This is a genomic window from Blastococcus colisei, assembly GCF_006717095.1.
GTDB classification, from domain to species: Bacteria; Actinomycetota; Actinomycetes; order Mycobacteriales; family Geodermatophilaceae; genus Blastococcus_B; species Blastococcus_B colisei.
Genome location: NZ_VFQE01000002.1, coordinates 567,281 through 624,436, shown reverse-complemented (window position 1 = coordinate 624,436; position 57,156 = coordinate 567,281). Strand labels below are relative to the sequence as shown.

Genomic DNA, 57,156 nt, shown 5'->3' with positions numbered 1-57,156 from the left:
TGGCCGAGCAGGAGGTGAGGAAGGCCGAGTGGCAGCGCCGCAAGGACGCCGGCACCCGCCGCGGCGCCCAACCGGGCGAGCATCCACCGGGCCGCAATCCGGACAAGGACAAGCCGCCGCGGGCCAACGCCACCGATCCGGACTCGCGGACGATGCGGGGCGGGCGGGGGCTGGTGCAGGGCTACAACGCCCAGGCCGCGGTCACCGAAGACCAGCTCATCGTCGGCCAGACGCTGACCCAGGCGGCCACCGACGCCCATCAGCTGTTTCCCGTCCTCGATGACGCCGCCGAGCAGCTGAACCAGGCCGGCATCGAGGAGACGCCCGACACCTGGGTCGCCGACGCCGGCTACGCCAACGAGGAGACCTTCACCGAGGCCGAGACCCGCGGCCTGCGCCTGCTGGCCCCGATGATCAGCGACGAACGCCGCGCCGCCGGCGAGGACCCCGCCGGGGACAAACCGCTGACCTCCCGCCCGGCCACCGCCCGCGCCCAGGACAGGCTGCGCACCCCCGAAGGCACGGAGAAATACGCCCTCCGAGGACGCACGGTCGAACCGGTCTTCGGCCAGATCAAAGACCGGCAGGGACTACGCCAGCTCCTCCGCCGCGGCCTGCAGAACGCCAAGACCGAGTGGTCGCTGGCCTGCACCGTGCACAACCTGCGCAAGATCCACGCCCACCGGCTGGCCACCGCCTGATCCGGGGGCGGCCGGCACCGCCGACAGCGCTGACCGGGCCACTATCCCCGCTCCCGACCACCATCAACCGGCGCCCGCCCCCCGACTCACAGCGCAACATCACCCAGCGATGCACCGCGGCGGCTCATCCGCCACCGTTCGCGCGACAGGCTCGATCGTTTGTGGTCCTCCCTCACCACCGGTGATCCTGCTGGCCAATTCGTCAGGCGGCCAGGGCGAGGTCGAGGCGGGTCAGGTGGCTGGTGCGGGTTCGGTCCAGAGGGTGTCCGTTCCAGTAGGCGCTCAGGCGGATCAGATTGAGCGCGACGGCGGAGAACACGTGTTGCAGCCTGGTTTTGGGCAGGCCGCGGTAGCGGGCGTAGCGCAGGTTGGTGACCGCCAGGCCTTGACCGATGGTGCCCTCGATGCCGGCTCGGGCGGCGTAGCGGGTTCGCCAGTCGAAGGTGCTCTGTTCGGCTCGGGCGGCCTGCTGGGCCTGGTAGACCTCGCGGGGTGGCACGGCGAGCTGGCGGCCGATCCCGTGGGACAGCGTCGAACGGGTGCACTGCTGTCGGACCGGGCAGGGGCGGCAGGTGTCGGCGGTGAATCCAATCTTGATCTTTTCGGTGCCGCGCTGGGCGCGGGTCGGGGTCCACCAGGTGCTGGTCTGACCCTGGGGGCAGCGGGCCTGCCGGGCGTCGAAGTCGAGGGTGAACGCGGTTCGGTCGTAGCCGGTCCCGTCGCGGGCCTGCCGGGACTGGTCGGCGCGCAGCGGACTGACCAGCGTGACGTCCCACCGGCGGGCGGTCTGGAGCACTGCTGCGACCGAGGGATAACCGGAATCGAGCAGATGCTCGCCGGGCAGCAGAGTCCGCTGCGCGAGCGTGGCATGGATCGGCTCGACCATCGCCGAGTCCGGCACCGACGCGTCGGTGGTGGTCACCGAGACGATGAGGTTCGGCCGCTGCCCGACCGTCTCCTCGGGCGGGTGCTGGGCCGGGTGCTGGGCTGGCGGGTCGCAGGTCTCGGTCAGGTGCACCTTGTAGCCGTTCCAGATCAGGTCTGCGCCCTTGGCCGCCCATCGGGCGTCAGGGTCATACGGCGAGCTGATCCGCACTCTGCCCGGCGGGAGACCGTCGGCCGCCTCCCGCATCCTGATCACCTCCCGCCCGCTGGTGTCGGTGCCGAGCACATAGTTCTGCACCAGCACCCGGCGCAGCACATCCACGGCGGGCAGCTCGCGCAGCCAGCCCGGTGCCTGCTCGGCGTACACCGCGCGCAGCAGCCTCAGCGCATCCCGGCCGAAGTCGCCGGCCAGGTCGGCCCGCTTGGCCTTGGAGGCCGGCAGCCGCCAGCTGTCGACCCGGGCGCCGTAGCGGTGCGCCCAGTCGGCGACGTCCACGACGCCGGCCAACCAGCCCGGTGCCGCCGCCGCCAGCGCCTCGACGGCCGCGCGCACGCTCTCCCCGGCCAGCTCCAGCCGGTTGAGGTCGCGCACCGCCGAGATCACGTGCGTGGAGTCGGTGCGCTGACGCCCGCGGGGGGTCACCAGCCCCTCGGCCTTCAACACCTCCAGCAGCAACTCCAACACGCGCTGCTCCAGGTTGTGCGCGAGCACCCGGGCTCGGAACTCCGCCAGCACCGAGGCGTCGAACCCCTCCTCATCCAGCCCCAGCCCCAACGCGTACTTCCACGAGATCTTGTCCCGCACCGCCTCGGCGGCCTGCCGATCGGTCAGGTTCTCAGCCATCTGCAACACCGTGATCAGCGCCAGCCGACCCGGTGACCACCCCGGCCGGCCGCGCACGCCGAACGCCTCGGTGAACTCTCGGTCCGGGAACAACTCACCGAGCCGATCCCGAATCGTCACCGGCAACGGCGACTCCCGCCGCCGATAGGCCGCTCGCACCGCGGCGGCCACCTCCGGTGCCGGCTCCGGCCATGACTGCGGCTGCACACACATCAGCACCACCCCACGGCCGGGAGAACGGGGGAAGACCGGCCGCCGGACCATCAAACCCCGGCCACCTGGCAACACAACACGCCAACCAAGATCACTAGGCCGCGCTGAATTGGCCAGCAGGATCACCGGTCGTGAGGGAGGACCCCTGTCGATCAGGAGACCTGATCAACATGGGGCGCGGGTCAGGACTTCTGGCGGGCGCGGTAGGCGGCGACGGTCGAGCGGCTCGCGCACGTGTTGGAGCAGTAGCGGCGGCTGGCGTTGCGCGAGGTGTCGACGTAGACGTCGTCGCAGTTCTCAGCCGAGCAGACCCCGAGCCGCTGCCAGCCGTGCTGGGCCACGACCTGCGCCAGCCCCATCGCGACGGTCGTCGTCAGCTGCTCGAGCACCGGGGCGTCGGGCCGCGCGTAGTGCAGGTGCAGCTCGCCGTCGTGGTCGGTGGCGTAGGGGCGCGGCCGGACCAGCGCCAGCAGTTCGTTGAGCCGGGTGAGGACGTCGTCCTGCGTCTGCGCCAGCGCGACGGCGCGCACCAGGTCCGCGGTCGCCCCGGCCTTGTGCGTCTCGCCGGGGGAGAGCTCGAGCGGTGTTCCCGGCGTGAACCACTCGTCGTGGGAGCCCAGGAAGGCGCGCGCCCACTCCGGATCGGTGCGGTCGGTGTTGGCCAGTTCGATGGCCAGCTCGACGGCGGTCGACCCGTAGGTGTCGTAATCCATGTGACTCCCTACCGATGGGTGATAGCCTCCGGACTGCGTAGGTGGTCAACTGTCTTTGACCGCCTACAGATTCCCTTCCCTGCAGTCCGAAACGAGTTCGACGTGCGTGCCTACCTGTCCGTGTGGCGGTTTCCCTCCGCCCCGGTCCTCCTCCTCGCCGGCTTCACCGGACGCCTGCCGTCCGCCATGGTGCCGCTCGCGCTCCTGCTGATGGTGCAACAGCAGACCGGTTCCTACGCGGTCGCCGGGCTTGCCGCAGCCACATTGGGGATCGCGTCGGCGGTCATGGCCCCGGTTCTCGGCCGGCTGGCCGACCGCAGGGGACCCCGCCCCATCCTCTTCGCCCAGGCCGGCGCCTACCCGCTGCTGCTGGGGTTGCTCGTCGCCGTCGTCCTGGGAGGCGCGTCGGACGCCGTCGTGATCGCCGCCTCCGGGCTGGCCGGGATGACGACGCCGCTGGTGTCCGGCACCGTCCGTGCGCTGTGGTCGCGGGTCGACGTCCGCATCCGCTCCACGGCCTACGCCCTGGATGCGACCGCCACCGAGCTGGTATTCGTCGTCGGGCCGTCGCTGGTGGCCGGGCTCGCGGTGTTCGTGTCGCCGGCCGCCGCCGTGGCCCTGGCCGGCGTTCTCGGCGTCGCCGGCGCCCTCGGCATTGCGACGTCGGCGGCGACCCGCGCCTACGTTCCGGTCGTCGGGGCCCGTGCGGGCGTGTTCTCCACGGTGCTCACCCCGGGGATGCCGCGCCTGCTGCTCAGCGGGGCCGCGCTGATGCTGGGCTTCGGTGCGCTCGAGGTCGCCATCCCGGCGTTCGCCGATTCCACCGGCTCGCCGGGGTTCTCCGGCCTGCTGCTGGCGCTGTGGGCGCTGGGCTCGGTGATCGGCGGGCTCTGGTTCGGCGCCCGCGTGCTCAGCACGTCGCTGCCGCGGCAGTACCGCCTGCTGCTGCTCGGCGTGACGATCGGGCTCGCGCCGCTGGCCTGGATCTCCAGCCCCTGGGCCCTCGGCGTGCTGCTGTTCCTGGGCGGGACGGCGATCGCGCCGACGCTCACCGTGCAGAACACGCTGGTCGGCTCGATGGCTCCGGTGCACGCCACCACGGAGGCCTTCACCTGGCTGTCGACGATCACCGTCGGCGCCTCGGCCATCGGCGCCGCCCTGGGCGGTGCACTCATCGAGAGCGCGGCCGGGGTGCCCGGCAGCCTGGTGCTCGCCACCCTCGGCGCGGCGCTCGCCGTCGTCGTCACGCTGGTGCCCGGCCGCCGCCCGTCACTGGATGTCGGCGTCGGCCGGGAATCCGTCCCCGCCTGACCGCACACCCGCGCCCAGGCATAGGAACCTTTACCTACGTTCTGACGCGCCAGACATAGGTAAAGGTTCCTATGCCTGGGCGAGCGGGGCGGCGAGGGACGGCGGGGGACGGCGCAGGTGGGCGACGACGGTGCACCCGGGCTCGGAGGGGGCTCCGGGGCGCTGGTAGTCTCTCTCCTCGGTGGTTACGAGGGAACTCGGACCCTGGGAGGCTTCGCCTAGTCCGGTCTATGGCGCCGCACTGCTAATGCGGTTTGGGTTAATCCCCATCCCGGGTTCAAATCCCGGAGCCTCCGCGCACGACAACTGAACACCGGCACCCGTAGCTCAACGGATAGAGCATCTGACTACGGATCAGAAGGTTAGGGGTTCGAATCCCTTCGGGTGCACGTCTGGTTGAGACACCGAGCGGCCCCGCACTTCGACGGAAGTGCGGGGCCGCTTCGTCATCCGGCCCCGCTCACCGCAGAGGGCGAGGGTCGTCACCCGCCCGGGGCGGAACTTTGCGACGGCATGACGGCTCAAGCGGGGACGGCGTCCCGGACTTTGCCGTTCCATGACGGCCCGCTGGATCGTGCACGAGCCGGCCGTTCCAGGGGCAGGGGAGGGGAGCCCGGCCGACCGGTGTGCGGGCATCGTCGCGTCGTCGAAGGAGTCGTGTGCCGCCCCGTCCCCCCGCTGATGGCCTGCCTCTGCCCGGGGTCGAGAGCGGCGCGGCGCCGACCCGCCGCCGCCCGGGCGCTGTGGTCCGGCTCGGGCTGGCCGTGCTGGCGGCGGGTGCGCTGGTCGCGGGCCTCGCGATGCCCGTGCTGGGCGGCGTCGCCACGGCGACCGACTACGTGGACGACCTGCTCAGCCCGGTCGAGGCCGAGCTCATCTTCCGCACCCCGCCCGGCAACACCCGCATCCTCGCCGCCGACGGCTCGCTGATCACCGAGCTGTACCGGCGCAACCGGACGGTCGTACCCAGCGAGGCCATCGCCCCGGTGGTGAAGGACGCGATCGTCGCCATCGAGGACGCACGCTTCTTCGACCACGAGGGGGTCGACGGCAAGGGCCTCGGGCGCGCCCTCGTGCGCAACGTGGTCGCGGGCGAGGTCGTCGAGGGCGGGTCGACGCTCACCCAGCAGCTGGTCAAGCAGATCCGGCTGCAGACGGCGCAGGGGACCGACGAGCGGGAGGCGGCGATCGAGCAGACGCTGGGCCGCAAGCTGCGCGAGGCGCAGATCGCGCTCGGCCTGGAGCAGAACTACACCAAGGACGAGATCCTCACCCGCTACCTCAACCGCGTGTACTTCGGTGCCGGCGCCTACGGCGTCCACGCCGCGGCCGAGACGTACTTCGACGTGACGCCGGACGCGCTCACCCTCGCCCAGGCCGCCACGCTCGCCGGGCTGGTGCAGAGCCCGACGCGCTACGACCCCTTCGTCGCCCTCGACCGGGCGACCGAGCGCCGTGACGTCGTCCTGGGCCGGATGCTGGAGCTCGGCATGATCGACCGGGCTGCCGCCGACGAGGCCCGGCGCGCGCCGGTGGTGCTGACGCCGGGGCAGGGGCCGCCGCGGGGCTGCGCCGAGGCCCTCATCGGGTCGTTCTTCTGCGACTACGTGCTCAGCCACCTGACCGGCACCCTCGGGCTGACCACGGGGCAGCTCGAGGGTGCCGGCCTGACCATCGAGACGACCCTCGCTCCCGCGATGCAGCAGGCCGGAGACGCCGCCGTGCTGGCGACGCTGGCCATGGGGGACCCGCGGGCCGGCATCTACACCGCGATCGAGCCGGGTACCGGCCGGGTGCTGGCGATGTCGGTGAACCGGGTCTACGGGCTCGACGAGACCGACCCCGCGCAGACGACGGTGAACCTCAACCTCGCGGCGGGCCAGGGCGCCGGGTCCGCCTACAAGGTGTTCACCGCCGCTGCGGCGCTGGAGGCGGGGTTCGGGTTGGAGCACCGGATCACCACGTCCGATCCCTACGTCTCCGACGTCTACCGGGACGGCGACGGGTTCTACGACGTCGAGAACGCCGGCCGTTTCCCGCGCAGGCTGGACATGGAGCAGGCGCTCTACATGTCGTCCAACACCTATTTCCTCGCGCTGGAGGACCAGCTCGGCAGCGTCGAGGGGCCGGTCCGCATGGCTCAGCGCCTCGGTCTCACCTCTCTGGACCCGGTGGCCGACCAGATCATCGCGGAGAACCGGGGATCGTTCACCTTCGGCGCCGAGGCCACCAGCCCGCTCGCGCTGGCCAACTCCTACGCGACGCTGGCCGCCAGCGGCACGCACTGCGCGCCGACGCCGGTGTCGCGGATCCTCGACCGGAACGGCCAGCCGCTCGTGGACGAGCACGGCGTGCCGGTGGGCCAGGCCGAGCGGTGCACGCCGGAGGTGGTCGCGCCGGGGATCGCGCACACGCTCAACCAGGCGCTGCGCAAGGACGTGGAGCCGGGCCACCCCGGTCAGACCGGGCGGCGCGCCTACGTCCCGGGTCACCAGATCGCCGGGAAGACGGGGACCACCCAGGACAACTACTCGATCACGTTCGTCGGCTACACCCCGCAGATCGCGGCCAGCGTGATGGTCTACGACCCGGTCGCCAACCGCGACGTGGGTGGCTTCGGCGGCGGAAAGGCCGCCGCCATCTGGCACGACGCGCTGGCGCCCGTGCTGAGCGCCCGCCCGCCCGTGCCCTTCCCACCCGCCGACCCGCAGTACGTCGCCGGTGACCTGCGCACCATCCCGGCCGGCTGCGCCGGCGCGGGCGACGTCCGATGCCTCGGCCTGCTGGCGGCTGCTGGCCTGACCGGCACGGTGGTGCCGGTCGACAGCGGACGCCGCCCGGGGGTCGTCCTGGGTCTCGAGCCAGGAGCGGGGACGCCGATTCGCACCGACACCCCCGTCCGTGTGCTCGTCAGCAACGGGGCGGCGTGGACGCCGCCGCCGCCACCACCGCCACCGCCGCCACCGCCGCCGCCGCCACCGACACCGCCTGCTCCGACGCCTGAGCCTGCGCCGCCGCCGCCGCCGCCGCCGCCTGCTCCGGCGCCCGAGCCTGCGCCGGACCCTGAGCCCGAGCCCGAGCCCGAGCCCGAGCCCGAGCCCGAGCCCGAGCCCGAGCCACAGCGGGAGCGGGAGCCCGAGCCCGAGCCCGAGCCCGAGCCGCAGCGGGAGCCCGAGCCCGAGCCCGAGCCCGAGCCCGAGCCCGAGCCGGAGCCCGAACCGACGCCGGAGCCCGAACCGAGGCCGGAGCCCGAACCGACGCCGGAGCCCGAACCGACGCCGGAGCCCGAACCGACGCCGGAGCCCGAACCGACGCCCGAGCCGGAGCCCGAACCGACGCCGGAGCCCGCGCCCGACTCACCGGAGAGAGTCGGTGACGGAGCCGACGCGGACCGGGGTACCGACCAGCCGGAACCTTCGGCGGATCCGGACGCCACACCGACGTCGTCCGGGGAATCGGCGAGGGACTGAGCGGCGCGGCCCGTGTGCTGCGGACTCCCTCGTCGTAGCTGGAGCCGCTGTTGCCGCGGACCTGCAGCAGGCGTGCAGCCACGTCGGGTATCCGACTCGTCGTCCGTGAGCCGTCGATCGCGGTCTGCACGTCCTCCGCCTCTTGACGCCTGGCTCGGGTGCCAGTAAGCCGCTCCTGCGGCCGCGCCTCGACGAGGGCTCACTCTCCACCGAGGAGGTAGGGATGCCTGCGCGAAACACCGAGCACGGCGATGAGCCGCTCCACTGCCGCCCAGCAGCGGCGGCACCCCGGCCGGGTTCCGGACGGATCGCGCCCGGCCCGCACGGAAAGGCACGCAGATGACCCGCAAGATGGTCGACTGCCGATCGATGCCCAGCGAGATCGGCTGCACCCTCACCATCGCCGGCGAGGAGGAGGAGGTGCTGGACGCCGCCGTCGCCCACGCCGTCGACAAGCACGGCCACGAGAACACTCCGGAGCTGCGCGAGCAGATCCGGTCAGGCCTGGTGGACGCCGAACCCGCGATGGCGTGACGCGAAGCAGCGGCCCCGTCCAGGATGGGCGGGGCCGCGCGGTGCGACGATGTGGGGGCGGGAGACCGGGCCTGACGGTCTGGCCGCGTTGGTCGGTCTATCCAGCAGTGGATAGCCACTCGATTGCCGGCTCTCCCGCCCCGCGACCACTGTGAGCTGCACCACAGTCATCCGTCAAGACCGCCCCGGAGTGTCGGGCCCGGCGTGTCCGTCTGCGGCCGCCCGGGGGTCAGCGTCGCCCGGCGAGGCGGGCCCGCCGGTCGTGCTCAGCGCAGCCGCGAGTGGGTGCGCGCGTACGTCACGTAGACCACGGCGGCGATCGACAGCCAGAGCGCGAACAGGACGAAGGTGATCCCCGAGAGTCCGGAGACCAGGTACAGGCAGAACCCGATCGACAGCACCGGGACGACGGGATAGCCCGGCACCCGGAAACCGCGGGGCAGTTCCGGCGCGATCCGCCGCAGCACCATCACCCCGACCGACACCACGGTGAACGCCACCAGCGTGCCCATGCTGGTCAGGTCGATGAGGAAGTCCAGCGGCACGAAGCCGGCCAACAGCCCGACGAAGCCCGCGACCGCGAGGGTGCCGCGGACCGGCGTCCGGCGGCGGGGGTCGACCCGGCCGAAGAACGACGGGATCATCCCGTCCCGGCTCATCGCGAACAGGATCCGCGTCTGGCCGTACATGACCACCAGCGTCACCGAGAAGATCGAGACGACGGCGCCCGCGGCCAGGACGACGGCCGGCCAGGTGGCGCCGGTGACGGCCTCCAGGATCACGGCGAGCCCGGCCTCCTGGCCTTCGAACTGCCCCGCCGGCTGGGCGCCGACCGCCGACACCGCGACGAGCAGGTAGACGACGGTGACCACGAGCAGGGCGGCGACGATCGCCAGCGGCAGGGTGCGGCGCGGGTCGCGGACCTCCTCGCCCGCGGTCGAGACGGCGTCCAGGCCGATGAACGAGAAGAAGATCGACGACGCCGCGACGCTGACCCCGGCCACGCCCATCGGCGCGAACGGGGCGAAGTTGCCGGCGTCGAACGCGCTGGACGCGACGGCCACGAAGAACAGCAGCACCGCGATCTTGACGACCACCATCGTCACGTTCGCCCGCGCCGACTCCCGCACCCCGCCGACGAGCAGCACCGCGCAGAGGGTGACGAGCACGATCGCCGGCAGGTTGATCACGCCGCCGGCACCGGGCGCGGCCGACAGCGCGTCGGGGAGCCGGACGCCGACCGTGTCGTCGAGCAGCTGGTTGACGTACTCGCTCCACCCCACGCTGACCGCCGAGGCGCTGACGCCGTACTCCAGCACCAGGCACCAGCCCACCCCGTAGGCCACGACCTCGCCGAGGGTCGCGTACGCGTAGGAGTAGGAGGACCCGGCGACCGGGATCGTCGACGCGACCTCGGCGTAGCAGAGCGCCGTCAGCGCCGCGGTCACGGCGGCCAGCACGAACGAGAGGACGACGGCCGGACCCGCCTCGGGGACGGCGGTGCTCAGCACGAAGAAGATGCCGGTGCCGATGGTGGCGCCGATGCCCAGGCTCGCCAGCTGCACCGGGCCCATGCGCCGGGCCAGCCCCCCGCCGTGGGTGGTGTCGTGCCCGGCGTCCTCCACCAGGGCGGCCACCGGCTTCCGGCGGAACAGCTGTGCGGCGGTGCTCGACGCGATCACGCCGCCGCGTTACCCCGCGGGGCGGCGGCTACGTCCGCGGACGCTCGTGCTCTGCTCCACTCTGCAGGCAGCGCTCGACTCCGGCGGGGAGCTGTTCAGCCGACGCGGCGCAGGACGTCGGGGGAGAGCTGGTCGACGGCGGTGTGCCCGGTCAGCCCGAGGGTCAGGTCGAACTCGCCGACGACGTCGGAGATCACCTGCCGCACCCCCTCCTCGCCGGCCAGCGCCAGCCCCCAGGCGAACGGCCGGCCGAGCAGCACCGCCGTCGCCCCGAGGGCCACCGCGGTGAAGACGTCGGCGCCGCTGCGGATCCCGCTGTCCAGCAGCACCGGGGCCCGCCCGGCGACCGCGCCGAGCACCTCGGGCAGCGCGTCCAGCGCGGAGATCGACCGGTCGACCTGCCGGCCCCCGTGGGTGCTGACGACGAGCCCGTCGACCCCCTCGTCGAGCGCGCGGCGGGCGTCGTCGGGGTGCAGCACGCCCTTGAGCAGGATCGGCAGCCGCGTCTTCGACCGCAGCCAGGCGAGGTCGTCCCAGGTGATCGAGGGCCGCGAGTAGATGCCCAGGAACGTCTCGACGGCGGCCCGCGGGAGCGGGGACCTCAGGTTGTCGCGGAAGGAGCCGGGCCATGCCCTCGCCATGCTCACCAGCGCCCGGACCGCTGCCGGGGTCGGCCGGGGCTGGGGCTCCTTGGGGCCGCCTGCGGCGACCTTCTCCTCGACCAGCCGGCGGAACACCGGGTCGGAGGTGTACTGCGCGATGCCCTTGCCCAGCGCGAACGGCAGGTGCCCGAGGTCCAGGTCGCGCGGCCGCCAGCCCAGCATGGTGGTGTCGAGCGTGACGACGACGGCGTCGCAGCCCGCCGCCTCCGCCCGGCCGACCAGGCTCTCGACCAGCTCGTCCGACGTCGACCAGTACAGCTGGAACCAGCGCGGCGCGTCGCCCATGACGGCGGCGCAGTCCTCCATGGAGTAGGACGCCTGGTTGGAGAAGACCATCGGCACACCGGTCGACGCAGCGGCCCGCGCGACGGCGAGATCGGCCTCGTCGTTCACGAGCTCCAGTGCGCCGACCGGCCCGAGCAGCAGCGGTGCGGGGAGCCGCCGTCCGAAGAGCTCGACGGAGGTGTCCCGGCTGCTCACGTCGCGCAGCACCCGGGGCACCACGGCCCACCGGTCGAAGGCCGCCCGGTTGGCCCGCTGGGTGACCTCGTCGCCGGCGCCGCCGGCGACATAGGCGTAGGCCCGGGCGTTCAGCGCCTTCCTCGCCGCCTCCTGCAGCCTGCGGGCCGCGACCGGCACCCGCGGGGAGTGGCCGTACACGCCGGCCCGGTAGACCTCGTTCTGCCGACGACGGCCGGCGCCTGCTCCATCCACGCCGGTCACCGTAGTGACCCGTCTCTCACCGCCCACGACGGACCCGATCCGCAGGAATCTGCGGACACGCCGCACGACACGCGCAACTCACGAGTAACGGGCTGGCAACGAAGCGTCACATCGGTCATCATTCGAGCGAAATCGCACCATGTGATTGCGCCATGCCCGGGGGAGCACGTATCAGCACCACCAAGGAGCCCGTCGCCGGACTGCGCACGACGTCGGCCCACCTTCTTCGCCCGGCCACGTCCGCCGGCCTGCTCACGACCTTCGTGTTCCTCTTCCTGGGTGCCGCGGTGGCCGCCGCCGCACCGGCCGCCGCGATCGACGACCCGACCCGTCCCGACGCGCGGGTGACGCACGGGCCGAGCTGCGAACCCGGGGGGCTGGTGGTCCAGGTCGTCGCCGGGACCGCGCCCTACGCCGTGCGGCTCGCGACCACCCGCACGCCCTCCGGCGAGGACGAGGCGCAGCTGCAGCCCGGGGAGACCGCGATCCTCCGCAGCGGGAACGTCGCCTGGGGCGAGACCATCGACGGCCGCCTCGAGTTCACCGCCGCCGACGGGTCCACGCACGTCGACGAGCTGCAGGAGTACAGCTTCACCCGCCCCACCCAGGAGGACTGCGCCGCCGTCGCCCTGCCGACCACGCCGGAACCGGTGCCGCCGACGAGCACCTCCCCGTCCGCGGCGCCGGCCGCCGCGCCGACCAGCGCGGCAGGAGCCGGGGCGGCGCCGGCGTCCGTCCCGTCGTCCACCGGCCCGGCGCCCAGCACGCCGCTGCGCCCGTCGGGCTCGGTCGCCCCCGTGGCGGACGAGGACCCCGAGCCCCCGACCAGGGTCGGCCCCGGTGAGACGGTGACGCTCGAGGCGGGCGGCTTCCTGCCCGGCGAGCGGGTCACCATCCGCCTGCACGAGCGCGGCGACGTCCTCGGCACCGCGACCGCCGGTCCCGACGGCGCGGTGCAGGCCGAGATCCGCATCCCCGGGAACGCGGCTGCCGGGCGGACGACCGTGGACCTGGTCGGCGTGCGGTCCGCCGCGGTCGCCGACGTCGAGCTGCAGGTCGCCGGTGCCCAGAGCGTGGTGGCCGCCGACGACTGGTCGGATCTCGTCCCGCTGACGGCCGCGGCGGTCGCCCTCGTGGGCAGCGTCTCCGGGTTGCTCTCCGTCGCCGGCGGACGGCGTGCCGCCCAGCGACACGCCGTGTTCAGGAGCGCCTAGGACCGCCGTCGGGGACCATGGGGTCGTGCCCCGCCCGGACGACGCGCTCGCGCACGGCGTCCCCCGGAACGTCGGCGCCGTTCCGGGTGCGTCCCCCCGCCCGGCCGAGACCTGGCTGCGCATCGTCCAGGTGCACGACCGGATCACGCGCCGGGTCGACTCCGCACTGCACCGCCAGCACGGCCTCTCCCTCACCGCCTTCGAGGCGCTGCGCCGCCTGGCCGAGTCATCCGGTGAGCGGGCCAGCATGGGTGAGCTCGCCGAGGCCCTCGGACTGTCCCGCGCCGGGGTCACCAGCACGGTGAACCGGCTGGTCGCCGAAGGACTGGTCCTGCGCGAGCGCGGTGACGGTGACCGGAGGCTGCTGCACGCCCGGCTCACGCCGGCCGGCCGGCAGCGCGTCGCGCAGGCAGCCGGCACGCACGACGACCTCGTCGCGCACCTGCTCGCCATGCTCGGGGACGACGCCCCGGTGGTCACCGATGCGCTGGCCCGGGTGTCGTCGGCGGCCCGCTCCCGTCGCTGACCCGGCGTCGTCCCCGCCCGCTCGCCACGGCCACAGCAGGTCCCCGGAAAGCTTCAAGCCCGTAGTGTTTCTCGCCGAACGTGATCGGGCAGGGGAGTGATCATGCCGCCGGTGCTCCAGCGCAGCAGCGTCGTCGTCCCGACCATCGGGCGGCCGTCGCTCGACGTGCTCCTCGACGCGCTGGCCGCTGCTCCCGGGCCGCGGCCGGCCGAGCTGATCGTGGTCGACGACCGGCCCGCCGGCGAGCCGTTGCGGCCCGAGCGTCCCGGCCTGCCCCCCGTCCGCGTCGTGCGCACCGGCGGTGGCGGTCCCGCGCGCGCCCGCAACCTCGGCTGGCGCACCGCCCGCACCGAGTGGATCGCCTTCCTCGACGACGACGTCGTTCCCGACCCCGACTGGTACCAGCGCCTCGAAGGAGACATAGCGGACCTGTCGCCGGACGTCGCCGGCAGCCAGGGGCGGGTCCGGGTGCCCCTGCCCGAGGACCGCCGCCCCACCGACTGGGAACGCGGCACCGCAGGGCTGGCCACCAGCAGCTGGATCACCGCCGACCTCGCCTACCGCCGCGCGGCCCTGGCCGCCGTGGGCGGCTTCGACGAGCGGTTCCCCCGCGCCTTCCGCGAGGACTCCGACCTGGCGCTGCGGATCATGGACACCGGCGCGCGACTGGTCCGCGGGGAACGCTGGATCACCCACCCCGTGCGGCCGGCCGACCGGTGGGTCAGCGTCCGCGTGCAGGCGGGCAACGCCGACGACGTCCTGATGCGGCGGCTGCACGGGCCGCACTGGCGCGACCGGGCCGACGCCGCGCTCGGCCGCCGTCCGCAGCACACGGCCGTCACCGCCGCCGCCCTGGCCGCCCTCGGGTTCGCCGCCGCGCGCCGGCCGGGCGCCGCGGCACTCGCGGCCGCCGGCTGGCTGGCCGGGACGGCGGAGTTCGCCTGGGCCCGCATCGCGCCCGGCCCGCGCACGAGGGCGGAGGTGGCCACGATGGCCGCCACGAGCGCGCTCATCCCGCCGCTGGCCACCTGGCACTGGCTGAAGGGCGTCGTGCAACACGTGGGGGTCCGCGGCTGGAAGGGCCTCCCCGACCTCGTGCTCGTCGACCGCGACGGCACCCTGGTGCACGACGTCCCGTACAACGGCGACCCCGACCGGGTGCGCCCGGTGGACGGTGCGAAGCAGGCACTGGACCGGCTGCGCGCCCGTGGGGTACGGACAGGTGTGGTGAGCAACCAGTCCGGCGTGGCCCGGGGCCTGATCACCCGCGAGCAGGTCGACGCCTGCATGGACCGGCTCACCGAGCTGCTCGGGCCGTTCGACACGATCGGTGTCTGCCCTCACGGCCCCGACGACGGCTGCGACTGCCGCAAGCCCGCGCCCGGCATGGTCAAGGCCGCCTGCGCCGAGCTCGACGTCGACCCGGCCCGCTGCGTGGTCATCGGTGACATCGGCGCCGACGTCGAGGCCGCGGCCGCCGCCGGAGCGGCCGCGATCATGGTGCCGACACCCGTCACCCGGAACGCCGAGGTCCGGGCCGCGCCCCACGTCGCGGCGACCCTGACCGGCGCGGTGGACGACGTGCTGGAGGGGAGGTGGTGACCCGCACCGTCCTGGTCGCCCGCCTCGACAACGCCGGCGACGTCCTCCTGCAGGGCCCGATGGTGCGCGCGATCGCCGGGGGCTCCGACCGCGTGGTGTTCCTCGCCGGCCCGGTGGGTGCCGACGCCGCCACCCTGCTGCCCGGGGTGGACGACGTCTGGACCTGGCGCTGCCCCTGGATCCTGGGCGACCCGCCCCCGGTCGACGCCGACGACCTCGCCGGCCTGACCGACCGGCTGCGCGCGCTGGCACCGGACGAGGCGGTCGTCTCCACGTCGTTCCACCAGTCCCCCCTGCCGCTGGCCCTGCTCCTGCGCGCCGCCGGGGTGCCACGCATCTCGGCGATCAGCGTCGACTACCCGGGCTCGCTGCTCGACGTCCGCCACCGGGTCGACGACGACCTGCCGGAGCCGGAGCGGGCGCTGTCCCTGGCCCGCGCGGCCGGGTTCGACCTGCCGGAGGGGGACGACGGCCGGTTGGCGGTGCGGCGACCGCTCCCGCCGGCGCAGCACGAGCACCGGGGCCATGATCTGTCGCCCGGGTACATCGTGCTGCACCCAGGGGCCTCCGTGCCGGCGCGGGCCTGGCCGGCCCAGCGCTGCGCGGAGGCGGTCGAGGCACTGACCGCGGCGGGGCACCGGGTGCTGGTGACCGGCGGGCCGGGGGAGAAGTCGCTGACCGCCGCCGTCGCCGGGGCGTCCGGTGTGGACCTCGGCGGCGCCACGACGCTGGCCGGGATGGCCGCCCTCCTCGACGGTGCCGCGGCCGTCGTCGTCGGCAACACCGGGCCCGCGCACCTCGCCGCCGCCGTCGGGACGCCGGTCGTCTCGCTGTTCGCGCCGGTCGTCCCTGCCGTCCGCTGGGCGCCCTACGGCGTGCCCAGCGTGCTGCTCGGCGACCAGTCCGCCCCCTGCCGCGACACCCGGGCCCGCGAGTGCCCCGTGCCCGGCCATCCCTGCCTGACCTCGGTGACGGCGCAGGACGTCGTCGCCGCCGTGGAGAAGCTGGTGACGACGTGAACATCCTGATCTGGCACGTGCACGGCTCGTGGACGACGTCGTTCGTGCAGGGGCGGCACGAGTACCTGCTGCCCGTGACGCCGGGCCGCGACTCCGACGGGCTCGGCCGGGCCCGCACCTGGGACTGGCCCGCGTCGGCCCGTGAGGTGACCCCCGAGCGGCTGCGGGAGGAGCAGGTCGACGTCGTTGTCCTCCAGCGGACGCGGGAGCTCGAGCTCGTGCGGGAGTGGCTGGGCCGTGAGCCCGGGCGCGACCTGCCCGCCGTCTTCCTCGAGCACAACGCGCCGGGTCTGGAGCCCGGCGACGGCCCGGTGCCGCACACCCGGCACCCGCTGGCCGGCCGCGACGACATCCCGATCGCGCACGTCACCCACTTCAACCGGCTGTTCTACGACAACGGCCGCGCCCCGACGACCGTCATCGAGCACGGCATCGTCGACCCGGGGGAGCGCTACACCGGCGAGCTGGCGCGGGCCGCCGTCGTCACCAACGAGCCGGTCCGGCGAGGGCGCACCGTCGGGGCCGACCTGCTGCCCGGCCTGGCACAGGCCGCGCCGGTCGACGTGTTCGGCATGGGGCTGTCCGGCCTGCACGAGACGTTCGGACTGGACCCCGACCGCGTGGCCCTGCACGACGACCCGCCCCAGGCGGCCATGCACGAGGAGCTGGCCCGCCGCCGCGTCTACGTGCACCCGGTGCGCTGGACCTCGCTCGGCCTCTCGCTGCTGGAGGCCATGCACCTCGGGATGCCGGTCGTGGGGCTGGCGACCACGGAGGCCGTGGAGGCGGTTCCGGCCGAGGCCGGGGTGCTGTCCGCCCGGCCGGAGCGGCTGTGGGAGGCCGTGCGGCACTTCCTCGACGACGAGGACGCCGCCCGGCTGGCCGGCAAGGCCGCCCGCGCGGCGGCGCTGGAGCGGTACGGACTGGAGCGGTTCCTGACCGACTGGGATCGCCTGCTGGAAGAGGTGACCCGATGAGGATCGACCTGGTCAGCGAGCACGCCAGCCCACTGGCCGCCATCGGCGGAGTGGACGCCGGCGGGCAGAACGTGCACGTCGCCGCCCTGGCCGCCGGGCTGGCCCAGCGCGGGCACGAGGTCACCGTGCACACCCGCCGGGACGACGCGTCGCTGCCCGAGCGGGTGGGCACCGCGGACGGGTACGACGTCGTCCACGTGACCGCCGGCCCGCCCGAGCCGCTCCCGAAGGACGAGCTGCTGCAGCACATGCCGGCGTTCGCCCGGGTGCTCCGGCACAGCTGGGCGGTGTCGCGGCCCGATGTCGTGCACGCGCACTTCTGGATGAGCGGCCTGGCGTCGGTCGAGGCCTCGGCCAGCCTGCTCTCGCCGGTGCCGGTGCTGCAGACCTTCCACGCGCTCGGCTCCGTCAAGCGCCGCCACCAGGGGGACGCCGACACCTCGCCGGCCGAGCGGATCGACCTCGAGCGGGGGCTGTGCCGCGACGTGAGCCACGTGGTGGCCACCTGCTCCGACGAGGTCTTCGAGCTGCGCCGCCTCGGGCTGCGCAGCGACGGCGTCTCGATCGTGCCCTGCGGTGTGGACACCTCGGTGTTCACGCCCCGGGGACCGGTGGCGCCCCGCGGCGACCGGAAGCGGCTGCTCGTCCTGGGCCGCCTGGTCGAGCGCAAGGGCCAGGACGACGCGGTGCGGGCCCTCCGCGCGGTGCCCGATGCCGAACTGGTCGTCGTCGGCGGGCCGCCGGCCGACGCCGTGGACGCCGACCCGGAGGTGCACCGGCTCCGCTCGATCGCCGAGGCAGACGGCGTCGCCGATCGGCTCGTCTTCGCGGGATCGGTCGCCCGCGACGACGTCCCCGCCTGGGTGCGCTCGGCCGACGTCGTCCTCGCCGTCCCCTGGTACGAGCCGTTCGGCATCACCCCGCTGGAGGCCATGGCCTGCGGCCGCCCGGTCGTGGCCACGGCGGTCGGCGGGCTGCAGGACTCCGTCGCCGACGGCGTCACCGGCGTCCTGGTGCCGCCGCGCGACCCGGCCGCCCTGGGCGAGGCGCTCGCCGCGCTGCTCGCCGACGACGAGCGTCGGGCCGCCTACGGGGCCGCCGGGGTGCGCCGGGCGCGCGACCGCTACCGCTGGAGCCGTGTCGTCGCCGACACCGAGAACGTCTACCGGCAGGTGCTCGCCCGCCGCCGTCCCGTGGAGGTCGCCCGATGAGCGTTCCGCCGCACTCCTTCTTCGAGAACGTGGTGGCGCAGGACCCGGCGCGGGGTGCGCAGCTCGACGTGCCCGCGCCGGACACCTGCACCCACCTCACCGGCGCCGACCACGTGGCCTCGCTGACCGCGGCCCTCGGCTCGCTGAACGCCCAGCTGGACGCCCTCGACCGGTGGGGGCGGCAGCTGGCCGACGTGCTGTGCGGTCCGGGCCGCGGCCGTCTGCTGGCCGCGGGCAACGGGGGCAGCGCCGCGCAGGCGCAGCACCTCACCGCGGAGCTGGTGGGCCGGTACCGCGCCGACCGGCCGCCCTTCTCGGCGATCTGCCTGACCGCCGAGACCTCGTCGTTGACCGCGATCGCCAACGACTACCCGGCCGACGAGCTGTTCGCCCGGCAGGTCGAGGCGCACGGACGGGCCGGGGACGTGCTGATCCTGCTGTCCACGTCGGGTCGCTCGCCCAACGCCGTGGCCGCCGCCCGGCGTGCGCGCGACTGCGGCATCACGGTGCTGGCCCTCACCGGTCCCGCCCCCAATCCGCTGGTGGCCGCCGCCGACGACGCGGTGTGCATCGACTCCCCGTGGACGGCGACCGTGCAGGAGTGCCACCTGGTCGCGCTGCACCTGGTCTGCGCCGCGTTCGACGCCGCCGTGCTCGCGGAGCCCCCGCGGGTACAGACGGCTCCCTCGTTCGGGACCGCGTCGTGACCGCCCGGCCGGATGCGGCGTTTATGGCCATAACTGCCGTTCCCGAGCGGGACCGCCGACCGCTGGTCGTCGTCGGCGACGCGCTGCTCGACGTCGACCTGGTCGGGACGGCGTCCCGGCTGACCCCCGACGCGCCTGTGCCCGTCGTCGAGGACGTCGAGGCGCGGGAGCGCCCCGGCGGTGCCGCGCTGGCCGCGGTCATCGCGGCCGCCGCGACCTCGCGCGAGGTCGTGCTCGTCGCCCCGATCGACACCGACGACGGCGCGGCCCGGCTGCGGGCGCTGCTCGACGGCCGGGTGCGTCTGCTGGCGATCCCCGCGACCGGTGGCACCGCGGTCAAGCAGCGGGTGCGGGTGGGCGACCACTCCGTCGTCCGGCTGGACAGCGGCTCCCCGGTCGCGACGCTCGGTGCGCTGCCCGGCGAGGCGGCCGCCGCCATCCGCGACGCCGCCGCCGTTCTGGTGGCCGACTACGGCCGGGGCACGACGTCCGCGCCCGACGTCCGCGCCGCGCTCGCGGCGGCCCGCGGGCCGGTGGTCTGGGACCCGCATCCGCGCGGGGCCGACCCGGTGCGCAACGCCCGGCTGGTCACGCCCAACGGCGCGGAGGCCGCCCGCGTGGCGGCCGACGTGCCCGCCGACGTGCCCGCCGACGGCCATGCCGCTCAGAAGCAGGGCCTGGCCGCTGTCGGGGCGCGGGCCGAGGTGCTGATCCGGCAGTGGGGCGTGGGCGCGGTCGCGGTGACGCTGGGCGCCCGCGGTGCGCTGCTCTCCTACGGGGAGGGGGCCCCGATGGTGGTGCCGGCCGTCCCGGTGAGCGGGGGAGACCCGTGCGGTGCCGGCGACTCGTTCGCAGCCGCCGCGGCGCTGGCGCTCGCCGACGGCGCGGTGACCGGCGAGGCGGTGGCCGCGGCGGTGGCGGCCGCGTCCGCGTTCGTCGCGGGCGGCGGGGCGGCCGCCTGGGACGTCGATGCCCGGCCGGAGCCGGACGTGGCCGCCGAGACGTCGGTGGACGGTCTGCTGGCGCGGGTGCGGGCGGCCGGCGGGACCGTCGTGGCCACCGGCGGCTGCTTCGACCTGCTGCATCCCGGCCACGTCGCGACACTGCGGGCGGCCCGCGGACTCGGCGACTGCCTGGTCGTCTGCATCAACTCCGACGACTCGGTCCGCCGGCTCAAGGGCCCGTCCCGGCCACTGGTCACCGCGACCGACCGCGCCCGCGTGCTGGAGGCGCTGGAGTTCGTGGACGCCGTCGTGGTGTTCGGCGAGGACACCCCCGCGGAGGTGCTCGACCGGCTGCGGCCCGACGTCTGGGCCAAGGGCGGCGACTACGCCGGCGCCGACCTCCCCGAGGCCGCGGTGCTGCGGGGGTGGGGCGGTCAGGCCGTCGTCCTGCCCTACCTGGACGGGCACTCGACGACGGCCCTGGTCGCCCGCTCCCGAATCTGACGACAGAAATGGCCATAACTGCCCCTCGGGCGGTGGTGCTGCGGCCGCTGGGTCTGGGCGACCTGCTGACCGGCGTCCCGGCGATCCGGGCGATCCGGTCGGCGGTCCCGGACCACCGGCTGGTCCTGGCGACGACGGCCGCGCTGGAGCCCCTCGCCCAGCTGATCGATGTCGTCGACGAGGTGCTGCCCGCCCGCGAGCTGGAACCGCTGGACTGGACCGGTCCGTCACCGGAGCTCGCCGTCGACCTGCACGGCAAGGGCCCCGCCTCCCACGCGATCGTCGCCGAGCTGGAGCCGGCGCGGCTGCTCACCTTCGACAGCCCGGGCTACCCGGGGCCGGCCTGGTACGCCGACGAGCACGAGGTGCACCGCTGGTGCCGGCTGGTCTCCGAGGGGCTGGGGGTCGCCGCCGACCCCGACGCCCTCGACCTCGCCGTCCCGCCGGTGCCGCCGCCCGTCGCGGGGGCCACCGTGGTGCATCCGGGCGCCGCCTACCCGGGACGGCGCTGGCCGCCGGACCGGTTCGCCGCTGTCGCCCGGCACCTGGCCGGCCTCGGGCACGACGTCCGGATCACCGGCGGGCCGACGGAGGTCGAGCTGGCGGCCACGGTCGCCGGGCTGGCCGGGCTGGGGGAGGAGGCGGTGCTGGCCGGCCGGACGTCCTCGCTGGAGCTCGCCGCCGTGGTAGCTGCCGCGCGGGTCGTGGTCTGCGGCGACACCGGCGTCGCCCACCTCGCCACCGCCTACCGCCGCCCGTCGGTGGTGCTGTTCGGGCCGGTGTCGCCGGCGCTGTGGGGTCCGCCGGTCCGGCACGAGAACGACGGGCCGCTGCACGTCGTCCTCTGGCACGGCGACGGTGCCGGCGACCCGTGGGGCACCGAGCTCGACCCGGCGCTGGCGAAGGTGACCGTCGACGAGGTGCTGCGCGCTCTCGACGCCCTGCCGACGAGGTGATCCCCGCGGCCCCGTCCGGAGGCTCGCCCCGAGCGTGCGAGGGGTGAGAGGGACGGGGTCCTTCGTCTAGTCGCGCTGGCGCAGGGCGTCGAAGAGGACCGTCTGCAGGTCGGCCGGGTCGACCGCCGAGTAGGCCGCGCCGGCGGTCGCCTCGGCGATCTGCTCCAGGGCCGCGAGGTCGGCGTCCGGGCCCAGCGCCACACCGATGACCTTGACCGGCCGTTCGGGGTTCGCCTCGGCCGCCAACGTGATGAGCAGGTTGTCCAGGGTGATGCCCGCCTCGTCGTCCTCGTTGGTGCCGTCGGTGAGCACCAGGACGCTGTTGACCGCGGTGGGGTCGTAGTTCTCCCGCGCGACCCGCACCGCGGCCAGAGTGGTGTCGTACAGCCCCGTTCCGCCCGGGGTCAGCCGGCCCGGGATGGTGTCGAGCTGGCTGTCGAGGATCTCCCGCTGCGGCCGGCCCTCGACGTCGGCGTCCAGTTCGCGGGTGGGGACGAGCTCGGTCCAGTCCTGGCCGTTCTCGAGCTGGTAGGCGAACGCCCACAGGCCGATCGCGTAGTCGCCGGGCACCAGGGAGAGCGTCGCCTTGGCGGCGTCGCGGGCCAGGGTGGCGCGGGTGCCGGCGCCGACCGGGGCTTCCATGGACGTCGACACGTCGAAGGCCGCCAGGATGCGGGACGGCGAGGCGAGGCTGGACAGCCGCGCGAGCAGCGCCTGCACGGCGGCCGGGTCCAGCTCGAGCGCCGTGGGGGCCGCCCGCTGGATGCCTGCCTCGTCGGCGTCCACGGGGGCCGAGCCGTCGCGGTCGCGGAAACCCGCGGCGACGGCGGCGGTGCGCGCGGTGTCCGACGTCAGCCGGCGCACGATGGCTTCGACCGCCGTGGCCGCATCCCCGGACGGGGAGCCGACCCGCACGATCGGGTAGTCCAGCGACGGGCTGCCCTCGGCGGGGTAGACGGCGACCAGAGAGGAGTCCTGGGCCTCCTGGTCCGAGGCCTGGTTGGAGATGTAGACCTCCTGCTCGCTCACCGGCACGAGAGGGGCGTCCGCGCCGCCGTCCCGGCCGGCGGCGAGTCCGTCGACGGCCGAGATCGCCGGTCCACGCTGAGCAGCGAGGACGGCCTGGACGACGGCGTTGTCGGCGTCCTCACCAGCACCCAGAGCGCCGCGGACGGCGCCGAGCGCGGCCAGCCCCTCGGCGCTGGTCGCGAGGTCGGGCACCGTCAGGGGCTGCTCGCCGGCGAGGGCCTGCCCCCAGCCCGGTGCCGTGCCGGCCCAGCCCAGCGACTCGACCGCCTCCCGGCTGGTCGCCAGCACCACGGGAGAGGAGGCGAACGAGCCCACGGCCTCCAGGGACGCGTCCCCGGCGCGGGCGACCCACAGCGAGGAGTCGGGCACCCACACGTCGGGCAGGGCCTCGGCGTCCAGGGCGGCCAGGTCGCCGACGGTCTGCAGCGGCTGCTGCGCGGTCACCTCGGCCACCGCGCAGACGCCGCCGTCGAGCTGCACCGGCTGCGCCAGGAGGTCCTGGGCGAGGGGTCCGAGCTCGGGGGCGACCGTGACGGCGACGGTCCGGCGGGTCTCGCAGGCCTCGGAGCCGGTCAGCCCCCAGACCAGCCCACCGGCGACCAGCAGGACGACGACGCCGGCAGCGACGAGGAGGGGGAGGGGCGCCCAGCGGCGTGTTGCAGTGGGATCGGCGTGGCGGCCCATGCTCGCTCTCTGTGGTCGACTCGGGGGGTGTGCGGCTCCCCCGAGTCCGCCACCGACAGCCTAGATGGCCGGGAAGCGAACTCCGTGTGGCCTTTCGCTCACCCGGCGCGCAGAGCAGCGCTGTCGCGCTGTGCCGCGAACCAGTCGACCGTCCGGCGCAGACCCTCGTCAGACGGCACCGCGGGCCGCCAGTCGAGCAGCTGCTCGGCGCGGGTGGTGTCGGGACGGCGGACCTTCGGATCGTCCACCGGCAGATCGATGTAGCTGATCGGGGAGCTCGAGCCGGTCATCTGCACGATCCGCTCGGCCAGCTGCAGCATGGAGAGTTCGTCGGGGTTGCCGATGTTCACCGGCCCGGCGTGGTGGGAGAAGGCCAGCGCGAGGATGCCGCGGACGGTGTCGTCGACGTAGCAGATCGACCGCGTCTGGGAGCCGTCGCCGGCGACGGTCAGTGGCCGTCCGTCCAGCGCCTGCGAGACGAAGGCCGGGATGGCGCGGCCGTCGTCGGCGCGCATCCGCGGTCCGTAGGTGTTGAAGATCCGGACGATGCCGGTGTCGGTGCCCTTCGACGTCCGGTAGGCGGTGGTCATGGCCTCGCTGAACCGTTTGGCCTCGTCGTAGACACCGCGCGGCCCGATCGGGTTGACGTTCCCCCAGTACTCCTCGCGCTGCGGGTGCTCCAGGGGATCGCCGTAGACCTCGGAGGTGGAGGCGAGCACGTAACGGGCGTCCTTCTCGTGGGCCAGCCCGAGGGTGTGCAGGGTGCCGAGGCTGCCGACCTTCAGGGTCTCGATCGGCATCTTCAGGTAGTCGATCGGGCTGGCCGGCGAGGCGAAGTGCAGGACCAGGTCGACCGGGCCGGGGACGTGCACGAAGTCGGTGACGTCGCAGCGGACCAGCCGGAAGCCGGGGTGCTCCATCAGGTGCCGCACGTTCTCCGGCGAGCCGGTGAGGAAGTTGTCCAGGCAGACCACCTCGACACCGCGCTCGAGCAGGTGCTCGCAGAGGTGGGAGCCGAGGAACCCGGCGCCGCCCGTGACGACGGCCCGCCGGATCGTCCGCGCCATCCGCATCTGTCCGGTCGCCTGCGTCATCGTCGCTCCTCATCCGTGCGGCGTTGCCTGGACGCGATCCCGGTACGGGGCACGCGCCGTCGGCCGTCCGAGTTGATCATCGGTCGTGCGGACGGCCCGCGCAGCCCGAGCCCGGGAAAGGCGACGGGCCGCCGGTCTCCCGAAGGAGACCGGCGGCCCGCCGTTGGCCCCGTCCAGAGGCTCACCCTGAGCTTGCGAAGGGTGAGGAGGACGGGGTCCTCTTTCAGTCGACGACCGACTCCTCGTCGGGGATGGCGTTCTCCGGAGGCGTGGCGGCCTCGCCGTCGAACTCCTCGATCGGGGCGTCACCGATGTCGGTCACCCGGACCGGCTGCACCTCCTCGGAGCCATTGCCGACGATGCGCTCGATCGACATTCCGCTGGTCCCCATGTGGCTGTCCTCGGAGTAGCGGAACGGCGCGAACACCGGGCCCTCCCAGTCGGCGCCGGCGGTCTCGATGGCCTCGACCAGGCCGTCGCGGGTCGGGTTCTGGCCCGCGGCCTGCAGGGCCTGAGTCGTCGTGTAGGCCTGGGACATGCCGTAGACGCGGTAGTTGGTGAGCTCACCCTCGCCACCGCACTCGTCCCAGATCCGCTGGAACTCCTGGATCCACGGGTTGTCGGTCATGTCGACCGTCGGCAGGTAGCCGGTGGTCAGCGCACCGTCGAGCAGGCTGGCGTCGCTCACCGCGCCCTGGGAGAAGCGGGCCAGCAGCGAGCCGACCAGGTTCGGGTCAGAACCCACGTTGGAGTAGAACCACTGCTGCGGCTGGTAGCCGAGCTGCAGCGCGGTCAGCTGCGACAGGGCGGTGTAGCTCGGCACGTTGAAGCCGACGACGAAGTCGGCTCCGGCCGCCTGCAGCTCGGAGATCTGCGGGGCGATGTTGGTGTTGCCCGGCACGTACCGCACCGCGGCGACGATCTGGTCGTCGATGTACTGGCGGATGCCGGCCTCGCCGTCCTCGCCGAAGTCGTCGTCCTGGAGGAAGAGACCGACCTTGGCGTCCGGGAACTCCTCGGCGATGTACTCGCCGATGATCTTCCCCTCGCTCATGTAGTCGGTCTGCCAGCCGAAGGTGTACGGGTTGGCCTCCGGGTCCTCGCCCCACAGCAGCGAGCCGGACGCGACGAACAGGTCCGGCACGCCTTCGCTGTTCAGGAAGTCGAGGACGGCGCTGTGGGTGGGCGTGCCGAGGCCGCCCATGATCGCGAAAACCTCGTCCTCGAGCACCAGCTGGTTCACGACCTGGCTGGTCTGGGTGGGGTTGTAGGCGTCGTCGCGGTAGATGAACTCCACCTCGCGGCCGTTGACCCCGCCCGCCTGGTTGAGGCACTCGAAGTAGGCCTCGACGCCGGTCGGGATCTCGCTGTAGCCGGGGGCGGCCACACCGGTCAGCGGGTAGTGGGCGCCGAGCTTGATGGAGTTCTCGGTGATCCCGATGTCGGAGGCCTCGTTCTCGCCCCCGCCACCGCCACCGCCTCCGCCGCCGTCACTGCCGCCGCCGCAGGCGGCAACGGTGGAGGCGACGGTGGCTGTGGCGAGAACAGTCACAAGTCGTCGGGAGGATCTGGACAACAGTTCTCCTCTGGTGCGGCCCGGGCATCGGTGCCCGGGAGTCTGGTTATCGGCAGTGCGCTGAGTGGGGCGGACGGATCGGGACGTCCTCACCTCCCGCTCGAGGCGCGGGCGGCCGCCGCTCGCTGCTTCGCCCGGTAGGTCAGCCAGCGGAGGCGGATGGTGCCGACGAAGCCTGCCGGGGCGAAGATCATCGCCACGATGAGGACGACGCCGTAGACGAAGGGCGCCAGCTGCGCGGCCTCGGTGTTGTTGAGCCCGAAGTCGGTGCCCAGGTTGGTGACGAACGGCGGCAGGAAGACCAGCAGCGCCGACCCGAGCAGCGCCCCCAGCAGGCTGCCGAGACCACCCAGCACGATCGCGGTCAGCAGCGCCAGCGAGAGCACGAGGGTGAATCCGCTGGGTGCGGCGAGCCGGACGACCAGCGCCAGCACACCGCCCGCCAGCCCGGCGGCGGCGGCGCTCACGATGAAGGCCAGCACTCGCCAGGCGCCGAGGTTGATGCCGGCCAGCTCGGCGGCGACCTCCTGGTCGCGCACCGCCCGCCAGGTGCGGCCGATGCGGCTGCGCACCAGGTTGGCAAGGAGGAAATAGGTGAGGATCAGGCAGATCGCCCCGACGTAGGCCAGCCACTTCGTGCCGGTCGCAGAGTTGCCCGAGACCCAGCCGATGAAGGTCTCGAAGCTCTCCGGCGGGCGCGGTGCACGGACACGGATGCCTTGTTCCCCACCGAGAGTGTCGTGGAAGTAGATGGCCAGCCCGGGCAGACCGACCGCGAGGGCGAGCGTGGCACCCGCGAGGTAGGGGCCGTGCAGCCGGGCGGCGGCCACGCCGACCAGCGCGCCGACGACGGTCGCCGTCACCGTCGCGACGAGCAGGATCAGCGGCAGGGCGATCGGCTCCTCGGCCTGCAGGAAGAGCGCCGTGGTGTAGGCGCCGACCGCCATGAGCGCGCCGTGGCCGAGGGAGATCTGCCCGTTGAGGCCCGTCAGCACCGTGAGCCCGCCCGCGGCGATCGCGTAGTAGGACAGGGTGGCCAGCTGCGAGTTGGTGAACGGGTCGGTGATCTCCAGCAGGATCACCGCTCCGACCACGGCCAGGAGCACGACGGTCAGGTGGCGCAGCAGCGTCGACTTCGGCAGGAACGACCGCCCACCGGTGGCCTGCGCGGAGGGCGCGTTCGCGGCGGCGGTGGCCTTCGCCGGCGCGTCGTCGGTCGCTTTCCCGGCGCCGTCCGGGCCGGACGTGGACAGGGGCGTCTGCGACTCGCTCATCGTCATGCCCTCCGGGCCGTGCTGCTGGCGAAGAGGCCGCCGGGTCGGACGAGCAGGACGAACATCAGGATCACCAGGGCGGCGATGTTGACCAGCGCGCTGCCGCGGGGGGCGTAGCCACTGACGTAGCTCAGGGCCAGGCCGAGGATGAGTCCGCCGACGACGGCGCCGATGGGGGAGTCCAGGCCGCCGAGCACCGCGGCGACGAACCCGAACACGATCAGGCTGTCCATGTAGGCCGGGTAGACGAATCCGCCGCCCGCGATGAGCAGCCCGGAGAGGGAGCCCACCACGGCGGCCAGCGCCCAGCCCAGGGTGAGCATGCGGCCGACCTTGACGCCGAGCAGCCGGGCGACCTCCTGGCCGAACGCCGAGGCGCGCATGGCCAGACCGACCCTCGTGAAGCGGAAGAGGGCCACCAGCAGAGCCATCGTGATCAGGACGGACCCGATGATGTAGAGGCTCGTGGGCGTGAGGGCGATGGTGTTGTCGCCGAGCTCGAAGCCGCGGACGCCGAATGGCGTCGGGAACGACTGGAACGAGGAACCGAAGATGATCGCGATGCTGGCCTGGATCGCGACGAACAGGCCCAGCGTCACGATGACCGCGTTGAGCTCGGGGCCGCCTTCGACCGGCCGGATGATGACCCGCTCGACGATCGCGCCGAGGAGGAAGCCGCTTGCCAGCGCCACCACGAAGGCGATCCAGTAGGACAGCCCGGCGTTGATGAGCGCCAGCGCGATGAACGCGGTGGCGGCCGCCATCGAGCCCTGCGCGAAGTTGACGATCCGGGTGGACCGCCAGATCAGCACCAGGGCGAGGGCGAACGCCGCGTAGATCATGCCCTGGGTGAACCCGGTGAGGGTCACGTTCACGAACTGCTGCACGAAGTGTGCCTTCCTTGACCGGAGGGGCGGGGCGGGTCAGAAGCCGAGGTAGGCGTGCCGGAGGCCTTCGTCGGCCATCAGCGTCCGGGCGTCGTCGGTGACGACGACCTTCCCGAGGTTGAGGACGACGCCGACGTCGGCCACCGACAGGGCGCTGCGGGCGTTCTGCTCCACGAGCAGCACCGACAGGCCCTCCCGGTCGACCAGCTGGCGCAGCAGCCCGAAGATCTGCGCGACGATCCGCGGGGCCAGGCCCAGGGACGGCTCGTCGAGCAGCAGGATGCGCGGCTTGGCCAGCAGTGCGCGCCCGATGACCAGCATCTGCCGCTCACCGCCGGAGAGCGTGTGCGCGGGATTGTTCCGCCGCTCGGCGATCCGCGGGAAGAAGTCGAAGACCCGGTCGAACTCGTCCTTGCCGACCTTGCCGCGGAACAGCGACCCGACCCGGAGGTTCTCGTCCACGGTCAGCTCGGCGATGACGCCGCGGCCTTCGGGGACGTGCGACATCCCCTTGCTGACCATCGCCTCGACCGGGGCCTTGGTGATGTCCTCCCCGTCGAGGACGACCTTGCCGGCCTGCGGACGGACCAGACCGCTGATCGTGCGCAGCAGCGTGGTCTTGCCGGCGCCGTTCGCGCCGAGGACCGCGGTGATCCGGCCGACCTCCGCACTGAGGGTGACACCGTCCAGCGCGCGGACCGGGCCGTAGGCGGAGGTGAGACCGTGCACTTCGAGGAGCGCCGTCCCGGGGGTGGTCGCGGTGCCGGCGCCCGCGGAGACCGCGGTACTGCCGTGGGCGTCAGGCATTGCGACCTCCGTCGGTCCGGGTGAGCTCCGCGGCGTCGGTCTCGACGACCTCGTCCCCGAGGTAGGCCTCGGTGACCTTCGGGTCGGCCTGGACCTCGGCCGGGGTGCCGGCCGCGATCTGCTCGCCCGAGTCCAGGACGGTGATCCGGTCGCACACCCGCATGACCAGGTCCATGTGGTGCTCGACCAGCAGGACGCTCATCCGGGAGGAGAGCGAACGGATCAGCTCGCCGAGCTCGTGCATCTCGTCCTCGGCCAGGCCGGACGCCGGCTCGTCGAGGAGCAGCAGGTCGGGATCGGAGACGAGCGCACGGGCCAGCGCCACCCGCTTCTGCACCGGGTACGGGAGGCTGCCCGGGTAGCGGCCGGCGTAGTCCTCGGCGCCCAGCTCCACCAGCGCCTTCTGTGCCCGCTCGCGGAGTTGTCGCTCGTCCTTGTCGGACGTCGGGAGGGCGAGCAGCGCGGAGAGGAAGCCCGCCCGTCCGTGCCGGTGTGCACCGACCATCACGTTCTCGAGGACGGTCATGCCGGCGAACAGCCCGACTCCCTGCAGCGTGCGGGAGATGCCCAGGCCGCTGAGCTGGCTGGGCTTGAGCCGGCGCAGTTCCTGGTCCCGCCAGGTGATCCGGCCGCCGGAGGGGCGGACGAGGCCGCAGGCGACGTTGAAGAGCGTCGTCTTGCCGGCGCCGTTCGGGCCGATGAGCCCGTGCACCTGCCCTGGCTCCACGGTGAGCGAGACATCGGTGAGCGCGGCGACGCCGCCGAAGGCGACGCTGATGCCGCTCATCTCGAGCCGTGCTGTGGGCGTTCTGTCCTGAGAAGGCTGGCTGCCGGAGTGCGGAGGCGGCTGCGCCAAGGGGCCCACTGCTCCTCTTCGTCGGGGAGGGGTCGTCGACCGACCGGAGAACCTGTCGGCGACGATTGGGTCACGAGTACGTCCCGCTGAGCCTGCCGGGCCGTGCTCGTCGTCACAATGGGCTGATCGCACAGTGATCGCAACCTCGTGTTGTGCTGGGTGCGGCGCGTTACGAGGAGGTGATCGAGTGCAGCCGTTCCGGCCCGAGGTCGCGGCCCGGCTGGCCGAGCTGGCCCCGCTGCTGCTCGATCAGCTCGATGCCATGACCGACCGGATGATCGACGTCCTGCTGCGCACGGAGCCGGCCTATCGCGAGCTGCTCGGTCGCGACGAGGAGCAGATGCGGGCCAGCACCCGAGCCAACCTCGAGCGAGGCCTGCACGGGTTGATCGGTGCCGCGTCCGGCAACACCCGCACCTCGCTGCGCGACGCCCGTGACGTCGGCCGGAGGCGCGCGGCCCAGGGGATGCCCCTGGAAGCGGTGCTGCGGGCCTACCGGCTGGGCGGGCAGGTCACCTGGGAGGCGCTGCTCGACGTCTCCCGGCGCAGCACCCGCGAGCACGACACGCTGCTGCTGGAGGTCGCGGGATCGGTGTGGCGCACCAACGACGCCGAGTGCGCCGCGGTCGCCGAGGGGTACCGCGAGGAGCAGCGGCGCCTGGCCGGGGTGGACGACGGCGCTCGCCAGCAGATCCTCGACGGGCTGCTCGAGGGGCGCGGCGGCGACCCGGCATTCGTCCGGACGGCGTCGGATCTGCTCGCCATCCCGCTGGACGGCCGGCTGGTGGCCGTCGTCGCCCTGCCGGAACCGGAGGGCACCCCGTCCCTCGACTCGCCGACGGCAGCCCTGCTCAAGCGCGGCATCCGCTCGGTGTGGGGCGGTCGGAACGGGGCCCAGGTCGGGATCGTGGCGTTGGGCACCCTGCCGGGATGCGAGGTCATGAACTGGCTGCGGACGATGGCCGGCGGGCCCGTCGGTGTCTCGGCCGTCGTCGAGGGCGCCGCGGCCGCCGGGTCGGCCTACCGGCTGGCCGAGGCCGCGGCACGGACCCTGCCGGCCGGCAGCCCGCGGGTCGTGACCATCGACGAGCGGCTGCCCGAGGCGCTGCTGAGCAACTCGCCGGAGATCAGCTCACGGCTGGTCGGGCAGTCCCTCGGCGGGCTGCTGGAGCTGCCGGAGGACGAGCGCGAGGTGCTGCTGGACACGCTCGCGGCGTTCCTCGCCTCGGACGGTTCACCCACCCGGGCCGCCGACGCGCTCTACTGCCACCGCAACACGGTCATGCACCGTTTGCGGCGGATCGAGGCGGTGACCGACCGGAAGATCACCGACCCCCGGTCCCGGCTGCTCTGGCAGCTGGCCCTGCTGGGCACCGAACACCGGCGGCCGGCGCAGCGGACGGCCTGAAGACGGCCCTTCTCGTCTGAGAAAGGACCCCCTTCCTCCCCACCCTTCGCACGCTCAGGGTGGGCCCTGAAAGGGGGCCTTACTGGAGGTAGCTCTCCACGGTCGATTCGGGGCGGACCTGCGCCTCGTCGGGGTTCTCGTCGTACTGCCGCTTCGCCCGCCGCTGCCGCAGCAGGTCCCAGCACTGGTCCAGGTCCGCCTCGAGCTTGTCCATGCGGGCACGGGTCTCGTCGGTGTGCTCCGCGTTCTCGCGGAGCTTGTGCTCCTCGTCCACCAGCGAGTGGATGCGGCTCAGGATGTCGGTCTCGTCCATGCCGACACCCTGCCCGCCGAGGACCGGCCGAAACAGCGGACCCGTCACGCCCGGTCGGGCAGCCTGTCCTCCGGTGCCCTGTCCTCGGGTACCCAGCCCTCGACGAAGGCGGCCAGCCGGTGGGTGACCGCGCCGCCGGCCCGGCCGAGGGACAGCAGAGCGGCCCGGTCCAGCGGCACCCGCACCGTCCGTCGTCCCCCCTGCCGGGTGACGACGGCGTGCCCGTCGGCGACGAGCTCCGCCCACGGGCGGGCGAGCTGCTGGTGCACGCGGGCCAGTGCGCTCGCGGTGGGCCCCGCGTTGCCCTCGACCATCGCCCGGACGAAGGCGGGGTCGCTCCCTATGACCCGGGTGCCGTCGCGGAAGCTGCCGGCGGCGAGCGCCAGGGCGAGCGGTCCGGCCTGCGCGGCCGCTGCGGCGAGGGCCGCGGCGAGCAGGTGGGAGACGTGGCTGATCGCGGCGACGGCGTCGTCGTGCTCGGTGGCCGTGACGGGGACGACCTCCGCGCCGGCGGCCATGGCCACCTCCGCGACCCGCAGCCAGCGCGGCAGCTCCGTGTCCGGCTCCAGGCAGAGCGCCCATCGGGCGCCGGTGAACAGTCCGGGGTCGACGGCGGCGTGGCCGGAGCGTTCCGTGCCGCACATCGGGTGACCGCCGACGTAGCGACCGCCGAGCGTGCGGCCGACGCTCTCGAGGACCGGACGCTTGACCGAGCCCAGGTCGGTGACGGTGGCATCGGGGTCGATCGTCAGGCCGTCGAGCGCACCGGCCATGGCCGTCAGCGGGACGGCGAGGACGACGACGCCCGACAGTTCCCGGGTGATCTGCACACCCCGCGCCGCGGCGGCATCCCGGGCGGCGGGGTCGACGTCCCAGCCCTGGACCGGACGGCCCGCGGCGACCAGCGCCGCGGCCAGCGAGCCCCCGAGCTGGCCCAGTCCGACGACGCCGACCGGCGGGGCGGGCATGGTCGGCACGGGAAAGCGGGGGGCCGGTGCGGCACCGGGTCCTGCGGCATCGGCCATGATCTACAGGCTATGACGCCGCGTTCGTTCCTCCTGACGCCGGAGCTCGCCGACTACGTGCGCGCCGTGTCCGAGCCGGTCGACGACGTCGTCGACGATCTGCTGGCCGAGACCGCTGCGCTGGCGGCCCGCGGCGAGGCGTCGCCGACCTACCAGATCGCGCCCGAGCAGGGCGCGTTCATGCAGCTGTTCACCCGGGCCGTCGGTGCCCGCCGGGCGATAGAGATCGGAACGTTCACCGGCTTCTCGGCGCTCTGCATCGCCCGCGGCCTCCCGGAGGACGGCTCCCTGCTCTGCCTCGACCGCAGCGCCGAGTGGACCGCCGTGGCCCGTCGCTACTGGGAGCGGGCCGGCCTCGCCGATCGCATCGAGGTGCGCCTCGGCGAGGCTCTGCCGACGCTGCGGGCACTCCCGGCCGAAGATGCCTTCGACCTGGCCTTCGTCGACGCGGACAAGACCGGATACGCCGCCTACGTGGAGGAGTTGTACGCCCGGATGACGGACAACGGTGTGGTGCTGCTGGACAACACGCTGCGGGGCGGCCGCGTGCTCGACCCGCAGGACGAGGACGACGTCGCTCTGGCCGAGCTGAACAGGGGGCTGGCCGCCGACCCGCGCTGGGAGACGGTGCTGCTGCCGGTCTCCGACGGGCTGACCGTGCTGCGCAGGCGATGAGTTCCCCAGGAGTGCGGACCAGCTTCGCCGTCCGGGTCAGCCGGCCGGGCGACCGGTGGCGGGTCGAGCTGCTGGCCGAGGACGCCGGGGACGAGCTGCCGGTGCTCGAGCGCGCCCTCGGTGAGCCCGGGGCCGACGGGTGGCCGCCACCGTTCGTGGTCGTCGTGGACTCCCGGCTCTATTTCGTCGTCCTGCGGCACGGGCCGGGCGGGATGGTGCGGGCGTTGATCTCCGACGCGACCATGCTCGAGTGGGTGCTCGCCGCCGAGGTGGTCGAGCGCTACGGCATCGGCGTGGACACCGACGGTGCCTTCGACGACGACGAGTCCGGCTGGCCCGGAGGTGACCTGGACGTGTTCGCCGACGACGGGCTGCCGCACGACGAGCTGCGGGCGATCGTGACCGCCGACGACCTCTGGGCCGACGAGATGGTGGAGCGGATCGCCGCCCGCCTCGGGTTCGGCGACGAGCTGGCCGCGGCGGTGGCCCCGTGAACGTCGGCGGGGGGACCGTCTCCGCGGTGGTCTTCGACCTGGGCGGGGTGCTCACCGAGAGTCCGATGACGGCGTTCGCCGCCTACGAGGAGGAGGCCGGCCTGCAACCGGGGGTCATCGTGCGGCTGAACTCCACCGATCCCGACAGCAATGCCTGGGCACGCTTCGAGCGCAACGAGCTGGACGTCGCCGGGTTCTCGGCCGCGTTCGAGGCCGAGGCGCTGGCCGCCGGCCACCGCGTCGAGGCCGCGCGGGTGCTGGCCGCGCTGCGCGGAGAGCTGCGGCCGGCGATGGTCGTCGCGGTGCGCAGGCTGCGCGAGGCCGGGCTGCCGCTGGCGCTGCTGTCCAACAACGTGGCGCCGATGGAGCGGGTCGGCGCCCTGGGCGAGCTGCTCGGCCTGTTCGACGCGATCGTCGAGTCCTCGGTGGAGGGCGTGCGCAAGCCGGAGCCGGAGATCTACCGGCGGGCGTTGACCCGGCTGTCGGAGGCGGTCGGCCGTCCCATCGAGGCGGGCGACTGCGCCTACCTCGACGACCTCGGGATCAACCTCAAGCCGGCCCGGGCGCTGGGCTTCTCGACCATCAAGGTCGTCGAGCCGGCCGCCGCGCTGGCCGAGCTGTCGGGGCTGGTCGGGTTCCCGCTGGACGGCGCCGAGTGAGACACCTACCTCGGCACGCTCGTGCTCTGCTTACAGCTGTAAGCAGAGCACAAGCTTCCGCAGGTGGGCGCTCGTGACCGCCGACATCGACGCCGCGATGTGCCGCGCCCTGGAGCTGGCTGCCGCGGCGCAGGAGTGGGGGGACACGCCGATCGGCGCGGTCGTCCTCGGACCGGGCGGCGCACTGCTCGCCGGAGCCGCCAACGAGCGGGAGAAGCGCGGGGACCCGACGGCGCACGCGGAGGTCCTGGCCCTGCGGGCCGCCGCGCAGGTCCACGGAGACGGCTGGCGGCTCACCGGGTGCACGCTGGTGGTCACCCTCGAGCCGTGCACGATGTGCGCCGGGGCGAGCGTCCTTGCCCGGGTGGACCAGGTGGTCTACGGCGCCGACGACCCCAAGGCGGGCGCCGCGGGTTCCCTCTGGGACGTCGTCCGGGATCGGCGGCTCAACCACCGGCCGGAGGTCACCGCGGGCGTCCGGGCCGAGGAGTCCGCCACGCTGCTACGTGCGTTCTTCCGCGCTCAGCGAGGCCTGTAGTCTCTTCGGCGGTGGCGTGTCCGAGCGGCCGAAGGAGCACGCCTCGAAAGCGTGTGAGGGCAACCCCCTCCGTGGGTTCAAATCCCACCGCCACCGCCAAGCACCACGACGGCGGCGTCCGACCGGGTCCAGCACCCGTCGGGCGCCGCCGTCGCCGTTCCGGGGTCACTCGACGGGGAAGTCGCTGTCCAGGATCAGCTGCCCGTCCCGGACGAGCAGCGTGAAGATGCGCTGGTAGACCTCGCTCCCGCCACCGGGGTACACCAGTTCCTGGGTGGCGGTGGCGGTGTTCTGCCCGTCGACCGCCTGGACGTCACTCAGGCGCACGTCCTCGAAGGCGCCCCAGTACTCGACGTAGTCGGCCTGGCTGATGTTGGCGCGCAGCGTCGGGCCGGTGAGGGCGTAGGCGGCCACGGGGTCCTCGAGCACGAGCTCGTGGTACTCGTCGAGGAAGTCCTCGATGTTGTCGGCCGCGAGCGGATCCTCCTCGGCCTCGTCGTCCGGCTCGTTCCCGTTCCCGGGAGCAGGTTCGGGGTCGACTTCGGGGTCGGGTCCGGGTTCGGGTTCCGGCTCGGCGGACGTCGAGGGCGCCGCGGAGGTGGTCACCGCCGGCGACTCCTGGGCCTCCGTCCCGCCGTCGTCCCCGAACGGGTCGATCACCAGGACGGCGATCAGCCCGGCCAGCAGGGCCGCGACCAGCGCAGCGCCGACCCAGATGCCGCGCCGGCGCTTCTCGGTGCGGCCGGCCGGCGGCCGCGGTGGCGGCCCGGGAGGCGGCTGGACGGGCGGCCTGTTCCCGACGGAGGTACCGGCATCGCCGCCGGCACCGGCTGCTCCTGCGGCGGCCGCTCCCGCCGCCGGCGCGGTCGGCTCCCGCTCGGAGGCCGGTTCGGGCGCCGGGCTGGTGCGGGTCGGCGGCGACGAGGCCGGGGTGATCGGACCGGCCGGGAAGGCGGCGGTCCGCGCCCGGCCCGGCGCGGACCGCAGGTCGGTGCGGGCGAGCAGGACCGTCGTGGTGTTCCCGTCCCGTCCGGCGGCCAGCTTCGCCAGCCCGTCGCGCACCTCGGGCATGGTCGGCCGCGCGGCGGGGTCGGCGGCCAGCATCCGCAGCAGCGGCTCCGTCAGCGAGCCGGCCCTGCGCGGCGGCACGATGGCGCCGCCGGCCACGCGGTGGAGCATGGCGAGCGCGTTGTCCTCCATGCCGAACGGCGGCTGGCCCTCGACGCAGGTGTAGAGCGTCGCGCCGAGGGAGAAGACGTCGCTGGCCTGCGTCATCTCGTGCCCCTGGGCGACCTCGGGTGCCAGGAACGCAGGGGTGCCGGTGATCTGGCCGGTCTGGGTCAGCGTGATGTCGCCGCTGGCGTGCGAGATGCCGAAGTCGGTGATCTTCACCAGGCCCTCGACCCGGCCGCCCTCGCCGATGAGGATGTTGGCCGGCTTCACGTCGCGGTGCACGATGCCCGCCGCGTGCGTGGCGGCCAGCGCGTCGGCCACCTGCGCGCCGATCTGGGCGACCTGGTCGGCGCGCAGGACGCCGTCCTCGGTCAGTACCCCCGCCAGGCTGCGCGAGGGCAGGTACTCCATCACCAGCCACGGCTGGCCCGACTCGAGCGCCACGTCGTACACCGAGATCGCGTGGGGGTGGCTCAACCGCGCGGCGATCCGGCCCTCCCGGAGGGCGCGCTGGCGCTGCTGGTCGGTCTCCTCCGCGCTCATCCCGACCGGCGTCAGCACCTGCTTGATCGCCACCTGCCGGCCGAGCCGCTCGTCCCGGGCGAGCCAGACCGTGCCCATGCCACCTCCGCCGAGCTGAGACTGCAGGCGGTAGCGCCCGGCGACGAGGCGGCCGGGCGTGGTCACGGGTCGGGTCATGGACTCTGCGGTCGTCGGACGGTGGGCGCGTCGGCGGTCAGACCGTGGACGGAACTCCGAACCGGCGCGCGTACTCCTCCTGGGCGCCGGCCGGCAGGGCGTCGTAGAGCTCGCCGAGTTCGGCGTGCACCTCGGGGGAGAGGTCGTCGAAGATCTGCTTCCAGGTGGGCGGCTCGTCGTAGCTGCGGGTCAGCAGCAGCTCCCAGGCGTGGGACTGGCGGTCCCGCTTGCCGCGCTCGGCCAGGAACTCCGAGAGGTAGGCGTCCTTCGCCGCCGCCTTCTCGGCGGCGGTGGCGCCCTGGGGCAGATCGGCCGTGTCGTCACCCCGGAGGACGCCGACGATCGCCGCGACCACTTCCGGCCGCACCTCATTCGACCCGCTGTCCGACTCGCTCATGTCCTGCCTCCTCTCGCTCGCCCGTGCGCGGATCTCGCCGTCCCGCGCCTGGCGACCCTTCCCCTGCGGCCGGATGATCAACCGCTGCGGTGCAGGATGCCGCACCGCGCTCGGTCCGTCGCGCCCGGCGGTCGCCGGAGGCCCACGACGTCCCGGGGACCGACCGCACCGTCGTCCTCGGGGCAGCGCCCGGTAGCATCGCCGGTGCACTGGAGGATTCGCCTAGTGGCCTATGGCGCTCGCTTGGAAAGCGGGTTGGGGGCAACCCCTCGGGAGTTCGAATCTCCCATCCTCCGCAGATACAGCCCCGCGACGGCGGCGAGCACGAGCACTCCACCGGCCAGCGCGCCGGGGGAGAGCCGCTCGCCCAGGAACCCCGTCGCCAGCGCGGTCGCGGTCAGCGGCTCGAGCAACGTCACGATCGCGGCGACCGACCCCGGCACGCTGCGCAGCCCGACGAAGAACATCCCATAGGCCAGCGCACTGGGCACCGCACCCAGATAGAGCAGCACGCCCAGCGCGACGGGGTCCGTGGTGAACCGCAGGCCGGCCACCAGGGCGACCGGGGTCAGGAGCAAGGCGCCGCCGGCGAACCCGGCCAGGGTCACCGGCACCCCGGGCGGCACCCCGCCCCCCGCGAGGGTGACGACGGCGTAGCCGAGCGCCGACCCGACCGCGAGCAGAGCGCCCAGCAGCACCGACGTCCCGGTGTCCGCGCCGGCGGAGGTCCCCACGAGCAGGACGAGCCCGATCAGGGCGACGGCGAGGGCGACGAGCGTGGCCCGGTCCGGGTGGCCGTGCCCGAGCACGGCCGCGCCGACGGCGATGAGCAGGGGCGCCAGCCCGAGGGCGACCAGGGTGGCGATGCTGACCCCGGCGGAGGCGACGGCCGCGAAGTAGGCGAGCTGGTAGGCGGCCAGGCCGGCGGCGACGAGGAACAGCCGGACGGCGGTGGGGCGGGTCAGCGCGGTGGCGGCCTTGGAGCGTCTGCGGCGGGCGAGGAGGAACCCGGCGAGCAGCACCACCGCGCCGATCGCCATGCGGTGCCAGGCGATGTCCAGCGGGCCGAGGCCGGTCCGCTCGGCGACGATCGCGCCGCTGATGCCCGATGTGCCCCAGCACAGGGCGGCCAGGACGACGAGCAGGAAGCCGCGCGGTGCGGCGGTGGGGAGGGCGAGCGGGGAGGAGGCGGGGGCGGACATGACGCTCCTGGTTCGCGGACCGGGCGGGACTCGGATCCGGAGCACGGCGACGCGGCGGGCCGGTGCGGCCCGCCGATGGGTTCAGCCCGCGGTGCTCCGGGTCAGGAGCGGGGCGGGGGAAGGACGAGCGCGTGCCGGGGCGTCATGGGCACGGAGGTTAGCGGGAGCCCGCGTCGGCGCGCTGCCCGGTTCCTCTACAGTGGACGCCAGACCCCTCGTGTGGCGTCATCCTGTGAACCTCCCCAGGGCCGGAAGGCAGCAAGGATAAGCGGGCTCTGGCGGGTGCGCGGGGGGTCCTTTCCTTTCCCTGGACCGCCGCGACATCTGCGAAGCCGTGGCCATCAGGCGCTGATCGCCACGACTTCGCAGATCTCGTTCCGCGCCTGTTGTCAGGTGATGACGATCGACGCGAGCAGATCACGTGCCATCTGCTCACCCGCCTCGCCGGCCGGGAAGGTGCCGCTGACGTGGATCTGGCGGTCCCCCGCGAGCACCTGCAGCCAGAACGTGTACGACTCGACGGTCGGGCCCAGGCCCTCCGTGCCCGTCCAGTAGTCGATCCCCCCGTACGCCGACTCCGCTCCGGGAACGGTGAACCACTCGCCCCCGTCGGCGGGGGTCAGACCGCCTTCGAAGGTCTCGGTGATCGAGACCTTCACGTGCGAGTACTCGCCACCGCCCAGGGCGGGTCCGTTCCACGTCAGCGAGGGACCCTCGTACCAGCTGGTCACCGGCCTCAGGTCGACGGTGTCGGCCGCGCGTGCGCCCGACGGGACCGCGAAGGAGACGCCCTGGAAGGACCGAAGTTCCCAGCCGGCCGTCCCGCTGGTCGGTCCGGCCTCGGTGGTGGGCGGAGCGCTCGGACCGGAGGGTGTGGTCGGCGGCGGAGCCACCTCGGTGGTCGGGGTGGGGTGGGCGGTCGCCGACGTGTGGCGGGGGACGGCCACCTCGGCGCGCGGGGGAGTGGCCGTCAGCAGGTCGGCTGCGGCCACCGTGGCGACGGCCACCGCGGCGGTCGCCGTCGCCACGGCGACGAGCGCGAGGCGTCCCCGCCGCTGCCGCTGGTGTCGGGACCGGGCGGCCCGCACCTGACCCACGACGTCGAGCGGCGGGGTGATGTCGTCGGCCAGGGTGTGCAGGCGGGAGCTGAGGACGGTGGTCTCGTGGTCGTTCACTGGTGCCTCCTCGACGCGGGCGTGAGGTCGTCGTCCGTGTGGGGGGCGAGCAGGCCGCGGAGGGCGGCCAGGCCCCGGGAGACGTGGTTGTTGACGGTGCTGCGCGAGCAGCCCATGAGCTGTGCGGTCTCGGCCTCGCTGAGGTCCTCGAAGTAGCGCAGGACGACGGCGGTGCGGACGCGTGGCGACAGGCGGAGCAGTGCCTGGCGCATCTCGTCGGTCTCGGCGTGGGCGCTCTGCGGGTCGCCGCCGCCGACGTCCGGGAAGGTCTCGAGGACCCGCTCGGTGTTGGTTAACCGGCGCAGCCAGCTCAGGTGCGCGTTGATCATCAGCCGGCGGACGTAGGCGACCGGGTGGTCGGCGTCGCGCACCGTGGCCCATGACCCGTAGGCCTTGGCCAGCGCGGTCTGGAGCAGGTCCTCACCGAGATGGGCGTCCCCCGTGACGAGGCACGCCGTACGCAGCAGTTGCCCGCCGTGGTCGGCGACGAAGTCGGTGAACTCCGCGTCCCTGTGGTCGGTCATCGCTCCTCCGGTGGTCGGTCTCATGAGGAGGACGCGTCGAGGTACCGGTGCCGCCCCATACCGGTATGTATCGGTCTCATAACGGGGTGCCGGCACCGTCGTCCACTGCGAATCCGGAACGTCCGTCGGAGCGTCGGTGGGGCCACGTAACCTCGCGGCGTGGCCCTGGCTCTCTACCGCAAGTACCGCCCGGCGACCTTCGCCGAGGTGGTCGGGCAGGAGCACGTCACCACCCCGCTGATGAACGCGGTGGACGGCGGCCGGATCAACCACGCCTACCTGTTCAGCGGCCCGCGCGGCTGCGGCAAGACGTCGTCGGCGCGGATCCTCGCCCGATCGCTGAACTGCGAGCAGGGGCCGACGTCCACGCCGTGCGGCGTGTGCGAGTCGTGCATCGCCCTGGCGCCCGACGGGCCCGGCTCGCTGGACGTCATGGAGATCGACGCGGCCAGCCACGGTGGTGTCGACGACGCCCGTGACCTGCGGGAACGCGCCTTCTTCGCACCGGTGAGCAGCCGCTACAAGGTCTACATCGTCGACGAGGCGCACATGGTCACCACGCAGGGCTTCAACGCCCTGCTCAAGGTGGTGGAGGAGCCGCCGGACTTCCTCGTCTTCGTCTTCGCGACCACCGAGCCGGAGAAGGTCCTCCCGACCATCCGCTCGCGCACCCACCACTACCCGTTCCGGCTGGTGCCGCCGACGACGCTGCGCGGCCTGCTGGAGAAGACCTGCGAGGCCGAGGGGGTGACCGTCGAGCCGACCGTCTACCCACTGGTGGTCCGCGCCGGTGGCGGCTCGGTCCGCGACTCGCTGTCGATCCTCGACCAACTGCTCGCCGGCGCGGGTCCCGAGGGCGTCACCTACAAGAGCGCCGTCGGGCTGCTCGGCGTCACCGACGACGCGCTGCTCGACGAGACCATCGACGCGCTCGCCGCCCACGACGCCCCGGCGGTGTTCCGCGCCGTCGACCGGGTCGTCGAGGCAGGCCACGACCCGCGGCGCTTCGCCACCGACCTGCTCGACCGGCTGCGTGACCTGATCGTGCTCGACGCCGTCCCCGACGCCGGTGGCAACGGCCTGCTCGACTGCCCGCCGGACCGGCTGGACCTGATGAACCAGCAGGCCTCCGCGCTCGGTTCGGCCACCCTCTCGCGGATGGCCGACACCGTGCACGAGGGCCTCACCGAGATGCGCGGGACGACGGCGCCGCGGCTGCTGCTCGAACTCGTCTGCGCCCGCATGCTGCTGCCGGCCACCGACGGCTCGGCGGCGGCCACCCTCCAGCGGCTGGAGCGGCTCGAGCGGCGGATGTCCATCGCGGGCGAGCACGCCGGGCGCCCCGAGGGCGTACGCGAGGCGCCGACGGCCCCCGTCCGCGAGGCACCCGCGGCCCCGGTCCGCGAGGCACCCGCGGCCCCGGTCCGCGAGGCGCCTGCGGCCCCGGTCCGCGAGGCACCGCGGGCCGCGCCAGCCCCGGCCGCTACACCGTCGGTTCCGCCCGCAGAGCCCGCCGCGGGCACGGGCGCGCGCAAGGAGTACGTCCGCCCGTCGCGGCGCAGCGAGGCTCCGGCGGCCGCCGCCCCCGCGGCCGCTGCGCCCGCCCCGGCCGCCGACGACTGGCCCGAGACGGTGCGGCCGGGCTCGGGCCGGGCCAAGCCGGCCGCCGCACCTGCCGCGGCCGCACCAGCAGCGGCCGCACCAGCAGCGGGCGCGCCGGCTGGTCCGCCGGCCGAGCGGACACCGCCGCGCGCGGTCGCGGGCGAGCCGGACATCCCGCTCCCGCCCGAGCCCACCGACGACGAGGACTGGCCGCACGCCGCCGATCCCGCCGCGGCCCGGGCCGCGGCTGCGCGCACCGACGCCGCCGGGCGGGGGGCGGCCCCGGCTGCCGGTCCGCCCCGGGCCGCGGCCGAGTCCTCACCCGCGCCGCGTGGCGGTGAGCCGACGCCGGTGGTCTCGGCGAACCCCGAACCGGCGGCCGAGGACGGCGAGCTCACCACCACCGACGTCCGCCGGATGTGGCCCGAGCTGCTCGCCGTCGTCAAGCGGCACAAGCGCACCACCGAGGCGCTGCTCAAGAACGCCCAGGTCCACCAGCTGACCAACGGCGTCCTCACCCTCTCGACCTCGTCGCCGGCGCTGGCCCGGCGCTTGGGCGACGACCTGAACAAGGACGTCATCCGGGAGGCGCTCAACGAGCTGCTCGGCGTCCGCTGGCGGGTCGACGCCGTCGTCGAGGGTGCCGCGACCGCCTCGGGCCCGGCCGTCCCGCCGGAGCAGGCCCGGGAGGCGGCGCGCGCCGCCGAGGCCGCGGAGGCCAGCGAGCTCATGGCCGAGCGCGCAGCCGACGTCTCGGCCGCGGCCGGCGGGGCGCCCGAGCCGGTCGTCGACCAGGAGCAGGCGGCGCTGTCCCTGCTCCGTGCCCAGCTCGGCGCCCGCCCCGTGGACAGCTGAACCGATGACCGCGCGCGACCTCCCCGAGGACGAGCAGGCGATCGTCGAGACCGTCGCGCGCTGGGTCGACCGCGAGGTGCGCCCGCACGCCGGCCGGCTGGAGCGGGCCCAGGAGTACCCCGCCGCGCTCATCGACCAGATGAAGGAGATGGGGGTCTTCGGGCTCGCCGTCCCGGCACGGTGGAGCGAGTCCGCTGTCTCCACCCGCTGCTTCGCGCTCGTCACGGCTGAGCTCGCCCGCGGCTGGATGAGCCTGGCCGGTGCGATGGGCGGCCACAGCGTCGTCGCCCGCCTGCTCGCCACGTACGGCACGCCCGAGCAGCAGGAGCGCTGGCTGCCGCGGATGGCGACAGGAGAGGTCCGTGCCGCGATGGCGCTCACCGAGCCCAGCGGGGGCTCCGACCTGCAGGACATCCGCACCCGCGCCGTCCGGGACGGCGACTCCTACGTCGTCGACGGCACCAAGACGTGGATCACCAACGCCCGCCACGCCGGGCTGATCGCGACCCTGGTGAAGACCGACCCGCAGGCGCAGCCACGGCACCGGGGGATCAGCATCCTGCTCGTCGAGCCGGGCCAGGTGGACGTCTCCCGCGACCTGCCCAAGCTGGGCTACCGCGGCGTCGAGTCCTGCGAGCTGTCCTTCGCCGGGTCGCGAGTGCCGGCCGGCGCGCTGCTCGGCGGAGAGGAGGGGCGCGGCTTCGGCCAGTTCATGGCTGGTCTCGAGCTCGGCCGGGTGCAGGTCGCTGCGCGTGCCGTCGGCGTCGGGCAGGCGGCGCTGGACGACGCGCTCGCCTACGCCCAGCAGCGCGAGACCTTCGGCACCCCGATCTGGGAGCACCAGTCGGTCGGCAACCTGCTCGCCGACATGGCGACGAAGGTGCACGCCTCCCGACTGCTGGTGCTCGACGCGGCCGCCGGCATCGATGAGGGGCGGCGCAGCGACCTCGAGGCGGGGATGGCCAAGCTCTACGCCTCCGAGGCGTGCATGCAGGTGGCGCTGGACGCGATGCGCATCCACGGCGCCGCCGGCTACTCGGCGGAGCTCGACGTCGAGCGCTATTTCCGCGACGCCCCGCTGATGATCGTGGGCGAGGGCACCAACGAGATCCAGCGCAACGTGATCGTGCGCCGGCTCGTCGAGCGCTCCCGGGAGACCTGACCGGTAGAGGTGGGGCCGGAGGGGCGGTGGCGGTCGGCGTGCCGCTGCTCGTCGTATCCGCGGCCTACTCTCGTGACATGTTCCCCGGTGGTCAGCCCGACATGGCACAGCTCCTCCAGCAGGCGCAGCAGATGCAGCAGCAGCTGGTGGCGGCTCAGGAGGAGCTCGCGCGCACCGAGGTCACCGGCTCGGCCGGCGGGAACCTGGTGACGGCCACGATGACCGGCAGCGGGGACGTCACCGCCATCACGATCTCGAAGGACGCCGTCGACCCGGACGACCTCGAGACGCTGCAGGACCTCGTCGTCGCTGCGTTGCACGACGCCAAGCGCGCGGTCGACGAGCTGGCCGCACGCACCATGGGCCCCCTCGCGGGTGGCCTGGGCGGCGGTCCCGGCGGTGGCCTGGGCCTGCCCGGTCTCTGATCCCCACCCCGCCAGGATCTGCGAGGAACATCGCGTGTACGAGGGTGCCGTCCAGGACCTGATCGACGAGCTGGGCCGGCTGCCCGGCGTCGGTCCCAAGAGCGCGCAGCGCATCGCCTTCCACCTGCTGTCGGCCGAGTCCGCCGACGTCGGCCGGCTGGTCGCGGCGCTCACCCGCGTCCAGGAGGAGGTCCGCTTCTGCGTGACCTGCTACAACGTCGCCGAGGCCGAGCAGTGCAGGATCTGCCGCGACCCGCGCCGCACCGACGACGTGCTGTGCGTGGTCGAGGAGCCCAAGGACGTCGTCGCGATCGAGCGCACGCGTGAGTTCCGTGGCCGCTACCACGTCTTGGGCGGCGCGATCAGCCCGATCGACGGCGTCGGCCCCGACGACCTGCGGGTCAAGGAGCTCATGACCCGACTGATGAACGGCGCGGTCACCGAGCTGATCATCGCCACCGACCCCAACCTCGAGGGCGAGGCGACGGCCGCCTACCTGGCCCGCCTGGTCTCGCCGATGGGTCTCGCGGTCTCGCGGCTGGCCAGCGGGCTGCCGGTCGGTGGTGACCTGGAGTACGCCGACGAGGTCACGCTGGGCCGCGCGTTCGAGGGCCGCCGCCGCATCGACGCGTGACGACAGCGCCGGGAGCATCGCAGCGAGGTACGAGCGAGGACGGACCGGGGCGCGGAGTCGCGCCATAGGCATCGCGTGACGACAGCCCCGGGAGCCCGGAGCCGACAGGGAGTGAGCATCGCAGCGAGCGAGCGAGGAGCGGAGCGACCGCGGAGGCGACCGGTGTCATCGCAGCGAGGTACGAGCGAGGAGCGGACCGGGGCGCGGAGTCGCGCCATAGGCATCGCGTGACGACAGCCCCGGGGGGGCATCGCGTGATCGGGCAGCGGGCGCGGGCGGGTGATCTAACGGCACCGGTTGAGCGTTCTCTCACATTCGGGCCGGCGCGGTGGCCGGGCGGCTGTCGCTGGGCGCATCCTCGACAGATGCAGAGGAACTGGGCGTTGACGCGTCGTCGCGCCATCGACCTCATGCGCACGGCCAGCCGCCTGTAGCTCCGGCTGCGGGCCCCGGAACGTCCGACGCCCGCCCCGGGCCGGCCGCCGTTTCCCGGCGGAGGCCCGCCCGCCCGCGCCCACCGTCCCGCGCCGCACACCGCCGAGCCCTGCCGAGGCCCCCGTGATCGAACTGTCCGACGTCCGCAAGGTGTTCCCCGCACGTCGCGGGGCGGCCGAGGTGGTCGCCGTCGACGGGGTCACCCTGTCGGTCGCCGACGGCGAGTTCGCCGGTGTCGTCGGACGGAGCGGTTCCGGCAAGAGCACCCTCGCCCGCCTGGTGAACCTGCTCGAGCGGCCGACCTCCGGCCGGGTCACCGTCGGCGGGCGGGTGTTGACCGACCTCGACGACGACGGAGTGCGCGAGGCCCGCCGCACCGTCGGCATGATCTTCCAGCACTTCAACCTCCTCGACTCGCGCACCGCCGCCGGCAACGTCGAGCACCCGCTGGAACTCGCCGGGGTGGGCCGGGTCGAGCGTCGCCGTCGCGTCGCGGACATGCTCGACCTGGTGGGCCTGGCCGACCGGCACGCGTCCCGCCCGGCCCAGCTCTCCGGCGGCCAGAAGCAGCGGGTCGCCATCGCCCGCGCGCTGGCCGCGCGTCCGGAGGTGCTGCTCTGCGATGAGGCGACCAGCGCGCTGGACCCGTCCAGCACCGCCGGCGTCCTGGACCTCCTGCGCCGGGTCCGTGCCGAGCTCGGCCTCACGGTTCTGCTGATCACCCACGAGATGGCCGTCGTCCGTGCGGTCTGCGACAGCGCCGTGCTGCTGGAGTCCGGCCGGGTCGTGGACGGGGGGCCGCTGACCGACGTGCTGGCGCGACCGCACTCACCGCTGGCCGCGCAGCTCCTGCCGGCACCGGCCCTCGCCGGTCACGACGGCGACCTCGTCCGGGTCACCGTCACCGAGGCCGCACCGGAGGGCCGGGTGCTGCGCACCCTCGCCGGGGAGCTCGGCCTGGACGTCGAGGTCGTCGGCGGCTCCGTGGAGACCGTGGCCGGCCGGCGGTTCGGCCGCCTGCTGCTGTCGGTGACCGGCGACGACGGCCGGCTCGACGCGGCGCTGCAGCGGCTCCGGGACGGCGGATCGCTGGTCGAGCGTGCCGTGCCGGGCGACGAGCCGCCGCCCTGGCGGGATGAGGAGGAGCCGGCGCCCGAGCCGGTCCGCGAACCCTACGAGCCCCGCTTCCTCGACGCCCCGGACGTGCAGCGGTGAACGACTGGTCCCGTATCGCCCCGCAGCTGGTCGAGGCCACGTGGGAGACGCTCTACATGGTGGGCGTGGCCACCGCGCTGACGGTGCTCATCGGCGTGCCCCTGGGCGTACTGCTCACGATCACCGCCCCCGGGGCGCTGTCCCCGCGCCCGGCACTGCACCGCGCGCTCGGGCTCCTGGTCAACCTCGGCCGCTCGCTGCCGTTCATCATCCTGCTCGTGCTGGTCGCCCCTGTGACCCGCGGCATCGTCGGGACGACGATCGGCTCGACGGCGACGATCGTCCCGCTGACCATCGGTGCCGTCCCCTTCCTCGCCCGGCTGGTGGAGACCAGCCTGCGCGAGGTCAGCCATGGCAAGGTCGAGGCGACCCTGGCCATGGGTGCCCGGCGGCGCGACGTCGTCCGCACGGTGCTCCTGCCCGAGGCGCTGCCCTCGCTGGTCGCGGGCGTGACGGTGACCGTCGTGGCGCTGGTCAGCTACTCGGCGATGGCCGGCGCCATCGGCGGCGGCGGCCTCGGCGACTTCGCCATCCGCTACGGCTACCAGCAGTTCCGCACCGACATCACCGTGGCCACCGTCGTGCTGCTGCTCGTCGTCGTCCAGCTCCTGCAGTGGGCCGGCGACCGCTGGGCGCGCCGGCTCGCGCACGCCTGACCAACCCCGCAGCACCCCACCACAGCAAGGAGAGAACGCGCACATGCTCCGCCCCACGAGGTCCGCCCTGGCCACCGTCGCCACCGCCACCCTGCTCGGCCTCACCGCGTGCGGCGGTGGGGACGCCGAGCTGTCGGCCGCCGACGAGCCGCTGAGCGTCGGCGCCTCGCCGGTGCCGCACGCCGAGATCCTGCGATTCATCGACGAGGAGCTCGCCGACGACGCCGGGCTGGACCTCGAGATCGTCGAGTTCACCGACTACGTGCAGCCCAACGTGGCGCTCGACGACGGCTCCATCGACGCGAACTACTTCCAGACCGTGCCCTACCTGGAGGAGCAGGAGGCCAACGCCGGCTACGACTTCACCGCCCTCGATCCGGTGCACATCGAGCCGCTGGGCATCTACTCCGCGTCGCTCGACGACCTGGCCGACCTCCCGGACGGCGCCACGGTCGCGATCCCGAACGACCCGACCAATGCCGCCCGCGCGCTCCGCCTGCTCGAGGCCAACGATCTGCTCACGCTGGCCGACACCGGCGAGGCCGCACCGACCGCGATCGACATCGCCGAGAACCCGAAGAACCTGGAGATCCAGCAGGTCGAGGCAGCCCAGCTGCCCCGCTCGCTGGCCGACGTCGACGCCGCGGTGATCAACGGCAACTACGCCATCGACGCCGACCTCTCGCCGGCCGACGACGCGCTGGCGCTGGAGGAGGCCGACGGCAACCCGAACGCCAACCTGCTCGTCGTGCGCAGCGGCGACGAGGACGACGAGCGGATCACCCAGCTGGAGGAGCTGCTGCACTCCGCGGAGGTCCGGCAGTTCATCGAGGACACCTACGCCGGCGCGGTGCTGCCGGCCTTCTGAACCGGGCATCGTGCACCGGCCCCGGACCATCGCACCGCGACGGTCCGGGGCCGTCGCCGTCCGGGAAGCGTGCGCTCACCCGGGCGCGGACCAAGGTCACGAGATGGTGTCGATGACGCCATCGCACTCACCAGCAGCGACGGCGGCGTCCTAGGGTTCCGCGGTACGTCTGTGGAGCGATTTCCGTCCACGGCTGTCCCGCCCGGAGCTCATCCGGCCCGACAGGGCCGAGAAGGCAGGTCTTCCGCGATGTCACGTCGCCACACCCGAGCGCTCGCCGCGTCGGCGTCCGCGCTCCTCGCAGTCACCTTGGGTGCCTGCGCCTCCAGTGATCGGGACGACTCCGGCGGTGGAACCGCCGACGGTGAGTCCGGCGGCACGCTGGTCTTCGGTGCCGCCGGTGACCCGGCCATGTTCGACCCGGCCTTCGCCAGCGACGGCGAGACGTTCCGGATCGCGCGGCAGATCCACGAGGGCCTGCTCACCAACGAGCTCGGCGGCACGGAGCCGGTGCCCCAGCTGGCCGAGGACTGGGAGGTCAGCGAGGACGGCCTCGAGTACACCTTCACCCTCCGTGAGGGCGTGAAGTTCCACGACGGCACGGACTTCAACGCCGAGGCGGTCTGCTTCAACTTCGACCGCTGGCACAACTTCGAGGGCCTGGCCACCAGCCCGAGCGCCTCGTACTACTACCAGGCGGTCTTCGGCGGCTTCGCCAGCACGCCCGACACCCCGAGCATCTACGAGAGCTGCGAGGCGACGGACGAGAACACCGCCGTCATAACGCTCACGCAGACCACCTCGAAGTTCCCGGCCGCGCTTTCCCTGCCGGCCTTCTCCATCCAGAGCCCCACGGCCCTGGAGGAGTACAACGCCGACGACCTCAGCGGCAGCGAGGACGCACTGACCTACTCCGAGTACGCCCTGGAGCACCCGGTCGGCACCGGCCCGTTCAAGTTCGACAGCTGGGACCGCGGCAACGACGAGGTCACCATCGTCCGCAACGACGACTACTGGGGCGAGCCCGCGCTCCTCGACGAGATCATCTTCCGGACGATCTCCGACGGGAACACCCGCCGGCAGGAGCTGCAGGCCGGTGAGATCGACGGCTACGACTTCGTCGCGCCCGCCGACTACGAGTCCCTCCAGGGCGAGGGCTTCCAGGTCCTCGTCCGCGACCCGTTCAACATCCTGTACCTGGGCATGAACGGCGGGAACGTCCCCGACTCCGGGGCCAACCCGGCAGTGCAGGACCCGCGGGTCCGTCAGGCGATCGCCCACGCGATCGACCGCGAGACGATCGTGAACTCGCTGCTTCCCGACGGTGCCGAGGCGGCGACGCAGTTCATGCCGCCGACCGTCGACGGCTGGGCCGAGGACGTGACCACCTACGAGTACGACCCGGAGCGGTCGAAGGCGCTGCTGGCGGAGGCCGGGGCCACCGGCACGACGCTGCGGTTCTTCTACCCGACCGAGGTCAGCCGGCCCTACCTGCCGGACCCGGCCGCGATGTTCCAGGTCATCAGCCAGAACCTGACCGACGCGGGTTTCACCGTCGAGCCGACGGCGCTGCCGTGGAACCCGGACTACCTGAACGCGGTCCAGGCCGGTCAGGCCGACGTCCACCTGCTCGGGTGGACCGGTGACTACAACGACGCCTACAACTTCATCGGGACGTTCTTCGCCGAGGCGTCGAACGACCAGGCGTCCGCGGAGTTCGGTGCGTTCAGTGCTCCGGAGATCTTCGCGGCGCTGGCCGAGGCCGACGCCGAGCCGGACGCCGCGAACCGGACGGAGATGTACCAGGAGGCGAACCGCCTGATCATGGACTACCTCCCGGGTGTCCCGATCTCGCACTCGCCCCCGGCGCTCGTCGTGGCCGAGAACGTGCAGGGTCTGGAGCCCAGTCCGCTGACCGCCGAGGTCTTCTCGACGGTGTCCCTCAGCGACTGATCCAGGTGGCCGGCCGCGCCGGTGGTGGCTCACGCCGCTACCGGCGCGGCCGGTCCGTGTCCCGCCCCGGGAAAGGTGACCCGAGCACGTGCTCCGCTTCATCGTCCGGCGGCTCCTCCAGCTGATCCCGATCCTGCTGGGGCTGTCGGTCCTGCTCTTCGCCTGGCTGCGCGCCCTGCCCGGCGGCCCGGCTCAGGCCGCGCTCGGCGAGCGCGCCACCCCCGAGGCGATCGCCCGCTACAACGAGCTGTTCGGCCTCGACGAGCCGCTCTACGAGCAGTACCTGCGCTTCCTCGGCCGGGTCGTCCGCCTCGACTTCGGCACGTCCGCGCGGACCGGCCGTCCGGTGACGACAGAGTTCCTCGAGCGGTTCCCCGGCACCATCGAGCTGACCGTGTTCGCGATGATCTTCGCGATCGGGCTCGGCATCCCGCTGGGCTACCTTGCCGCCCGCAAGCACGGCAGCTGGCTGGACTCGACGTCGGTGATCGGGTCGCTGCTGGGCGTGACCATCCCCGTCTTCTTCCTGGCCTACCTGCTGCGGTTGATCTTCGCCGTCGACCTCGGCTGGCTGCCGGGTTCGGGTCGCCAGGACGTGCGCATGGACGCCACCCGCATCACCAACTTCTACGTGCTGGACGGGCTGCTGACCCGCGAGTGGGACGCCGCCTGGGACGCCGTCCTGCACCTGATCCTGCCGGGGATCGCGCTGGGCACGATCCCGCTGGCGATCATCGTGCGCATCACCCGCGCCTCGGTCCTGGACGTCGTCAACGAGGACTACGTGCGGACGGCGAACGCGAAGGGGCTGGCCAACGCGACGGTGCGCCGCCGGCACATCATCCGCAACGCCCTGCTGCCCGTGTCGACGACCATCGGCCTGCTGACGGGCCTGCTGCTGTCGGGGGCCGTGCTGACCGAGTCGGTGTTCGCGTTCGGTGGGGTGGGATCGGCGCTCTACGACGCGCTCTTCGCCCGCGACTTCGCGATCCTGCAGGGTTTCATCCTCATGCTCGCCGTCGTGTACGTGCTGGTGAACCTGCTCGTCGACATCTCCTACGGTCTGCTCGACCCACGGGTGAGGGTCCGATGACACGGGCGGGAACGGACGGAGGGCGGGCTCGGTGACCGCGATGGGCGACGTCAAGCGCCGGCGGATCGACGAGCTGGCGGCCAGGGCCGGTCAGGTGCCCGAGGGCGAGGGTGGGGTCTCGCTCATCAAGAGCGCGTTCCGGCGGCTGCGCCGCGACCCGGTGGCGATCACCGGCGCGGTCATCGTCGTCGTCTTCCTGCTCGTCGCCGCCTTCGCGCCCTGGCTGGCGCCGCGCGACCCACTGGCCCAGACGCTGCTGTTCCAGATCCGGCCGGGCTTCATCCCGGGCGCTCAGGAGGGGTTCCCGCTGGGCGTGGACAACCTCGGCCGCGACCTGCTGTCGCGGCTGATCTGGGGATCCCGCCAGTCGTTGATGATCGGCGTGGTCTCGACCGTGCTCGGCGTGGTCGTCGGCATGGCGCTGGGCGTGCTGGCCGGCGCCTTCGGTGGCTGGGTGGACACGCTGGTCATGCGCTTCGTCGACATCCTGCTGTCTATCCCGGGCCTGCTGATGGCGATCAGCATCTCGGTGCTCCTGGGTGCCAACCAGTACGCCCTGATGATCGCCATCGCGGTCACCCAGGTGCCGATCTTCGCGCGGCTGCTGCGGGGCTCGATGCTCGCCCAACGCGGCAGCGACTACGCCGTCGCGGCACGGGCCCTGGGGGTGAAGAAGGGCCGGATCGTGTTCGGCCACGTGCTGCCGAACTCCGTCTCGCCGGTCATCGTGCAGGCGACGCTGTCGCTGGCGACCGCCATCATCGAGGCCGCGGCGCTGTCGTTCCTCGGCCTCGGTGACCCCGACCTGGCCCGGCCGGAGTGGGGCGCCATGCTGGCCTATGCGCAGGACTTCCTGTCGGTGCGCCCCGAGCTCGCGATGTACCCGGCCCTCTGCATCATCGTGGTGGCCCTCGGCTTCACCCTGCTCGGGGAGTCGCTGCGCGAGGCCCTCGACCCGAAGTTCCGGAGGTGAGCGGGGTGAGTACGCAGGAGTCGCTGGGCTCGGTGCCGGTGCCGGTGCCGGTGCCGGTGCCGGTGCCGGTGCTCGAGGTCGAGGATCTCGCGGTCACCTTCTCCCGGCGTGGCGAGCAGGCGACCAAGGCGGTGGACGGCGTCAGCTTCACCGTGGCTCCCGGGGAGACGGTCGGCCTGGTCGGCGAGTCCGGCTGCGGCAAGTCGGTCACCTCGCTGGCGATCATGGGACTCCTGCCCGGGCGGGGCGTGCAGGTGGCCGGCTCCGTGCGGCTGAACGGCCAGGAGCTCATCGGCGCCGACGTCGGGATGCTGCGGCGGCTGCGCGGATCCGACATGGCGATGGTCTTCCAGGACCCGCTGTCCTCGCTCAACCCGACGGTCCCGATCGGCACCCAGGTCACCGAGGTGCTCCTCGAGCACCGGGACATGTCCAAGAAGGACGCCGCCGACGAGGCGGTCCGCCTCCTGGACAAGGTGGGCATCCCCGACCCGGGGCGGCGGCTCAAGGAGTACCCGCACCAGCTGTCGGGCGGCATGCGCCAGCGTGCGCTGATCGCGATGGCGCTGTCCTGCTCACCGCGCCTGCTCATCGCCGACGAACCGACCACCGCCCTCGACGTCACCATCCAGGCGCAGATCCTCGAGCTGCTGCGCGAGCTGGTCGTCGACACCGGCACCGCGCTGGTCATGATCACCCACGATCTGGGCGTCGTCGCCGGGCTCTGCGACCGGGTGCACGTGATGTACTCGGGGAAGATCATCGAGACCGCCGACCGGCGCGACCTCTTCGCCCGGCCCCGCCAGCCCTACACCGGCGGGCTGCTCGCCTCCGTACCCCGGCTCGACTCCGGCCGGGGTACGCCGCTGACCCCCATCCGCGGCTCGGCCCGCGACGCCATCCCGTGGTCGCAGGGCTGCGCCTTCGCACCGCGGTGCGATAACGCCCAGGACGACTGCCTCACCGAGGTGTCGGGGCAGGTCGTGCCGCTGGAGTACGACGGTCCCGGCCGGGAACTGCGCTGCCGCCACCCCATCGAGTACCCAGCATCACCGTCCGGTGCCACCGCCTCCGGAGCCGCCCGATGACGACCCCCAGCCCGGCAGCGAGCGCGCCGGCAGAGCCGCTGCTGCAGGTCCGCGGCCTGAAGGTCCACTTCCCGATCAAGCGCGGGATCGTCTTCGATCGCACGGTCGGCCACGTGCGCGCCGTCGACGGGGTCGACCTCGCCATCGACCGGGGCACGACCTACGGCCTGGTGGGCGAGTCCGGCTGCGGCAAGTCGACGCTGGGCCGGGCGATCCTGCGCCTGGAGGAGCCCACCGCGGGGAAGGTGATCTTCGACGGCACCGACGTGGCCTCGCTCAGGGGCGAGCCGCTGCGGCACATGCGCCAGCGCATGCAGATGGTCTTCCAGGACCCGCTGGGCAGCCTGGACCCGCGACAGAACGTCGAGTCGCTGCTGTCCGAGCCGCTTCGCGCGCACGGCCTGGGCGGGGGCACGAAGGGCATCGCGGAGAAGATCCGCGGGCTGCTGGACGCCGTGGGACTGCCGTCGGCAGCGCTGCGCCGGTACCCGCACGAGTTCTCCGGCGGGCAGCGCCAGCGCATCGGCATCGCGCGGGCGATCACGCTGGAACCGGACCTGCTCATCGCCGACGAGCCGGTCTCCGCGCTCGACGTGTCGGTGCAGGCCCAGGTGCTGAACCTGCTCGAGGAGCTGCAGGAGCGGCTCGGCCTCACCTACCTGGTCATCGCGCACGACCTCGCGGTGGTGCGGCACATCAGCGATGTCGTGGGGGTCATGTACCTGGGCTCGCTGGTCGAGCAGGCTTCGGCCGACGACCTGTACGAGCAGCCGCTGCACCCCTACACGCGTTCCCTCATGAGCGCCGTCCCGGTGCCCGATCCCGAGATCGAGGAGCGGCGCGAGCGCATCCTGCTCGCCGGCGACCTGCCGTCGCCGGCGAATCCGCCCAGCGGCTGCCGCTTCCACACCCGCTGCCCGTGGCGCCAGGAGACGCGGTGCGACGACGAGGTGCCGGTGCTCCGCGAGCTGGCGCCCGGTCGGCTGGTCAGCTGCCACTGGGCCGAGGAGATCCGCGACGGACGGCTGCTGCCCAGGTCGCCGGAGGAGGTCGCCGCCACCCAGGGCGTCGCCGTCCGGGCGACGGGCGCCACGGGAGAGCTCGAGAAGGACGCGCTGCTGCAGGGCGTGGACGAGCCGATCGAGCGCCGCTGACCACCAGGCGTAGGTGCCTATACCCGCGTCCTGACCCGCGGGGCACAGGCATAGGAACCTTTACCTGCGTCCTGGCCCAGAACACAGGTAAAGGTTCCTATGCCTGCGGCACTATTCGCGGACGACGACGTCGTCGCCGCGCCGGACCGCCCGGCGGACGCGGAGCCGCGCGATCCGGCCGAGCAGCTGCACGAGCTGGGTGTAGACCGGCGTCGGGCCGTGGTAGCCCAGGAAGCCCTTCGGGCCCTCGACCATCTCCCCGGTGCGGACGTCGTAGCGGCTCTGGTGCCACGGGCAGACCAGGCACCCGTCGGCGTCGATGCTGCCCTCGGCCAGGTCGGCGAGCTGGTGCCGGCACCTGCGCGAGACCGCGAAGTACCGGTCGTCCCCGGCAGGTCCCCGGTTGCCCACCGCCCAGTCGCCGGCACGGCGGACCGTCCCTGGCGGCAGATCGGCGGCGGGCAGGCGGTCGGATTCTGGCACGGGAGTTCCTCCTCGATCGGTCGCGGCACCCGCCCTACCCCGTGCGGCGCGGCTGGACCCGTCCGCCGTCGGTAGGGTCGGCAGTTCCGTACCGACAAGTTCCCAGGAGGTGCCGTGCGCCGGCTGTTCGTCGTCCTGGGCGTGTCCGCCCTGCTCGTGCTGAGCGGCGGCACGGCGCTGGCCGACCCGCCCTTCCGGCTCGACGAGCAGGTGGTCGACCTGGTCGGTGCACTCAGCGGGAACGAGTCGCAGGTCGACGACGCGCTGGAGGAACTCCGCGCGGAGGACGGGACGCAGCTGTTCGTCGTCTTCGTCAACAGCTTCGACGGGTCCGATGGTGACGAGTGGGCGGATGCGACCGCCGAGCTGTCGCAGCTGGGCGGCAGCGACGCGCTCCTCGCCGTCGCGGTGGTCGACGGCGCGTACGGGTTCAAGCTGCCGGAGAGCTCCACCCTGACCGACGCCGAGGTGGCACAGGTCGTCGAGCCGGCGTTCCGCGAGGGCGACTTCGCCGGCGGGGTGGCCGCCTTCGCCGATCTCCTGGGCACCGACGGCTCGTCCGGGACCGTGGCCGGGGAGAGCGGATCCGAGGGCTCCGGCGGCGGTGGCGCGCTCCTGGTCGTCGGCGGCATCGCCGTGGTGGGGGGCGGGGTCTACCTGGTGAGCCGTTCGCGGCGGCGCGCGCGCGAGGGTCAGCCGCCCCCGGTGACCCGGCTCGAGGGGGCCGACCCCTACGAGGGCACCACGACCGAGCAGCTGCAGTTCCGGGCCAGCAGCGCGCTGCTGGAGCTGGACGAGGCGATGAAGACCTCGCAGCTGGACCTCGACTTCGCGCGCTCGCAGTACGGCGAGGAGGCGGTGGCCGGGTTCGGGACGGCGCTCGCGACCTCCCGCGACGAGCTGTCCCGCGCGTTCGCCCTGCGCCAGCAGCTGGACGACGACATGGGTGAGCGGGGGACCGGCACGGACGAGCCGACCACGCGGCAGATGCTGGGGGAGATGCTGCGGCTCACCGAGGCCGCCGGCGCGCGGCTGGACGAGCAGGCCGCCGCCTTCGCCGAGCTGCGCGACCTCGAGCACACCGCGCCCCAGGTGCTGGACGCGCTCTCCCCGCGCCTGGCCGAGCTGCGCGCCCGGATCCCGCAGGAGGAGCAGCGCCTGGCGCAGCTGCAGCAGCGCTTCGCCGCCTCCGCGGTGGCCGCGGTGGCCGACAACGTCACCGAGGCGCGGGCGCGGCTGGCCGCGGCCGAGCAGGAGGTGCAGGAAGCCCGCACGGCGCTGACCTCGGACGAGCCGGGCACCGCGGTGGGCGACATCCGGGCGGCTGAGGACGCCGTCGCCCAGACCGCCACGCTGCTCGACGCCGTCGGTCGGCTGGCGGCCGACCTGGACGCGGCCGGCGGCCGGGTGGCGGCCGTCCGCGCGGAGACGGAGAAGGACCTGGCCGAGGCGCGGTCGCTGATCGCCTCCGGCGACAGCAGCGGGCTGCGGCCGCAGATCGCCCGCGCGGAGGCCGCGCTCGCCTCCGCTGACGAGGCGCTCGCCGGCGCGCAGCCGGACCCGCTGGCCGCCCTCCGGCAGCTCGAGGAGGCCGACATCGCGCTGGAGCAGGCGCTGGTGCACGCCCGGGACGCGCAGACGCAGGTCCGGCGCGCGGCGGCCGCGCTCGACCAGGCCGTGATGACGGCGCGGTCGACGATCGCGGCCGCGGCGGACTTCATCAGCACCCGCCGTGGTGCGGTGGGCCCCGAGGCCCGGACGCGGCTGGCCGAGGCCCAGCGCCACCTCGATGTCGCCGTCGACATGGGCCGCGATGACCCGGTGACCGCGCTGCGCGAGGCGCACCAGGCGACGACGCTGGCGCAGTCGGCGCTGGACCGTGCCCAGGACGACGTCTCCAGCTGGTCCGGAGGGCCAGGCGGATTCGGGGGCGGCTACGGCGGTGGGTACCGGCGGGGCGGAGTCGACCTCGGCAGCCTGGTGCTCGGCGGGATCCTGCTCGGTGGCGGCCGGGGAGGTGGCTACGGCGGCGGCTTCGGGGGCGGCGGTTTCGGGGGCGGCGGTTTCGGCGGCGGCGGTTTCGGCGGCGGGCGATCGGGTGGCGGCAGCTTCGGCGGCGGCGGCAGGAGCGGGGGCGGCCGGTTCTGAGCCACCGCGGGCGGCCCGCGCCCGCGAGGCCTGGGAACTGTCGGTGCCCGGTGGGACGGTGCTCCTCCCGACCAGAAGGAGAATCACATGCCCACACGCGACACCCCGTGGCCCGACGGCACGCCCTGCTGGGTCGACTACGGCGCCGCTGACTTCGACGCCACGAAAACCTTCTACTCGTCCGTCTTCGGCTGGGAGTACAGCGGCGGGGAGCCGGAGTTCGGCGGCTACCTCACCGTGCTGCGCAACGGCCGGATGGCCGGCGGCATGGGCCCGCAGCAGGACCCGGACGACCCACCCAAGTGGACGACGTACTTCGCGGCCGACGATGCCGCCGCGACCGCTGCCCGGATCAGGGATGCCGGCGGCACCGTGCTCGTCGAGCCGATGGAGGTCGGGCCGATGGGCACGATGGTCATCGCGCGCGACCCTCAGGGGAACGTCTTCGGCCTCTGGCAGTCGGGCGTCAACACCGGCGTCCAGATCCACAACGAGGCGGGTGCGCTCGCCTGGAACGAGGCGATG

At 73.6% G+C, this 57,156-nt stretch carries 50 protein-coding genes, 4 tRNA genes, 1 other RNA gene and 1 pseudogene (2 of these 56 only partly in view); 37 read left to right on the top strand and 19 right to left on the bottom strand.

Annotation, left to right across the window (positions count from 1 at the left end; genetic code table 11):
• Positions 1-701: the 3' portion of a transposase gene (locus FHU33_RS22460; protein WP_142025713.1), read on the top strand. The gene continues 691 nt to the left of window position 1, outside the view; the window shows 701 of its 1,392 coding nt (coding positions 692-1,392); its start codon lies off the left edge, out of view; the stop codon is at positions 699-701.
• Positions 702-903: 202 nt separating this feature from the next.
• On the opposite strand, the gene FHU33_RS22455 is transcribed toward FHU33_RS22460, so the two are convergent.
• Together FHU33_RS22455 and FHU33_RS22450 are read right to left on the bottom strand one after the other, a co-directional pair.
• Complete coding sequence (locus tag FHU33_RS22455) at positions 904-2,643, bottom strand: IS1182 family transposase (RefSeq protein ID WP_142024161.1); 1,740 nt, start codon at positions 2,641-2,643, stop codon at positions 904-906.
• A 182-nt stretch (positions 2,644-2,825) separates the two neighbouring features.
• Complete coding sequence (locus tag FHU33_RS22450) at positions 2,826-3,356, bottom strand: CGNR zinc finger domain-containing protein (RefSeq protein WP_142027777.1); 531 nt, start codon at positions 3,354-3,356, stop codon at positions 2,826-2,828.
• Between the two features lie 102 nt (positions 3,357-3,458).
• Here FHU33_RS22450 and FHU33_RS22445 point away from each other — a divergent pair, with 102 nt between their 5' ends.
• The 5 genes from FHU33_RS22445 (at position 3,459) to FHU33_RS22425 (ending at position 8,671) form a co-directional block, all read left to right on the top strand.
• Entirely contained in the window at positions 3,459-4,667 is a 1,209-nt protein-coding gene (locus FHU33_RS22445) for an MFS transporter (protein WP_142027776.1), read from the top strand.
• A 207-nt stretch (positions 4,668-4,874) separates the two neighbouring features.
• Positions 4,875-4,963: transfer RNA gene (locus tag FHU33_RS22440), tRNA-Ser, on the top strand.
• 20 nt (positions 4,964-4,983) lie between these two features.
• Positions 4,984-5,056: transfer RNA gene (locus tag FHU33_RS22435), tRNA-Arg, on the top strand.
• Between the two features lie 270 nt (positions 5,057-5,326).
• Positions 5,327-8,137: a transglycosylase domain-containing protein gene (locus tag FHU33_RS22430; RefSeq protein ID WP_246064129.1), complete on the top strand. Its 2,811-nt coding sequence runs from the start codon at positions 5,327-5,329 to the stop codon at positions 8,135-8,137.
• A gap of 339 nt (positions 8,138-8,476) precedes the next feature.
• Complete coding sequence (locus FHU33_RS22425) at positions 8,477-8,671, top strand: DUF1059 domain-containing protein (RefSeq protein ID WP_142027775.1); 195 nt, start codon at positions 8,477-8,479, stop codon at positions 8,669-8,671.
• Positions 8,672-8,937: 266 nt separating this feature from the next.
• Here FHU33_RS22425 and FHU33_RS22420 read toward each other — a convergent pair whose 3' ends face one another.
• Positions 8,938-10,353 (bottom strand): amino acid permease, encoded by a 1,416-nt coding sequence (locus FHU33_RS22420; RefSeq protein WP_211355328.1) that lies wholly within the window; start codon positions 10,351-10,353, stop codon positions 8,938-8,940.
• 95 nt (positions 10,354-10,448) lie between these two features.
• The gene (locus tag FHU33_RS22415; RefSeq protein ID WP_142027774.1) at positions 10,449-11,729 is read right to left on the bottom strand and encodes an alpha-hydroxy-acid oxidizing protein; all 1,281 of its coding nucleotides are present in this window, start codon (positions 11,727-11,729) and stop codon (positions 10,449-10,451) included.
• 161 nt (positions 11,730-11,890) lie between these two features.
• Between FHU33_RS22415 and FHU33_RS22410 the strand changes: the two genes are divergently transcribed.
• The 9 genes from FHU33_RS22410 (at position 11,891) to FHU33_RS22370 (ending at position 21,398) form a co-directional block, all read left to right on the top strand.
• Complete coding sequence (locus FHU33_RS22410; protein WP_142027773.1) at positions 11,891-12,952, top strand: hypothetical protein; 1,062 nt, start codon at positions 11,891-11,893, stop codon at positions 12,950-12,952.
• A 25-nt stretch (positions 12,953-12,977) separates the two neighbouring features.
• The gene (locus FHU33_RS22405; protein ID WP_142027772.1) at positions 12,978-13,478 is read left to right on the top strand and encodes a MarR family winged helix-turn-helix transcriptional regulator; all 501 of its coding nucleotides are present in this window, start codon (positions 12,978-12,980) and stop codon (positions 13,476-13,478) included.
• A gap of 102 nt (positions 13,479-13,580) precedes the next feature.
• Complete coding sequence (locus tag FHU33_RS22400) at positions 13,581-15,080, top strand: HAD-IIIA family hydrolase (protein ID WP_142027771.1); 1,500 nt, start codon at positions 13,581-13,583, stop codon at positions 15,078-15,080.
• Positions 15,077-16,099 carry a glycosyltransferase family 9 protein gene (locus FHU33_RS22395; protein ID WP_170182631.1) on the top strand — a complete coding sequence of 341 codons (1,023 nt, stop codon included), beginning with the start codon at positions 15,077-15,079 and terminating at the stop codon, positions 16,097-16,099. The genes FHU33_RS22400 and FHU33_RS22395 overlap by 4 nt, the downstream gene beginning before the upstream one ends.
• Positions 16,096-17,076 (top strand): glycosyltransferase, encoded by a 981-nt coding sequence (locus FHU33_RS22390; protein ID WP_142027770.1) that lies wholly within the window; start codon positions 16,096-16,098, stop codon positions 17,074-17,076. The genes FHU33_RS22395 and FHU33_RS22390 overlap by 4 nt, the downstream gene beginning before the upstream one ends.
• Positions 17,073-18,287, top strand: a complete 1,215-nt coding sequence (locus FHU33_RS22385) for a glycosyltransferase (protein WP_142027769.1) — start codon at positions 17,073-17,075, stop codon at positions 18,285-18,287. The genes FHU33_RS22390 and FHU33_RS22385 overlap by 4 nt, the downstream gene beginning before the upstream one ends.
• On the top strand, positions 18,284-18,994 hold the full coding sequence (locus tag FHU33_RS22380) for a D-sedoheptulose-7-phosphate isomerase (protein WP_246064127.1): 711 nt from the start codon (positions 18,284-18,286) through the stop codon (positions 18,992-18,994). Before FHU33_RS22385 ends, FHU33_RS22380 begins: the two co-directional genes overlap by 4 nt.
• Complete coding sequence (locus FHU33_RS22375; RefSeq protein WP_246064125.1) at positions 18,991-20,442, top strand: PfkB family carbohydrate kinase; 1,452 nt, start codon at positions 18,991-18,993, stop codon at positions 20,440-20,442. Before FHU33_RS22380 ends, FHU33_RS22375 begins: the two co-directional genes overlap by 4 nt.
• Before the next feature lie 32 nt (positions 20,443-20,474).
• Positions 20,475-21,398 (top strand): glycosyltransferase family 9 protein, encoded by a 924-nt coding sequence (locus FHU33_RS22370; protein ID WP_246064123.1) that lies wholly within the window; start codon positions 20,475-20,477, stop codon positions 21,396-21,398.
• Between the two features lie 66 nt (positions 21,399-21,464).
• On the opposite strand, the gene FHU33_RS22365 is transcribed toward FHU33_RS22370, so the two are convergent.
• The 7 genes from FHU33_RS22365 to FHU33_RS22335 all read right to left on the bottom strand — a co-directional run bounded on the left by FHU33_RS22365 (position 21,465) and on the right by FHU33_RS22335 (position 29,536).
• Entirely contained in the window at positions 21,465-23,111 is a 1,647-nt protein-coding gene (locus FHU33_RS22365) for a VWA domain-containing protein (protein ID WP_142027767.1), read from the bottom strand.
• 98 nt (positions 23,112-23,209) lie between these two features.
• Entirely contained in the window at positions 23,210-24,205 is a 996-nt protein-coding gene (locus FHU33_RS22360; RefSeq protein ID WP_246064121.1) for a UDP-glucuronic acid decarboxylase family protein, read from the bottom strand.
• Between the two features lie 223 nt (positions 24,206-24,428).
• Positions 24,429-25,757, bottom strand: coding sequence for an ABC transporter substrate-binding protein (locus tag FHU33_RS22355; RefSeq protein ID WP_142027766.1), 1,329 nt, complete (start codon positions 25,755-25,757; stop codon positions 24,429-24,431).
• Between the two features lie 113 nt (positions 25,758-25,870).
• Complete coding sequence (locus FHU33_RS22350; RefSeq protein ID WP_142027765.1) at positions 25,871-27,055, bottom strand: branched-chain amino acid ABC transporter permease; 1,185 nt, start codon at positions 27,053-27,055, stop codon at positions 25,871-25,873.
• Positions 27,056-27,057: 2 nt separating this feature from the next.
• Entirely contained in the window at positions 27,058-27,942 is an 885-nt protein-coding gene (locus FHU33_RS22345; RefSeq protein ID WP_142027764.1) for a branched-chain amino acid ABC transporter permease, read from the bottom strand.
• Positions 27,943-27,978: 36 nt separating this feature from the next.
• Positions 27,979-28,749, bottom strand: coding sequence for an ABC transporter ATP-binding protein (locus FHU33_RS22340; RefSeq protein ID WP_142027763.1), 771 nt, complete (start codon positions 28,747-28,749; stop codon positions 27,979-27,981).
• Positions 28,742-29,536, bottom strand: coding sequence for an ABC transporter ATP-binding protein (locus FHU33_RS22335; RefSeq protein ID WP_170182630.1), 795 nt, complete (start codon positions 29,534-29,536; stop codon positions 28,742-28,744). The genes FHU33_RS22340 and FHU33_RS22335 overlap by 8 nt, the downstream gene beginning before the upstream one ends.
• Before the next feature lie 256 nt (positions 29,537-29,792).
• Here FHU33_RS22335 and FHU33_RS22330 point away from each other — a divergent pair, with 256 nt between their 5' ends.
• Positions 29,793-31,013: a PucR family transcriptional regulator gene (locus FHU33_RS22330; protein ID WP_142027761.1), complete on the top strand. Its 1,221-nt coding sequence runs from the start codon at positions 29,793-29,795 to the stop codon at positions 31,011-31,013.
• A gap of 79 nt (positions 31,014-31,092) precedes the next feature.
• On the opposite strand, the gene FHU33_RS22325 is transcribed toward FHU33_RS22330, so the two are convergent.
• Together FHU33_RS22325 and FHU33_RS22320 are read right to left on the bottom strand one after the other, a co-directional pair.
• Complete coding sequence (locus tag FHU33_RS22325; RefSeq protein WP_142027760.1) at positions 31,093-31,326, bottom strand: DUF2630 family protein; 234 nt, start codon at positions 31,324-31,326, stop codon at positions 31,093-31,095.
• Positions 31,327-31,370: 44 nt separating this feature from the next.
• Positions 31,371-32,351: a prephenate dehydrogenase/arogenate dehydrogenase family protein gene (locus tag FHU33_RS22320; RefSeq protein ID WP_142027759.1), complete on the bottom strand. Its 981-nt coding sequence runs from the start codon at positions 32,349-32,351 to the stop codon at positions 31,371-31,373.
• A gap of 12 nt (positions 32,352-32,363) precedes the next feature.
• Here FHU33_RS22320 and FHU33_RS22315 point away from each other — a divergent pair, with 12 nt between their 5' ends.
• The 5 genes from FHU33_RS22315 to FHU33_RS22295 all read left to right on the top strand — a co-directional run bounded on the left by FHU33_RS22315 (position 32,364) and on the right by FHU33_RS22295 (position 34,816).
• On the top strand, positions 32,364-33,026 hold the full coding sequence (locus tag FHU33_RS22315) for an O-methyltransferase (protein ID WP_142027758.1): 663 nt from the start codon (positions 32,364-32,366) through the stop codon (positions 33,024-33,026).
• Complete coding sequence (locus tag FHU33_RS22310; protein ID WP_142027757.1) at positions 33,023-33,520, top strand: tRNA adenosine deaminase-associated protein; 498 nt, start codon at positions 33,023-33,025, stop codon at positions 33,518-33,520. The genes FHU33_RS22315 and FHU33_RS22310 overlap by 4 nt, the downstream gene beginning before the upstream one ends.
• A complete protein-coding gene (locus FHU33_RS22305) occupies positions 33,517-34,179 on the top strand; it encodes an HAD family hydrolase (protein WP_142027756.1) in 663 nt (220 codons plus the stop codon). The genes FHU33_RS22310 and FHU33_RS22305 overlap by 4 nt, the downstream gene beginning before the upstream one ends.
• Before the next feature lie 73 nt (positions 34,180-34,252).
• Positions 34,253-34,717, top strand: coding sequence for a nucleoside deaminase (locus tag FHU33_RS22300; protein ID WP_211355325.1), 465 nt, complete (start codon positions 34,253-34,255; stop codon positions 34,715-34,717).
• Between the two features lie 10 nt (positions 34,718-34,727).
• Positions 34,728-34,816 (top strand) — tRNA-Ser (locus tag FHU33_RS22295).
• Between the two features lie 66 nt (positions 34,817-34,882).
• Here FHU33_RS22295 and FHU33_RS25560 read toward each other — a convergent pair.
• Positions 34,883-36,589: a serine/threonine-protein kinase gene (locus tag FHU33_RS25560; RefSeq protein ID WP_211355324.1), complete on the bottom strand. Its 1,707-nt coding sequence runs from the start codon at positions 36,587-36,589 to the stop codon at positions 34,883-34,885.
• Positions 36,590-36,626: 37 nt separating this feature from the next.
• A complete protein-coding gene (locus tag FHU33_RS22285; protein ID WP_142027755.1) occupies positions 36,627-36,986 on the bottom strand; it encodes a hypothetical protein in 360 nt (119 codons plus the stop codon).
• A 211-nt stretch (positions 36,987-37,197) separates the two neighbouring features.
• On the opposite strand from FHU33_RS22285, the gene FHU33_RS22280 reads away from it, so the two are divergent.
• A tRNA-Ser gene (locus tag FHU33_RS22280) sits at positions 37,198-37,282 on the top strand.
• Positions 37,283-37,297: 15 nt separating this feature from the next.
• On the opposite strand, the pseudogene FHU33_RS22275 reads toward FHU33_RS22280, so the two are convergent.
• Positions 37,298-38,188: pseudogene (locus tag FHU33_RS22275) on the bottom strand (DMT family transporter); the annotation flags it as partial.
• A gap of 206 nt (positions 38,189-38,394) precedes the next feature.
• Here FHU33_RS22275 and ffs point away from each other — a divergent pair.
• Positions 38,395-38,490, top strand: an RNA gene (gene ffs, locus FHU33_RS22270) — signal recognition particle sRNA small type.
• An 87-nt stretch (positions 38,491-38,577) separates the two neighbouring features.
• Here the strand turns inward: ffs and FHU33_RS22265 are convergent.
• Together FHU33_RS22265 and FHU33_RS22260 are read right to left on the bottom strand one after the other, a co-directional pair.
• The gene (locus tag FHU33_RS22265) at positions 38,578-39,363 is read right to left on the bottom strand and encodes a hypothetical protein (protein ID WP_142027754.1); all 786 of its coding nucleotides are present in this window, start codon (positions 39,361-39,363) and stop codon (positions 38,578-38,580) included.
• On the bottom strand, positions 39,360-39,887 hold the full coding sequence (locus FHU33_RS22260; protein ID WP_142027753.1) for a SigE family RNA polymerase sigma factor: 528 nt from the start codon (positions 39,885-39,887) through the stop codon (positions 39,360-39,362). Before FHU33_RS22260 ends, FHU33_RS22265 begins: the two co-directional genes overlap by 4 nt.
• 159 nt (positions 39,888-40,046) lie before the next feature.
• Here FHU33_RS22260 and FHU33_RS22255 point away from each other — a divergent pair, with 159 nt between their 5' ends.
• The 12 genes from FHU33_RS22255 to FHU33_RS22200 all read left to right on the top strand — a co-directional run bounded on the left by FHU33_RS22255 (position 40,047) and on the right by FHU33_RS22200 (position 54,000).
• Complete coding sequence (locus FHU33_RS22255; protein ID WP_142027752.1) at positions 40,047-42,344, top strand: DNA polymerase III subunit gamma and tau; 2,298 nt, start codon at positions 40,047-40,049, stop codon at positions 42,342-42,344.
• Between the two features lie 4 nt (positions 42,345-42,348).
• Positions 42,349-43,506, top strand: a complete 1,158-nt coding sequence (locus FHU33_RS22250; protein ID WP_142027751.1) for an acyl-CoA dehydrogenase family protein — start codon at positions 42,349-42,351, stop codon at positions 43,504-43,506.
• Positions 43,507-43,583: 77 nt separating this feature from the next.
• Complete coding sequence (locus FHU33_RS22245) at positions 43,584-43,931, top strand: YbaB/EbfC family nucleoid-associated protein (protein ID WP_142027750.1); 348 nt, start codon at positions 43,584-43,586, stop codon at positions 43,929-43,931.
• Between the two features lie 34 nt (positions 43,932-43,965).
• Positions 43,966-44,565: a recombination mediator RecR gene (recR, locus tag FHU33_RS22240; protein WP_142027749.1), complete on the top strand. Its 600-nt coding sequence runs from the start codon at positions 43,966-43,968 to the stop codon at positions 44,563-44,565.
• Between the two features lie 558 nt (positions 44,566-45,123).
• Positions 45,124-46,215, top strand: a complete 1,092-nt coding sequence (locus tag FHU33_RS22235) for a methionine ABC transporter ATP-binding protein (RefSeq protein WP_142027748.1) — start codon at positions 45,124-45,126, stop codon at positions 46,213-46,215.
• Positions 46,212-46,871, top strand: coding sequence for a methionine ABC transporter permease (locus FHU33_RS22230; protein WP_142027747.1), 660 nt, complete (start codon positions 46,212-46,214; stop codon positions 46,869-46,871). Before FHU33_RS22235 ends, FHU33_RS22230 begins: the two co-directional genes overlap by 4 nt.
• 43 nt (positions 46,872-46,914) lie before the next feature.
• Positions 46,915-47,739 (top strand): MetQ/NlpA family ABC transporter substrate-binding protein, encoded by an 825-nt coding sequence (locus tag FHU33_RS22225; protein ID WP_142027746.1) that lies wholly within the window; start codon positions 46,915-46,917, stop codon positions 47,737-47,739.
• A gap of 249 nt (positions 47,740-47,988) precedes the next feature.
• Complete coding sequence (locus FHU33_RS22220; protein ID WP_142027745.1) at positions 47,989-49,692, top strand: ABC transporter substrate-binding protein; 1,704 nt, start codon at positions 47,989-47,991, stop codon at positions 49,690-49,692.
• Positions 49,693-49,780: 88 nt separating this feature from the next.
• Complete coding sequence (locus tag FHU33_RS22215) at positions 49,781-50,785, top strand: ABC transporter permease (RefSeq protein ID WP_142027744.1); 1,005 nt, start codon at positions 49,781-49,783, stop codon at positions 50,783-50,785.
• A gap of 40 nt (positions 50,786-50,825) precedes the next feature.
• Positions 50,826-51,758, top strand: coding sequence for an ABC transporter permease (locus tag FHU33_RS22210; protein WP_246064194.1), 933 nt, complete (start codon positions 50,826-50,828; stop codon positions 51,756-51,758).
• Between the two features lie 5 nt (positions 51,759-51,763).
• Positions 51,764-52,846 (top strand): ABC transporter ATP-binding protein, encoded by a 1,083-nt coding sequence (locus FHU33_RS22205; RefSeq protein WP_246064119.1) that lies wholly within the window; start codon positions 51,764-51,766, stop codon positions 52,844-52,846.
• Entirely contained in the window at positions 52,843-54,000 is a 1,158-nt protein-coding gene (locus FHU33_RS22200; RefSeq protein WP_142027742.1) for an ABC transporter ATP-binding protein, read from the top strand. Before FHU33_RS22205 ends, FHU33_RS22200 begins: the two co-directional genes overlap by 4 nt.
• Before the next feature lie 111 nt (positions 54,001-54,111).
• On the opposite strand, the gene FHU33_RS22195 is transcribed toward FHU33_RS22200, so the two are convergent.
• Positions 54,112-54,483, bottom strand: a complete 372-nt coding sequence (locus FHU33_RS22195; RefSeq protein ID WP_142027741.1) for a Rieske (2Fe-2S) protein — start codon at positions 54,481-54,483, stop codon at positions 54,112-54,114.
• A 114-nt stretch (positions 54,484-54,597) separates the two neighbouring features.
• Between FHU33_RS22195 and FHU33_RS22190 the strand changes: the two genes are divergently transcribed.
• Positions 54,598-56,631: a TPM domain-containing protein gene (locus FHU33_RS22190; protein ID WP_142027740.1), complete on the top strand. Its 2,034-nt coding sequence runs from the start codon at positions 54,598-54,600 to the stop codon at positions 56,629-56,631.
• An 87-nt stretch (positions 56,632-56,718) separates the two neighbouring features.
• Positions 56,719-57,156 carry the 5' portion of a VOC family protein gene (locus FHU33_RS22185; protein ID WP_142027739.1) on the top strand. Its footprint extends 336 nt past the window's final position, so only the first 438 of its 774 coding nucleotides appear in the window; it begins with the start codon at positions 56,719-56,721; the stop codon falls past the right edge of the window.

What these genes read in the sequence shown, in the direction of transcription:
- FHU33_RS22455 (WP_142024161.1), bottom strand. Translation starts at nt 2,643, where the DNA reads ATGTGTGTGCAGCCGCAGTCATGGCCGGAGCCGGCACCGGAGGTGGCC.
- FHU33_RS22450 (WP_142027777.1), bottom strand. Translation starts at nt 3,356, where the DNA reads ATGGATTACGACACCTACGGGTCGACCGCCGTCGAGCTGGCCATCGAA.
- FHU33_RS22425 (WP_142027775.1), top strand. Translation starts at nt 8,477, where the DNA reads ATGACCCGCAAGATGGTCGACTGCCGATCGATGCCCAGCGAGATCGGC.
- FHU33_RS22410 (WP_142027773.1), top strand. Translation starts at nt 11,891, where the DNA reads ATGCCCGGGGGAGCACGTATCAGCACCACCAAGGAGCCCGTCGCCGGA.
- FHU33_RS22400 (WP_142027771.1), top strand. Translation starts at nt 13,581, where the DNA reads ATGCCGCCGGTGCTCCAGCGCAGCAGCGTCGTCGTCCCGACCATCGGG.
- FHU33_RS22385 (WP_142027769.1), top strand. Translation starts at nt 17,073, where the DNA reads ATGAGGATCGACCTGGTCAGCGAGCACGCCAGCCCACTGGCCGCCATC.
- FHU33_RS22380 (WP_246064127.1), top strand. Translation starts at nt 18,284, where the DNA reads ATGAGCGTTCCGCCGCACTCCTTCTTCGAGAACGTGGTGGCGCAGGAC.
- FHU33_RS22365 (WP_142027767.1), bottom strand. Translation starts at nt 23,111, where the DNA reads ATGGGCCGCCACGCCGATCCCACTGCAACACGCCGCTGGGCGCCCCTC.
- FHU33_RS22360 (WP_246064121.1), bottom strand. Translation starts at nt 24,205, where the DNA reads ATGACGCAGGCGACCGGACAGATGCGGATGGCGCGGACGATCCGGCGG.
- FHU33_RS22350 (WP_142027765.1), bottom strand. Translation starts at nt 27,055, where the DNA reads ATGAGCGAGTCGCAGACGCCCCTGTCCACGTCCGGCCCGGACGGCGCC.
- FHU33_RS22340 (WP_142027763.1), bottom strand. Translation starts at nt 28,749, where the DNA reads ATGCCTGACGCCCACGGCAGTACCGCGGTCTCCGCGGGCGCCGGCACC.
- FHU33_RS22335 (WP_170182630.1), bottom strand. Translation starts at nt 29,536, where the DNA reads ATGAGCGGCATCAGCGTCGCCTTCGGCGGCGTCGCCGCGCTCACCGAT.
- FHU33_RS22325 (WP_142027760.1), bottom strand. Translation starts at nt 31,326, where the DNA reads ATGGACGAGACCGACATCCTGAGCCGCATCCACTCGCTGGTGGACGAG.
- FHU33_RS22320 (WP_142027759.1), bottom strand. Translation starts at nt 32,351, where the DNA reads ATGGCCGATGCCGCAGGACCCGGTGCCGCACCGGCCCCCCGCTTTCCC.
- FHU33_RS22315 (WP_142027758.1), top strand. Translation starts at nt 32,364, where the DNA reads ATGACGCCGCGTTCGTTCCTCCTGACGCCGGAGCTCGCCGACTACGTG.
- FHU33_RS22310 (WP_142027757.1), top strand. Translation starts at nt 33,023, where the DNA reads ATGAGTTCCCCAGGAGTGCGGACCAGCTTCGCCGTCCGGGTCAGCCGG.
- FHU33_RS25560 (WP_211355324.1), bottom strand. Translation starts at nt 36,589, where the DNA reads ATGACCCGACCCGTGACCACGCCCGGCCGCCTCGTCGCCGGGCGCTAC.
- FHU33_RS22285 (WP_142027755.1), bottom strand. Translation starts at nt 36,986, where the DNA reads ATGAGCGAGTCGGACAGCGGGTCGAATGAGGTGCGGCCGGAAGTGGTC.
- FHU33_RS22260 (WP_142027753.1), bottom strand. Translation starts at nt 39,887, where the DNA reads ATGACCGACCACAGGGACGCGGAGTTCACCGACTTCGTCGCCGACCAC.
- FHU33_RS22250 (WP_142027751.1), top strand. Translation starts at nt 42,349, where the DNA reads ATGACCGCGCGCGACCTCCCCGAGGACGAGCAGGCGATCGTCGAGACC.
- FHU33_RS22245 (WP_142027750.1), top strand. Translation starts at nt 43,584, where the DNA reads ATGTTCCCCGGTGGTCAGCCCGACATGGCACAGCTCCTCCAGCAGGCG.
- FHU33_RS22225 (WP_142027746.1), top strand. Translation starts at nt 46,915, where the DNA reads ATGCTCCGCCCCACGAGGTCCGCCCTGGCCACCGTCGCCACCGCCACC.
- FHU33_RS22220 (WP_142027745.1), top strand. Translation starts at nt 47,989, where the DNA reads ATGTCACGTCGCCACACCCGAGCGCTCGCCGCGTCGGCGTCCGCGCTC.
- FHU33_RS22210 (WP_246064194.1), top strand. Translation starts at nt 50,826, where the DNA reads ATGGGCGACGTCAAGCGCCGGCGGATCGACGAGCTGGCGGCCAGGGCC.
- FHU33_RS22200 (WP_142027742.1), top strand. Translation starts at nt 52,843, where the DNA reads ATGACGACCCCCAGCCCGGCAGCGAGCGCGCCGGCAGAGCCGCTGCTG.